Origin of the sequence: Actinomycetospora sp. CA-053990 (genome assembly GCF_050948445.1) — a bacterium.
GTDB classification, from domain to species: Bacteria; Actinomycetota; Actinomycetes; order Mycobacteriales; family Pseudonocardiaceae; genus Actinomycetospora; species Actinomycetospora callitridis.
The window spans coordinates 3,692,906-3,750,200 of record NZ_CP192043.1; the positions used below are offsets into that span (position 1 = coordinate 3,692,906).

Annotated in this window: 50 protein-coding genes and 6 pseudogenes (2 of these 56 cut by a window edge); 6 read left to right on the forward strand and 50 right to left on the reverse strand. The window is 74.6% G+C overall.

Annotated elements, in window-relative coordinates; all coding sequences use genetic code 11:
• The 6 genes and pseudogenes from ACQPYN_RS19000 to ACQPYN_RS19025 all read right to left on the reverse strand — a co-directional run.
• Positions 1-448, reverse strand: partial view of a hypothetical protein gene (locus ACQPYN_RS19000; protein WP_433026064.1) — the 5' portion only. Its footprint begins 425 nt before the window's first position; the window shows 448 of its 873 coding nt (coding positions 1-448); the start codon lies at positions 446-448; the stop codon falls past the left edge of the window.
• Positions 445-1,326: an STAS domain-containing protein gene (locus ACQPYN_RS19005; protein WP_433026067.1), complete on the reverse strand. Its 882-nt coding sequence runs from the start codon at positions 1,324-1,326 to the stop codon at positions 445-447. Before ACQPYN_RS19005 ends, ACQPYN_RS19000 begins: the two co-directional genes overlap by 4 nt.
• 108 nt (positions 1,327-1,434) lie before the next feature.
• Positions 1,435-2,657 (reverse strand): annotated as a pseudogene (locus ACQPYN_RS19010) (8-amino-7-oxononanoate synthase).
• Positions 2,658-2,670: 13 nt separating this feature from the next.
• Entirely contained in the window at positions 2,671-3,927 is a 1,257-nt protein-coding gene (locus tag ACQPYN_RS19015) for a carbonic anhydrase (protein WP_433026070.1), read from the reverse strand.
• Positions 3,928-4,006: 79 nt separating this feature from the next.
• Positions 4,007-5,047, reverse strand: a pseudogene (locus ACQPYN_RS19020) (SulP family inorganic anion transporter); the annotation flags it as partial.
• A 441-nt stretch (positions 5,048-5,488) separates the two neighbouring features.
• Positions 5,489-6,784 (reverse strand): adenosylmethionine--8-amino-7-oxononanoate transaminase, encoded by a 1,296-nt coding sequence (locus ACQPYN_RS19025; RefSeq protein WP_433026073.1) that lies wholly within the window; start codon positions 6,782-6,784, stop codon positions 5,489-5,491.
• A gap of 48 nt (positions 6,785-6,832) precedes the next feature.
• Between ACQPYN_RS19025 and ACQPYN_RS19030 the strand changes: the two genes are divergently transcribed.
• Positions 6,833-7,729: a PaaX family transcriptional regulator gene (locus ACQPYN_RS19030; protein WP_433026076.1), complete on the forward strand. Its 897-nt coding sequence runs from the start codon at positions 6,833-6,835 to the stop codon at positions 7,727-7,729.
• Here the strand turns inward: ACQPYN_RS19030 and ACQPYN_RS19035 are convergent.
• The 6 genes from ACQPYN_RS19035 to ACQPYN_RS19060 all read right to left on the reverse strand — a co-directional run bounded on the left by ACQPYN_RS19035 (position 7,701) and on the right by ACQPYN_RS19060 (position 13,382).
• Positions 7,701-9,080 (reverse strand): NAD-dependent succinate-semialdehyde dehydrogenase, encoded by a 1,380-nt coding sequence (locus ACQPYN_RS19035; RefSeq protein WP_433026079.1) that lies wholly within the window; start codon positions 9,078-9,080, stop codon positions 7,701-7,703. The two genes, ACQPYN_RS19030 and ACQPYN_RS19035, sit on opposite strands and share 29 nt — an antisense overlap.
• 8 nt (positions 9,081-9,088) lie before the next feature.
• The gene (locus tag ACQPYN_RS19040) at positions 9,089-10,531 is read right to left on the reverse strand and encodes an MFS transporter (protein ID WP_433026082.1); all 1,443 of its coding nucleotides are present in this window, start codon (positions 10,529-10,531) and stop codon (positions 9,089-9,091) included.
• Complete coding sequence (locus ACQPYN_RS19045) at positions 10,528-11,154, reverse strand: TetR/AcrR family transcriptional regulator (RefSeq protein ID WP_433026085.1); 627 nt, start codon at positions 11,152-11,154, stop codon at positions 10,528-10,530. The genes ACQPYN_RS19040 and ACQPYN_RS19045 overlap by 4 nt, the downstream gene beginning before the upstream one ends.
• A 98-nt stretch (positions 11,155-11,252) precedes the next feature.
• Positions 11,253-12,107 (reverse strand): amidohydrolase family protein, encoded by an 855-nt coding sequence (locus ACQPYN_RS19050; protein ID WP_433026088.1) that lies wholly within the window; start codon positions 12,105-12,107, stop codon positions 11,253-11,255.
• Positions 12,108-12,129: 22 nt separating this feature from the next.
• Positions 12,130-12,546 carry a PPOX class F420-dependent oxidoreductase gene (locus ACQPYN_RS19055; RefSeq protein WP_433026091.1) on the reverse strand — a complete coding sequence of 139 codons (417 nt, stop codon included), beginning with the start codon at positions 12,544-12,546 and terminating at the stop codon, positions 12,130-12,132.
• 11 nt (positions 12,547-12,557) lie between these two features.
• Positions 12,558-13,382 carry a class II aldolase/adducin family protein gene (locus tag ACQPYN_RS19060; RefSeq protein WP_433026094.1) on the reverse strand — a complete coding sequence of 275 codons (825 nt, stop codon included), beginning with the start codon at positions 13,380-13,382 and terminating at the stop codon, positions 12,558-12,560.
• A gap of 84 nt (positions 13,383-13,466) precedes the next feature.
• Between ACQPYN_RS19060 and ACQPYN_RS19065 the strand changes: the two genes are divergently transcribed.
• Entirely contained in the window at positions 13,467-13,931 is a 465-nt protein-coding gene (locus ACQPYN_RS19065; RefSeq protein ID WP_433026097.1) for a group II truncated hemoglobin, read from the forward strand.
• 3 nt (positions 13,932-13,934) lie between these two features.
• Here ACQPYN_RS19065 and ACQPYN_RS19070 read toward each other — a convergent pair whose 3' ends face one another.
• The 35 genes and pseudogenes from ACQPYN_RS19070 to ACQPYN_RS19240 form a co-directional block, all read right to left on the reverse strand.
• Entirely contained in the window at positions 13,935-14,321 is a 387-nt protein-coding gene (locus tag ACQPYN_RS19070) for a VOC family protein (RefSeq protein ID WP_433026100.1), read from the reverse strand.
• Between the two features lie 31 nt (positions 14,322-14,352).
• A complete protein-coding gene (gene dnaE, locus ACQPYN_RS19075; protein WP_433026103.1) occupies positions 14,353-17,895 on the reverse strand; it encodes a DNA polymerase III subunit alpha in 3,543 nt (1,180 codons plus the stop codon).
• Positions 17,896-18,090: 195 nt separating this feature from the next.
• Positions 18,091-18,840: a hypothetical protein gene (locus tag ACQPYN_RS19080; RefSeq protein ID WP_433026106.1), complete on the reverse strand. Its 750-nt coding sequence runs from the start codon at positions 18,838-18,840 to the stop codon at positions 18,091-18,093.
• A gap of 149 nt (positions 18,841-18,989) precedes the next feature.
• On the reverse strand, positions 18,990-19,832 hold the full coding sequence (gene dapA / locus ACQPYN_RS19085) for a 4-hydroxy-tetrahydrodipicolinate synthase (protein WP_274198174.1): 843 nt from the start codon (positions 19,830-19,832) through the stop codon (positions 18,990-18,992).
• A gap of 34 nt (positions 19,833-19,866) precedes the next feature.
• The gene (locus tag ACQPYN_RS19090; RefSeq protein WP_433026110.1) at positions 19,867-20,247 is read right to left on the reverse strand and encodes a cupin domain-containing protein; all 381 of its coding nucleotides are present in this window, start codon (positions 20,245-20,247) and stop codon (positions 19,867-19,869) included.
• A gap of 29 nt (positions 20,248-20,276) precedes the next feature.
• Complete coding sequence (locus ACQPYN_RS19095; protein WP_433026113.1) at positions 20,277-21,257, reverse strand: malate dehydrogenase; 981 nt, start codon at positions 21,255-21,257, stop codon at positions 20,277-20,279.
• Between the two features lie 95 nt (positions 21,258-21,352).
• Positions 21,353-22,636 carry an NAD(P)/FAD-dependent oxidoreductase gene (locus ACQPYN_RS19100; RefSeq protein ID WP_433026116.1) on the reverse strand — a complete coding sequence of 428 codons (1,284 nt, stop codon included), beginning with the start codon at positions 22,634-22,636 and terminating at the stop codon, positions 21,353-21,355.
• Between the two features lie 180 nt (positions 22,637-22,816).
• A complete protein-coding gene (locus ACQPYN_RS19105; RefSeq protein ID WP_433026119.1) occupies positions 22,817-23,188 on the reverse strand; it encodes a hypothetical protein in 372 nt (123 codons plus the stop codon).
• Positions 23,185-23,463 carry a hypothetical protein gene (locus ACQPYN_RS19110; protein ID WP_433026122.1) on the reverse strand — a complete coding sequence of 93 codons (279 nt, stop codon included), beginning with the start codon at positions 23,461-23,463 and terminating at the stop codon, positions 23,185-23,187. The genes ACQPYN_RS19105 and ACQPYN_RS19110 overlap by 4 nt, the downstream gene beginning before the upstream one ends.
• 97 nt (positions 23,464-23,560) lie before the next feature.
• Positions 23,561-24,490 (reverse strand): RluA family pseudouridine synthase, encoded by a 930-nt coding sequence (locus ACQPYN_RS19115; protein WP_433026125.1) that lies wholly within the window; start codon positions 24,488-24,490, stop codon positions 23,561-23,563.
• Positions 24,487-25,038, reverse strand: coding sequence for a signal peptidase II (lspA, locus tag ACQPYN_RS19120; protein WP_433026128.1), 552 nt, complete (start codon positions 25,036-25,038; stop codon positions 24,487-24,489). Before lspA ends, ACQPYN_RS19115 begins: the two co-directional genes overlap by 4 nt.
• Positions 25,035-26,576 carry a potassium/proton antiporter gene (locus ACQPYN_RS19125; protein WP_433026131.1) on the reverse strand — a complete coding sequence of 514 codons (1,542 nt, stop codon included), beginning with the start codon at positions 26,574-26,576 and terminating at the stop codon, positions 25,035-25,037. The genes lspA and ACQPYN_RS19125 overlap by 4 nt, the downstream gene beginning before the upstream one ends.
• A gap of 142 nt (positions 26,577-26,718) precedes the next feature.
• Entirely contained in the window at positions 26,719-27,201 is a 483-nt protein-coding gene (locus ACQPYN_RS19130) for a hypothetical protein (protein ID WP_433026134.1), read from the reverse strand.
• Complete coding sequence (locus ACQPYN_RS19135; protein ID WP_433026137.1) at positions 27,198-28,121, reverse strand: hypothetical protein; 924 nt, start codon at positions 28,119-28,121, stop codon at positions 27,198-27,200. Before ACQPYN_RS19135 ends, ACQPYN_RS19130 begins: the two co-directional genes overlap by 4 nt.
• An 81-nt stretch (positions 28,122-28,202) precedes the next feature.
• Entirely contained in the window at positions 28,203-29,147 is a 945-nt protein-coding gene (gene wag31, locus ACQPYN_RS19140) for a DivIVA-like cell division protein Wag31 (RefSeq protein ID WP_433026140.1), read from the reverse strand.
• Between the two features lie 488 nt (positions 29,148-29,635).
• A complete protein-coding gene (locus ACQPYN_RS19145) occupies positions 29,636-30,523 on the reverse strand; it encodes a cell division protein SepF (RefSeq protein WP_433026143.1) in 888 nt (295 codons plus the stop codon).
• A gap of 86 nt (positions 30,524-30,609) precedes the next feature.
• Positions 30,610-31,221, reverse strand: a complete 612-nt coding sequence (locus ACQPYN_RS19150) for a YggS family pyridoxal phosphate-dependent enzyme (RefSeq protein WP_433038961.1) — start codon at positions 31,219-31,221, stop codon at positions 30,610-30,612.
• Positions 31,222-31,348: 127 nt separating this feature from the next.
• Positions 31,349-32,044 carry a peptidoglycan editing factor PgeF gene (pgeF, locus tag ACQPYN_RS19155; RefSeq protein WP_433026146.1) on the reverse strand — a complete coding sequence of 232 codons (696 nt, stop codon included), beginning with the start codon at positions 32,042-32,044 and terminating at the stop codon, positions 31,349-31,351.
• A gap of 88 nt (positions 32,045-32,132) precedes the next feature.
• Positions 32,133-33,512: a cell division protein FtsZ gene (gene ftsZ, locus ACQPYN_RS19160; RefSeq protein WP_433026149.1), complete on the reverse strand. Its 1,380-nt coding sequence runs from the start codon at positions 33,510-33,512 to the stop codon at positions 32,133-32,135.
• 221 nt (positions 33,513-33,733) lie between these two features.
• A complete protein-coding gene (locus tag ACQPYN_RS19165; RefSeq protein WP_433026152.1) occupies positions 33,734-34,639 on the reverse strand; it encodes a cell division protein FtsQ/DivIB in 906 nt (301 codons plus the stop codon).
• A complete protein-coding gene (murC, locus tag ACQPYN_RS19170; RefSeq protein WP_433026155.1) occupies positions 34,636-36,159 on the reverse strand; it encodes a UDP-N-acetylmuramate--L-alanine ligase in 1,524 nt (507 codons plus the stop codon). The genes ACQPYN_RS19165 and murC overlap by 4 nt, the downstream gene beginning before the upstream one ends.
• Positions 36,156-37,261, reverse strand: a pseudogene (gene murG / locus ACQPYN_RS19175) (undecaprenyldiphospho-muramoylpentapeptide beta-N-acetylglucosaminyltransferase). Before murG ends, murC begins: the two are co-directional and overlap by 4 nt.
• Positions 37,258-38,598 carry a putative lipid II flippase FtsW gene (gene ftsW, locus ACQPYN_RS19180; RefSeq protein WP_433026157.1) on the reverse strand — a complete coding sequence of 447 codons (1,341 nt, stop codon included), beginning with the start codon at positions 38,596-38,598 and terminating at the stop codon, positions 37,258-37,260. The pseudogene murG and the gene ftsW overlap by 4 nt, the downstream one beginning before the upstream one ends.
• Before the next feature lie 19 nt (positions 38,599-38,617).
• Positions 38,618-40,037 (reverse strand): annotated as a pseudogene (murD, locus tag ACQPYN_RS19185) (UDP-N-acetylmuramoyl-L-alanine--D-glutamate ligase).
• Positions 40,034-41,101 carry a phospho-N-acetylmuramoyl-pentapeptide-transferase gene (gene mraY, locus ACQPYN_RS19190; RefSeq protein WP_274190174.1) on the reverse strand — a complete coding sequence of 356 codons (1,068 nt, stop codon included), beginning with the start codon at positions 41,099-41,101 and terminating at the stop codon, positions 40,034-40,036. Before mraY ends, murD begins: the two are co-directional and overlap by 4 nt.
• Positions 41,098-42,581: pseudogene (locus ACQPYN_RS19195) on the reverse strand (UDP-N-acetylmuramoyl-tripeptide--D-alanyl-D-alanine ligase). The gene mraY and the pseudogene ACQPYN_RS19195 overlap by 4 nt, the downstream one beginning before the upstream one ends.
• Positions 42,578-44,203 carry a UDP-N-acetylmuramoyl-L-alanyl-D-glutamate--2,6-diaminopimelate ligase gene (locus tag ACQPYN_RS19200; RefSeq protein ID WP_433026160.1) on the reverse strand — a complete coding sequence of 542 codons (1,626 nt, stop codon included), beginning with the start codon at positions 44,201-44,203 and terminating at the stop codon, positions 42,578-42,580. The pseudogene ACQPYN_RS19195 and the gene ACQPYN_RS19200 overlap by 4 nt, the downstream one beginning before the upstream one ends.
• A gap of 73 nt (positions 44,204-44,276) precedes the next feature.
• Positions 44,277-46,028 (reverse strand): peptidoglycan D,D-transpeptidase FtsI family protein, encoded by a 1,752-nt coding sequence (locus ACQPYN_RS19205; protein WP_433026163.1) that lies wholly within the window; start codon positions 46,026-46,028, stop codon positions 44,277-44,279.
• Between the two features lie 194 nt (positions 46,029-46,222).
• Complete coding sequence (locus ACQPYN_RS19210) at positions 46,223-46,540, reverse strand: hypothetical protein (protein WP_433026166.1); 318 nt, start codon at positions 46,538-46,540, stop codon at positions 46,223-46,225.
• The gene (locus ACQPYN_RS19215) at positions 46,531-46,923 is read right to left on the reverse strand and encodes a hypothetical protein (protein WP_433026169.1); all 393 of its coding nucleotides are present in this window, start codon (positions 46,921-46,923) and stop codon (positions 46,531-46,533) included. Before ACQPYN_RS19215 ends, ACQPYN_RS19210 begins: the two co-directional genes overlap by 10 nt.
• Positions 46,920-47,900: a 16S rRNA (cytosine(1402)-N(4))-methyltransferase RsmH gene (gene rsmH, locus ACQPYN_RS19220; RefSeq protein ID WP_433026172.1), complete on the reverse strand. Its 981-nt coding sequence runs from the start codon at positions 47,898-47,900 to the stop codon at positions 46,920-46,922. Before rsmH ends, ACQPYN_RS19215 begins: the two co-directional genes overlap by 4 nt.
• A 210-nt stretch (positions 47,901-48,110) precedes the next feature.
• A complete protein-coding gene (gene mraZ, locus ACQPYN_RS19225; RefSeq protein ID WP_274190179.1) occupies positions 48,111-48,542 on the reverse strand; it encodes a division/cell wall cluster transcriptional repressor MraZ in 432 nt (143 codons plus the stop codon).
• 634 nt (positions 48,543-49,176) lie between these two features.
• A complete protein-coding gene (locus ACQPYN_RS19230) occupies positions 49,177-49,569 on the reverse strand; it encodes a DUF3040 domain-containing protein (RefSeq protein WP_274198015.1) in 393 nt (130 codons plus the stop codon).
• 133 nt (positions 49,570-49,702) lie between these two features.
• A pseudogene (dinB, locus tag ACQPYN_RS19235) lies at positions 49,703-50,960 on the reverse strand (DNA polymerase IV).
• 62 nt (positions 50,961-51,022) lie between these two features.
• Positions 51,023-51,532, reverse strand: coding sequence for a hypothetical protein (locus ACQPYN_RS19240; RefSeq protein ID WP_433026175.1), 510 nt, complete (start codon positions 51,530-51,532; stop codon positions 51,023-51,025).
• Between the two features lie 299 nt (positions 51,533-51,831).
• On the opposite strand from ACQPYN_RS19240, the gene ACQPYN_RS19245 reads away from it, so the two are divergent.
• Complete coding sequence (locus ACQPYN_RS19245; RefSeq protein WP_433026178.1) at positions 51,832-52,671, forward strand: ParA family protein; 840 nt, start codon at positions 51,832-51,834, stop codon at positions 52,669-52,671.
• Positions 52,672-52,674: 3 nt separating this feature from the next.
• Here ACQPYN_RS19245 and ACQPYN_RS19250 read toward each other — a convergent pair whose 3' ends face one another.
• Together ACQPYN_RS19250 and ACQPYN_RS19255 are read right to left on the reverse strand one after the other, a co-directional pair.
• The gene (locus ACQPYN_RS19250) at positions 52,675-53,229 is read right to left on the reverse strand and encodes an SAV_6107 family HEPN domain-containing protein (RefSeq protein ID WP_433026181.1); all 555 of its coding nucleotides are present in this window, start codon (positions 53,227-53,229) and stop codon (positions 52,675-52,677) included.
• 36 nt (positions 53,230-53,265) lie between these two features.
• On the reverse strand, positions 53,266-53,559 hold the full coding sequence (locus ACQPYN_RS19255; RefSeq protein WP_274190183.1) for a hypothetical protein: 294 nt from the start codon (positions 53,557-53,559) through the stop codon (positions 53,266-53,268).
• Positions 53,560-53,895: 336 nt separating this feature from the next.
• Here ACQPYN_RS19255 and ACQPYN_RS19260 point away from each other — a divergent pair, with 336 nt between their 5' ends.
• A complete protein-coding gene (locus tag ACQPYN_RS19260) occupies positions 53,896-54,504 on the forward strand; it encodes a GNAT family N-acetyltransferase (RefSeq protein WP_433026185.1) in 609 nt (202 codons plus the stop codon).
• 35 nt (positions 54,505-54,539) lie between these two features.
• Positions 54,540-55,274: a DUF3153 domain-containing protein gene (locus tag ACQPYN_RS19265; RefSeq protein ID WP_433026188.1), complete on the forward strand. Its 735-nt coding sequence runs from the start codon at positions 54,540-54,542 to the stop codon at positions 55,272-55,274.
• 49 nt (positions 55,275-55,323) lie between these two features.
• Here the strand turns inward: ACQPYN_RS19265 and ACQPYN_RS19270 are convergent, their stop codons facing one another.
• A complete protein-coding gene (locus ACQPYN_RS19270) occupies positions 55,324-56,214 on the reverse strand; it encodes a methylenetetrahydrofolate reductase (protein ID WP_274198021.1) in 891 nt (296 codons plus the stop codon).
• A 132-nt stretch (positions 56,215-56,346) separates the two neighbouring features.
• Here ACQPYN_RS19270 and ACQPYN_RS19275 point away from each other — a divergent pair, with 132 nt between their 5' ends.
• Positions 56,347-57,295: the 5' portion of a polyprenyl synthetase family protein gene (locus ACQPYN_RS19275; protein WP_433026191.1), read on the forward strand. Its footprint extends 200 nt past the window's final position; 949 of the gene's 1,149 nt are visible here — the first part of the coding sequence; it begins with the start codon at positions 56,347-56,349; its stop codon lies off the right edge, out of view.

Below are 57,295 nucleotides of genomic sequence, written 5' to 3' on the forward strand. Positions count from 1 at the left end.
CCGTGGTCGCCAGCAGCGGGTGGGTGCGCCGGGCGACGGCGAGCAGGTCGGGGTCGAGGTCCCGCTGACAGCAGCAGATCAGCGTCAGGGGCAGGTCGCCGAGCACGAGGTTCAGCGCGTCCTCGCCGAACCCGCAGTCCGGCGCCGACATCGTCGACGGGTACCGGCCCAGCACCGTCGTGCGCCGGTCCGGGCGGGCCCAGCCCCGCACGGTGGCGAGGAACCCCGGCGCCGACGGCGGGAGCATCGACGAGGGCGGCGGGAAGGTGACGCCCTCGGCGTCGTCGCCCAGGGCGTCGCGGAAGGCACGCATGGTGCGGCGGTCGACGATGAGGCGGACGTCGTCGCCGGCCTCCAGGGCCCGCCGCACCTCGGCGACGGCGCTGTCGACGAGGTCCTCGGGGCCGTCGTAGAGGAGCCCGAGGTGGACGAGCCCGGGGTCGCTCACCGCGCGTCCTCGCTCTCGCGCACGGTCACCGGTCGCCCCACCGCGTCGAAGAGCCGGCGCAGGAACCGCGGCCCGCCGTGCAGCACCATCTGCTGGTCATCCGGGGCCGAGCGCGCCGCGAGCATCAGGATCTGCGCGCAGGAGACGTCCATGAAGTCGATCGCGGAGAGATCGATGTGCAGGTCGGTGCACGCGTCGCGCCTGCGGGCGGCGCGCAGCGCCCCGTGCACCGCGGCGCCGAAGCGGCGGGCGACGTGGGCGTCGAGGTCACCGCGCGGGCTCCAGACCCCGGCGTCGTCCGCGGTCGCCGACCAGAACCCGTCGACGACGTCGCGGTGGTGGACGGCGACGGTCTCCCAGACCGAGGTCTCGCTCTCGAGGGGGACGCTGAGCTGGCAGAGCAGCCGGACCGGCCACCGCGCCGCGAGGATGTCGAAGCCGGCCTCCCAGGTGACGTACTCCGAGACGAGCGCCGGGTTGTCAGCCATGGGGAGCTCGGGGCTCTCCTGGGTCATGGCGATCGTGGGCCACTGGTCGTCGAGGGCCCGCTCGACCTCGCCGCGGTAGAGCCCGATCACGCCGTCCGCGGTGCCGCCGGAGCGCTCGACGGCGGTCGGGATGTCGAGGAACTCCATCTGCCCGGACACGAGCGCGTCGCGGGCACCGCGCGGTCCCGCCGGTCCGGTGAGCCAGTGCTGGTCGGGCCGGCGGCCGTCGGGCAGCCAGCCCTTGTAGAAGACCTTGGAGCCGTGCGCGAGCTCCCGCTCGACCCAGGACGCGGTGCCCCGCCGCCCCTGGTCGACGGCGTCGGCGACGTTGAGCGTGTGGCGCGAGGCCGGGACGTCGAGATCGGGGCGCGCGCGCAGCGGTGCGGTCACGCATCCCCCTCTGCTGCCGGTGCTCGCCCGAGAGGGTACCGCGCCACCACGGTGCGTGACGAGTCGATCGACGCTCGGTGGTGCCCGGTACGGCCGGTCGGGGCGTCGTCAGCGGCCGGACGCGACCGGCCCCAGGACCTTGTGGAGCACCTGGTCGACGAGTGCGAGATCGTCGGCGGTCAGGTCGGCCCGGGCCGTGAGCCGTAGCCGCGAGGTGCCCGGGGGCACCGACGGCGGGCGGAAGCAGCCGGCGCGCAGGCCGTGCTCGGCACAGGCCGCGGCGGCGGTGAGGGCCACGACCGGGTCGCCGAGGACGACGGGGACCATCGCGGCGGTGGGCACCGGCACGTCGACGCCGGGCGCCGCCGCCCGGGCGGACGCCGCCACCGAGGCGGCCGCCGCGTGCAGCGCCGCGACCCGCTCGGGCTCCGCGCGCACGATCTCGAGGGCGGCGAGCGCCGCGCCCACGGCGGCCGGGGCGAGGCCCGTGTCGAAGATGAAGGGCGCGCGGCGTCCACGAGGTGCTCGGTGACGGCACGGGCGCCCAGCACCACCCCGCCCTGGCTGCCCAGCGACTTCGACAGCGTGGCGGTGAGCACGACGTCGGGGGCGCCGGCGAGGCCGGCCTCGGCGAGTGTGCCGGTCCCGCCCGGGCCGCGGACGCCCAGCCCGTGCGCGTCGTCGACGACCAGCACGGCGTCGCGTTCCCGGCAGACCGCGTAGAGCTCCGCGAGCGGCGCGATGGCCCCGTCGACGCTGTCGACGCCGTCGACGACCACCAGCGCGCGGGCCTCGTGGCGGGCGGCGAGCACGGCGTCGACAGCCGCGGGGTCGGCGCACCGGGCCACCTCGACCCGCGCCCGGGAGAGCCGCGCGGCGTCCACGAGCGAGGCGTGGGCGGCGACGTCGGAGACGACGAGCGCACCGCGGCCGCTCAGCGCGGTCACCGCGCCGAGGTTGGCGGTGTAGCCCGACGAGAACACCAGCGCCGCCTCGCTGCCGGTGAACGCGGCGAGGGCGTCCTCGAGGTCGGTGTGCAGCCGCGTGGTGCCGGTGACGAGACGCGAGCCGGTCGACCCGGCGCCCCACGTCCGCAGCGCGGCCGCGGCGGCCTCGACGACGCGGGGATCGCGGGCGAGGCCGAGGTAGTCGTTGGACGCGAGGTCGACCACGGGGTCGACGGCCTCCCGCGGACGCAGGGTCCGCCGCAGCCCGGCCTCCGCGCGCGCCGCCGCCGTCTCCTCCAGCCACGCGCCCAGCCAGCTCACGGCCGCCACCCTAGGCGCCCTACGTGAGCGATGTTCCCGGCTATAGCCGGGAACATCGCTCACGGGTGAGGGCCGGTCAGACGGGGTCGGGGGCCGGGAAGGCCGCGGTGGCGGGGTCGCCCGGGGTACCCGCGGCGCCGGCGCCGAGGCGGTCCCGCGACGCGGGCACGAAGCGGTCGCCGTCGAGCACGGACATGCGCGCCGTGGCGATGTCGAAGTACAGCCCGACGAGCCGCACCCGCCCCTCCTCGAGGGCCCCGGCGACGGCGGGGTGCCGCGCGAGGCGGTCGAGCTGGACCGCGACGTTGACCATCGCCAGCTGGTCGACCTCCGAGGCCCCGCGGGTCGCGGCCGACGCCGCCACCGGGTGGCCGGCGCGCCACCGCGCGAGGCTCTCGTCGGCCCCGTCGAGCCACCGCCCGAGCACGCCGTCGCCGCCCGTGCCGTGCAGCGCGGCGGTCATCGCGCCGCAGCCGGAGTGCCCGCACACCACGAGCGTCGGCACCTCGAGCGCGTCGAGGGCGTACTCCACCGACGCGCCCACCGAGGCGTCGGCGCCGGTGCCGACCGGGGCGAGGTTGCCCACGTTGCGGACGGTGAACAGGTCGCCGGGCCCGCTCGAGGTGAGCACGTTGGGCACGACCCGCGAGTCCGAGCAGGTCAGGAACAGCGCGTACGGGGACTGGCCGTCGGCGAGGTCCGACAGGTACGGCGCGACGAGACCGGCGGCGCGGCGGTGGTACTCCCGGAGGCCGGTGAGAATCGGGTCATCGGGCTCCTCGCCGGCGTCGAGCGCGTGGCCGTGACCGCCGCCCGTCGCCTCGTGCCCCGCCTGCCACACCGCCCACGGGCTCAGGAACCGCGGCACGGGCCCGGGACGACGGGCACCCGGCCCGCCGGACGACGCGGCGCGCCGGTCGAGAAGGCCCATCGACCCGACCTCGTCGACGCGGACGTGCCCGCCGCCCCGTTCGTGGCGCTCGATCCACTCCGAGAGGTGGTCGTAGGCGGCGTGGTCGAGGTAGTCGGTGACGAGGTCGACGACCACGGGCGCCCCGGCGGGCACCTGCCCCAGCCGGCGGGCCAGACGCGGGATCGACGGGAAGCACAGCGCGCCCTCGACGACGACGTGCCAGGGGCGCGCGTCGCGGTCGTCCGTGTGGGTCGCCGCCGGCTCCTGGACCTCGATCGACGCCCACACGACGCGGCGCAGGACGAGCAGCAGCGCGAGCACCAGCCCGGCGATGACGCCGGTGAGCAGGTCGGTGACCACGACCCCGAGGATCGTCACGACGTACACCGGCAGCTCGCCGTGACGGTGCAGCTCGCGCATGTGCGCGAGCTTCACCAGCCGCGCCGATCACCACGAGCAGACCGGCGAGCACGGCCATCGGGATCTGCTGGACGAGCCCGAGCAGCGCCACCGAGAACACGACGATCCAGACGCCGTGCAGGATCGCCGACGCGCGGCTCGTCGCCCCCGCGGCGACGTTCGTCGAGCTGCGGACGATGACGCCGGTGATCGGCAGGCCGCCGAGCAGGCCCGACAGCGTGTTGCCGGCGCCCTGGCCGATCAGCTCGCGGTCGAGGTCCGACTTGGCCCCGGCGTGCATGCGGTCGACGGCGACGGCCGAGAGCAGGCTCTCGACGCTGGCGATGATCGCGATGGTGAGGACGCCGACCGCGAACGCGCCCCACTGCCCCTCGGGCAGCACCGGCGGGGTGATCGCATCGAGCAGCGTCCCGCCGATCTCGACGCGCTCGACGGGCATCGCGAACACCCCGGCCACGGCGGTGACGAGGACGACGGCGAGCAGCGGCGCGGGGATGCCGCGCACCCAGCCGGGCAGGCTCTTCGGCAGCCGCGGCCAGATCAGCAGGATCGCGATGACGGCGAGGCCGAGCGCGGTGGCGGGGCCGTGGAGGGAGATCAGCTGGCCGGGCAGCTCGAGGACGTTCGCGATCGCGTCGTCCTGCTGCTCGCCGCCGAGGACGACGTGCAGCTGACCGAGCACGATCGTCACGCCGATGCCGGCGAGCATCCCGTGCACGACGGCCGGGGAGATCGCGAGCGCCGCGCGGCCGGTCCGCGTCAGACCGAACAGGACCTGCACCACCCCCGCCGCCACGGTGATCGCGCAGGTCACGCCCCAGCCGAAGCGTCCGACGAGATCGGCGACGACGACGGTGAGGCCCGCTGCGGGTCCGCTGACCTGCAGCGGGGAGCCGCCGAGGGCGCCGGCGACGAGACCGCCGACGGCGGCGGCGATCAGCCCCGCGGTCAGTGGGGCGTCCGAGGCCACCGCGATGCCCAGCGAGAGCGGCACGGCGACGAGGAAGACGACGAGGGAAGCCGGGAGGTTCGAGCGCAGGTTCGAGCGCAGGTTCGAGCGCAGGTTCTCGCGCCGGGTGGGGGTGTCCCCCTCGGGGACGGTGGTCGCTCCGGTGGTCATGGGTCCTCCGTCGGGGGCCGTGGACCGGCCCGGCGGGGGTGATCTGTGTCGATCACCGGGGGCTCGGGGAGCGCTCGCGGGTCCGGGGAACGGTGTTCACCCGGAGTCACCGGCCGGGCGTCGTCGCCGCGGCCCGGAGGCGCTGCGCTCACTGTGCCCTACCGGCGGCCGCCCTCGGTCGGACCGCGACGTTGATCGTTACGTTGTGTTCCGATCAGGACCGTCGAGGCGGCACCGCGCGTCGCTCGTCCGGGTGTGATGCGGCTCCGAGAAGGAGAACTCGCGCTGATCATGCACGGTCGGTCCGTACCGGCCCGGGCGGCTGGCTACACCGGGCGGGTGAAGTTGGACGAATCGGACGAGAAGGACGAGCGTGTCGTACCGCCTCATCCGCATCTCATCGCCGTCTCACACCGGCGTCACGCTGCGTTCACATGACGCTCATCCCGCACGGGCCGCGGCGACCATCGCCTCCCCGATGCGGAGGACGTCGTCGGCCGGCGTGACGTAGGGCGGCATGGCGTAGACGAGGTCGCGGAAGGGCCGCAGCCACACCCCGACGCCCTCGGCCGCGGCCTGGGCGGCGGGCACGTCGACGGGGTGGTCGAGCTGGACGACGCCGATGCCGCCGAGCACCCGCACGTCGCGCACCCCCGGCAGCTCGCGGGCGGGCGCGAGCGCCTCCCGCAGGCCGGCCCCGAGGCCCGCGACCTCGCCCGCCCAGTCGCGTCGCAGCAGCTCGTCCACGCTCGCGGCGGCCACGGTGGCGGCCAGCGGGTTGGCCATGAAGGTCGGGCCGTGCATGAGCCCCCCGGCCTCCCCCTCGCTGACGGCGGTGGCCACGGCGGACGTGCAGAGCGCGGCGGCCATCGTCAGGTAGCCGCCGGTGAGGGCCTTGCCCACGCACATCACGTCCGGCGCGACCCCGGCCTGCTCGGCCGCGAACAGCGTGCCGGTGCGCCCGAAGCCGGTGGCGATCTCGTCGAACACCAGCACCAGGTCGTGGGCGTCGGCGATCTCCCGCAGCGTGCGCAGGTGCCGCGGGTCGTGGAAGCGCATGCCGCCCGCGCCCTGCACGACGGGCTCGACGACGATGCCCGCCAGCTCGCCGGCGTGGGCCTCGGCGACGGCCCGCAGGTGCTCGTCGTAGGCGGGGTCGAACACTGACGGTGGGCGGTCGGCGAACACCTGCCGCGGCAGGAACCCGCTCCAGGCCGCGTGCATCCCGCCCTCGGGGTCGCACACGCTCATCGCGGCGAACGTGTCGCCGTGGTAGCCGCCGCGCCAGGTCATCATCCGCGTGCGCTCGGGACGCCCGCGGGCCCGCTGGTACTGCAGGCACATCTTGATCGCGACCTCGATCGACACCGAGCCCGAGTCGGCGAGGAACACGTGCTGCAGCGGATCGGGGGTGATCGCGACCAGGCGCTCGGCGATCGCGACGCCGGGGTCGTGGGTGAGCCCGCCGAACATCACGTGGCTCATCGACCCCGTCGCGCGGACCACGGCGTCGTCGAGCGCGGGGTGCCGGTAGCCGTGCACCGAAGCCCACCACGACGACATGCCGTCCACCAGCTCGCGGCCGTCGTCGAGGGTGAGCCGCACGCCCTGCGCCGACCGCACGACCAGCGGATCGCTCCGCCCGGGCATGGGGCCGTAGGGGTGCCAGACGTGGGCCCGGTCGAGCTCCCGCAAGGACGCGGCGGGGACTGGGCCCGAGGTGACCGGCGACGTCATCCGCGCACCGTAACGGTGAGCCGGAGATGGAGCTCTAGGATCACGGGGATGTCCACCGCCGATCAGAGCGAGCCCGAGGAGCGGCCCGACCCGTTCTCGCGGCGTCGCGAGGTCGCGGCCACCAGCGCGCGCTCGTTGCTGATGACGGTGCTCGGCGAGGTCGTGCTGCCGGCCGGACGGCCCGTGTGGACCCAGACCGTCGTCGACGTCCTCGGCCTCGTCGGGGTCGAGGAGAAGTCCGCCCGCCAGGCGCTCGCCCGCACGGCGGCGGACGGGATGCTCACCTCGGAGCGGGTCGGGCGCCGGGTCCGGTGGGACCTCTCCCCCTGGGGCCACGGACTGCTCACCGAGGGCGCGGCCCGCATCTACGCGCACGGGCGTGCCCGCCCGGCGTGGGACGGGCGCTGGCTGGTGGTCGTCGCCAGCGTCCCCGAGCAGCAGCGCGCCCGACGCCACCGGCTGCGCACGCGCCTGGCCTGGGCCGGGCTGGGCTCACCGGCCGCGGGGATGTGGGTCTCGACGGACACCGGGCGGCTCGCCGAGGTCCGCGAGGTCCTCGCCGAGATCGACCCGGCCGACGCCCACGTGATCACCGGCGAGTACGAGGGCGGGCTGTCCTCCACCGAGCTCGCGGCGCGCGCCTGGGACCTGGGCGACCTCGCGGCCCGCTACGACGACTTCGTCGCCCGCTTCGCCGAGCTCTCCCCCGCCACCGACGCCGAGGTGCTCGCCGCGCAGGTGCGCCTCGTCGACGCGTGGCGCCGGTTCCCGTTCCTCGATCCCGGGCTCCCGGACGACCTCCTGCCCGACGCCTGGGTGGGCCACCGCGCCGCCGAGGTGTTCCACGGCCGGCACGCCGAATGGGCCCCGGGCGCGATGCGCGCAGCCGGGGCCCTCGGCCTGGAGTGCCCGTCCCCTACTGGATCCAGATCGTCTTCGCGTTGACGAACGACTGGGGCCCGAAGCTCGCGAGCTCGCGGCCGTAGCCGGAGTTCTTCGCCCCGCCGAACGGCACCTCGGGCGTCGACTCGGTGACCTTGTTGATGTAGACCATGCCCGACTCGACCTCGGTGGCGAAGCGCAGCTTCTCGTCCTCGTCGTTCGTCCAGGCGCTGCCGCCCAGACCGAACGGCGAGTCGTTCGCGATGCGGATCGCGTCGTCGGCGTCCTGCGCGCGGAACACGAGCGCGACCGGCCCGAACAGCTCCTCGTAGTAGGCGCGGGCGTCCTTCGGGATGTCGGCGAGCACGGTCGCCGGGTAGTAGTTCCCGGTCCCGCCGTGGGGCTTGCCGCCGGTGAGGACGCGGGCGCCCGCGGCGACGGAGTCCTGCACCTGGGAGTCGAGATCCTCGACGCCCTGGGCCTGCGACATCGGCCCGAGATCGGTGTTCTCGTCCATCGGGTCGCCCATCGTGAGCGACTCCATCTTCTCGACCAGCTTCTGCGTGAACTCGTCGGCGATCTGCTCGTGGACGATGAACCGCTTCGCGTTGATGCAGGACTGGCCGTTGTTGAGCATCCGGCTCGACACCGCGGCGGTGACGGTGGAGTCCATGTCCGCCGACGGCATGACGATGAACGGGTCGCTGCCGCCGAGCTCGAGGACGCTCGTCTTGACGTTCTGGCCGGCGCGGGCGCCGACCTCACGCCCGGCGGGCTCGCTGCCGGTCAGCGTCACGGCGCGGACGCGGTCGTCGTCGATGATGCCCTCGATGACCGACGAGCCGACCAGCAGCGTCTGGAACGCGCCGTCGGGGAAGCCCGCGCGGGTGAGGACGTCCTCGATGGCGAGCGCGACCTGGGGGACGTTCGAGGCGTGCTTGAGCAGGCCGACGTTGCCCGCCATCAGCGCCGGGGCGGCGAAGCGCAGCACCTGCCAGTACGGGAAGTTCCACGGCATGACGGCGAGCACCGGCCCGAGGGGCTGGTAGCGCGTGAAGATCCGGGCGTGCTCCGGCGCCGAGGCCGGCTTCGGCCACTCGACGTCGGCGAGGTCCTCCTCGGCGTGGTCGGCGTACCAGCGACACCCGAGCGCGCACTTCGTCACCTCGGCCTTGGCCGCGGCGAACGTCTTGCCCATCTCCAGCGTGGCGAGCTCGGCCAGCCGCTCGTTCTCCGCATCGAAGATGTCGGCGGCGGCGCGCAGCCAGCCGGCGCGCTGCTCGAAGGTCGTGTCGCGGTAGGTCTGGAACGCGTCCCACGCGCGCTGGAGCTTCTCCTCCAGCTGCTCGGACGTGAGGGCGTCGAACTCCTTGACGGTCTCCCCCGTGGCGGGGTTCGTCGTTGCGATGGCCATGCCCTCGATTACCCCGCTCGCCCCGCCGGGCAATCCCCGACGGTCCGGACCTCAACGACTTCCGTGGGCGCCGGCCGGCGTTCCGCCCGGGCCAGGGCCAGCGCGAGGACCGCGGCGACCACCCCGGCCGCCGTGAGCAGCAGCCAGCCGTCGCGCACCAGCCCGAGCTCCTCGGGACGCCCGGTGGTGCGGGTGCCGATCACCGACACCAGCAGCGCGACGCCGAGCACCGAGCCGACCTGGCGGGCGGTGTTGATGAGCGACGAGCCGCTGCCCCACCGGTGCGCGGGCAGCGCCGACCCGACCACCGACGACAGCGTCGGCAGCATGAGCCCCACCCCGACCCCGGTGGCGATCTGGCCGGGCAGCATGCCCCCCAGGTACTTCGACAGGGAGTAGTCGGCCTCGACGCCGAGGTGCAGCGCCCACCACGCCGGGCCCGCGGCGAAGAACAGCCCGCCGACGGCCGCGACGGGGCCGACGCCGAACCGCGCGGTCAGCCGGCCCGAGAGGCGCGCGACCCCGACGACCACCGCCGGGCCCACCGCGAGCGCGAGCCCGGCGACCGGCGCCGACCAGCCCCACGTGCCGGTCAGGTAGAGGACGTTGACGACGAGCATGCCCGCGAAGCCGGTGGTGAACGCGACCAACGTGAGCGCGGCGAGCCCCACCACCGGGGTGCGCACGACGGTGAGGTCGATCGCCGGGACCGGGTGCCGACGCGAGCGCGCCACCACCCCGGCGAGCCCGACCACGGCCACCGCCAGCCCCACGATCACGGGCACCGACGCCCAGCCGAGGTCGGCCGCGCGGACCAGCGCGTAGGCCAGCGCGCCCACGCCGACGACGAGCCCGACCGCACCGAGCACGTCGGGCCGGCCGGCGCCCTCGACGACGTTGTCCGGGAGCACCCGGAACCCCCACACCAGGGCCACCAGCCCGACCGGCACGTTGACGAGGAAGACCCAGTGCCAGGACGCCTCGACGAGCAGGCCACCGAGCGGGGGCCCGAGCGCGGCGGCGACCGCGCCGATCGAGGCCCACGCCCCGACCGCGTACCCCCGGCGCTCGGCGGGGTAGGCCGCGAGCAGCAGGGACAGCGACGTCGGCGTGACGAGTGCCGCGCCGAGGGCCTGCACCGCCCGCGCGGCGACGAGCAGGCCGACCGACGGGGCGACCGCGCAGGCCATCGATGCGACCGTGAACACCGAGAGCCCGACGAGGAAGACCCGGCGGTGCCCGACGCGGTCGGCGAGGCGTCCCGCGAGGGCGAGGAAGGCCGCGAACACCACCGTGTAGCCGTTGAGGACCCACGAGATGTCGCCGAGGTCGGTGCCCGGGAAGTCCGCCCGGATGTCGGGGAAGGCGATGTTGACGATGAACAGGTCGAGGCTCGAGAGGAAGGCCGCCGCCGACGTGATGAGCAGGACGGTGCGCGGGGACGTGGTCACTGGTCCCCGATCGCGGCGTCGACGAGGCGTCCGGCGAGGTCGACGGCGGCGTCCGCCCCGACCCGTCCGTCCAGGCGCCGCCGGTAGGTGGCCTGCAGGAACAGCCCGTCGATGATCAGCCACAGCTCCTCGGTGAGGCGCTCGGGGTCGGCGACGTCGAGGGCCGCCACCTGGGCGGCGAGGTCCTCGTGCGTGGCCGCGAGGAAGTCGTGGGCGACGCCGGCGGGCGTGGGGGCGGCGTCGTCGCCGGTGTCGGTCTCGGCGGCGCCCGTCTCGTCCGGGAACTCCGCCAGGTAGTTGCGGAACGCGCAGCCACGGAAGCGGGGGTGCTGCACCAGGGTGGCGACCTCGGCGACGGTCGCGGTCAGCTGCGACCGGGCGTCACCGTCCGCGGACTCCCGGGCGCGGCGGGCGCCGGCGACCCGGAACTCCTGCGCGCGCTGCAGGTACGCCGCGACGAGGTCGGACTTCGTCGGGAAGTGCGAGTAGAGCAGGTTCTTGCCGGTGCCGGCCTCGCTGATGATCTGGTTCATCCCGACGGCACGGACGCCGTGCGAGTAGAACAGCCGCGACGCGGTGGTGAGGATGCGCTCCCGGGTGCCGGGTGCGGGCGTCCGTGCCACGACGGCTCCTTCCCTCTGTGGGACCACACGGTCCCGGACCGATCGGTCCTCTACGGCAGGACAGTACACGGCTCGGGGCGGTCCCGTTCCAGCCGCGGTCAGACGCGGTGGGGCGGGGAGTCCAGACCGGGATAGACGCGGCGCGCGTGCTCGCCGAGCACGCCCGCGGTCAGCTCGTCGCCGAGGCCGAGCTCGCGGATCGCCGCGATGTTGCGGGCCGGATCGGCTGACGGGGCGTCCGTCCCGAACACCGACTTGGCGGCGACGCGGGCGAAGCCGAAGCGCTCGTAGTACCCGGGCAGCTTGTGCGGGGGCAGGCCGGCGAGGTCGAGCCACACGTTCTCGCGGGTGAGCGCGAGCGACGCCGCGGCGTCGTAGCTCCAGCCCCGCCCGCCATGGGCGAGCACGAGGGTGAGGTCCGGGAAGTCGCGCAGCACGTCGTCGAGGATCACGGGATCGCCGTAGCGCGCCGTCGCGCCGGGGAACGTCGACGGCCCGGTGTGCACGATCACCGGGACGCCGCGCTCGACGCACCGCGCGTAGGCCGGGTAGAGCTGGGGGTCGTTCGGGGCGATGCCGGCGTGCACGGGGTGGACCTTGAGCGCGACCGCCCCGAGGTCGAGCTGGCGATCGACCTCCCGGGCCACCGGGTGGTGGACGTGCGGGTTGATGTTGGCGACGATCCGGAACCGCTCCGCGTCCGCGTCGACCAGCGGCAGCATGTCCTCGATCGTCTGCCACCCGGTGGCCTTCGGCGAGTACTCGCAGAACAGCAGCACGCGGTCGACGCCGGCCGCGGCGAACAGCCCCGAGACCTTCTCCGGGATCGCCGCGCCCTCGCTGTCGTAGGCCGCCGCCCACGCGTCCGTGTCCCCCGCGGGACCGATCCACTGGTCCCACGGCACCTTCAGCCGCGCGAGGTGGGCGACGTGGACGTGGGCGTCGACGATCACGCGGTCACTCTGGCACGAGCCGTCAGCCGGCGACGTCCTGCGGGTGCTCGAAGGGCAGGTCCTGGACCCGGATGCGTTCCGGCTCGATGAGCGAGACGATCGACGAGCGCACCGGGAAGTCCTGGCCCACATATCGGCGGCTCATCCGGTCCATGATCTCGATCGCCGTGTCGTCCTCGATCTCCTCGACGACGCGCCCCCGGATGACCACCGACCGGTACGGATTCCGCTCGTCGCAGATCGAGATCGCGACGCGGGGGTCCCGGCGCAGGTTGCGGACCTTGAGGTGCGCGGCGGTCGAGAAGATCGCGAGCCGGTCCCCCTCCACCGCGATCCACACCGGAGAGACGTGCGGCGACCCGTCGGCCATCAGCGTCGCGACGTGCGCCATGTTGCGAGCGCTGCACAGCTCGCGGACCTCGGGCGTGAGTTCCTCCACACCCTCGAACGCTAGTCGAACAGATCAGGGTCCGTCCGGACGACCTCGTCCCACAGCGGCTGGAACGAGAACCAGCCGGCGTAGGCGGTGCCGGTCTGCTCGGCGGAGAACTTCGCGTTCACGTGGTCGATCTGCGTCGGCGTCCCGGCGGCCTCGGCCAGCAGCTGGGCCTGGCAGTTGCGCTCGGTGTTGATGAACCACCACGCGGCCTCGGCCACCGTCTGCCCGACGGCGAAGATCCCGTGATTCTGGTGGAAGACCATCTTGCGGCCGGTCAACCCCGTCGCGAGCGCGCGTCCGACCTCCGGGTCGAGGACGACGGCTCCGCGGCCCTCGGTGACGACGCCGTGGTTCTCGTAGAGCGTGCACGCGTCCTGCGTGATCGGGTCGAGCGGCCGGGCCAGCGACGACCACGCCTTGCCGTACACCGAGTGCGCGTGCGCGGCGGCCACGACCTCCGGGTGCGCGTGGTGCACCGCGGAGTGGATGACGAAGCCGGCCTGGTTCACCGGCCTGGTGCCGTGCACGATGTCGCCGTCGTGGTTCACCGCGATGAGGTCCGAGACGCGGATGTGCCGGAAGCTCATCCCGAACGGGTTGACCCAGAACATGTGCGGGTCCTCGGGGTCGCGGACCGTGATGTGCCCGGCGATCCCCTCCCCGAACCCGAAGCGCCCGAAGATGCGGAACGCGCCCGCGAGCTGCTGCTTGCGGTGCAGCCGCTCCTCGGCGCTCGTCGCGAAGATGGGCGGCTGCGGCATCGTGATGCCCTCCTGCGAGGGCTTGAAGGCAGACATCTCGTTCTCGGTGCGTCGGTCCTGCGTGGGGGCGGCCATGCCTTCGACCGTGCGCCGCGTTCCCGGCCCGGGTCAAGAGGCCGATGCTTGTCGGATGCTCAGGACCGGGTCACGCTTCCCGGCGTGACCACAGCAGGACGGCCGACGCCCTACGACGCCGTCGGCGGCGACGACGCGTTCCTCGCCCTGGCCCGGGCGCACCACCGGCGCTGCCTCGCCGACCCCGAGCTCGAGCACCCGTTCTCGGGCTCCCACCTGCACCCGCAGCACGTCGAGCGGCTGGCGGCCTACTGGGCGGAGGTGCTCGGCGGCCCCGCGCGCTACTCGCGGGGGTGCGCCGACCAGACGCACGTGCTGTGGCTGCACAGCGGCAACGGGGAGATCGACGACCTCGGGCGCCGCTTCCTCGCCTGCTTCCTGCTGGCCCTCGACGACGCCGGCGTGCCCGACGACCCCGAGCTCCGGGCATGCCTGCGCGCCTACATGGAGTGGGCGGTGGCCGACGTGCTCGTGTACTCGCCGCCCGGGGCCGAGGTCCCGGCGGGAGCGGCGATGCCGCGGTGGACCTGGGACGGGCTGGCGGTGTGACCGTCAGCCGCCCGCGGTCTCCCACAGCCCGATGACGTTGTCCTCGGTGTCGCGGAAGTAGGCGGCGAAGCCCATCTCACCGACCGGCTGCTTGCCCTGCACCACCGTGCCGCCGTACTCGGAGACGCGGGCGAGGGTCTCGTCGATGTCGCCGACGTCGACGACGAGCACCGGGCTGCGGGGGGTGTCCGGGCCCCGCTGGAACATCCCGCCGTTGATGAACCCGGACTCCTCCGGCTCCCCGGTCTCGGTGACCGGCCCGCTCATCGCGATGGTGTAGTCCATCCCGGGCATGTCCTGCAGCGTCCACCGGAAGATCGCGCCGTAGAACGCCCGCGCGCGGTCGCCGTCGTCGAACGGGACCTCGAAATGGACCACCCGACCGCTCATGACCGGCTCCTCCCAGCGTGGGTCAGCGTGCTCAGCCCAGACAGCGTGGACCCAGCAGGGCCTTCAGGTCACCCATGAGGGCGCCGGAGTTCTGGACCTTCAGCCCGTCGTCGAGACGCAGCACGTGGCTCGCCCCGTTGGCGGCCATCAGCGTCAGGTGCACCTCGCTCGGGCCCGGGTGGGCGACGAGGACCTCCTTGAGCTTGCCGACCCGCTCCGGCGTGCAGCGCGCGCTCTCGAGGACGACCTTGACCGGCGCGCCGCCGACCCCACCGGACAGATCGGGCACCGCGAGGTCCTCCACGAACAGGCTGACGCGGTCGTCCCGCTTGTTGACCTTGCCCTTGACCAGCACGATCGCGTCCTCGGCGACGTCGATCGACACCGCGGCGTAGGTGCGCGGGAAGAACAGCACCTCGATGCCACCGGCGAGATCCTCGATCTGCGCCGAGGCCCAGGGCTCGCCCTTCTTGTTCACCCGCCGGGTGACGGTGGCGAGGATGCCGCCGACCGTGACCGTCGCGCCCTCGGCGACGTCGCCCTCGAGGATCTTCGTGATCGCGGTGTCGGCCCGGCTGGCGAGGACCTGCTCGAGGCCGTTGAGCGGGTGCCCCGACACGTAGAGACCGAGCATCTCCCGCTCGAGCGCGAGGCGGTGCTTGGGCTCCCACTCGCCCTCGGGCACCTTGACGTCGAACATGCCCGTCGTATCGGCAGCGTCCGCGTCCGACTGGTCTCCGTCGAAACTGCCGAAGAGGTCGAACTGCCCGTCCGCCTCGGCCTTCTTCGTGGTCATCACCGCGTCGACGGCCTCGGCGTGCACCAGGGCGAGGCCCTTGCGCGGGTGGCCCAGCGAGTCGAAGGCGCCCGCCTTGATCAGCGACTCGACCGTCTTCTTGTTGCAGACCTGCTGCGGGACCTTGCGCAGGAAGTCCGAGAAGTCGGTGAAGGCGCCCTTCTCACGGCGGGAGGTGACGATGGCGTCGACGACGTTGGTGCCGACGTTGCGGATCGCGCCGAGCCCGAAGCGGATGTCGGTGCCGACCGGGGCGAAGTTGAGCACCGACTCGTTGACGTCGGGCGGCAGCACCGTGATGCCCATCTTGCGGCACTCGGCGAGGTAGATCGCCGCCTTGTCCTTGTCGTCGCGGACGCTGGTGAGCACCGCGGCCATGTACTCGGCGGGGTAGTTCGCCTTGAGATACGCCGTCCAGTAGGACACGACGCCGTAGGCCGCGGAGTGCGCACGGTTGAACGCGTAGTCGGAGAACGGCAGCAGGATGTCCCACAGCGTCTTGATCGCCGCGGCCGAGTAGCCGTTGTCCTTCATGCCCTGGGCGAAACCCTCGTACTCCTTGTCGAGGATCTCCTTCTTCTTCTTGCCCATGGCGCGACGCAGCAGGTCGGCCTTGCCCAGCGAGTAGCCCGCGAGCACCTGGGCGATCGCCATGACCTGTTCCTGGTAGACGATCAACCCGTAGGTCTCGCCGAGGACCTCCTTGAGGGGCTCGGCGAGCTCCGGGTGGATCGGCGTGACCTCCTGGCGGCCGTTCTTGCGGTCGGCGTAGTCGTTGTGGGCGTTGGCGCCCATCGGACCGGGCCGGTACAGCGCGCCGACGGCCGAGATGTCGTCGAACTCGGTGGGGGCCATGCGGCGCAGGAGGTCGCGCATCGGCCCGCCGTCGAGCTGGAACACCCCGAGCGTCTCGCCGCGGGACAGCAGCTCGTAGGTGGCCTTGTCGTCGAGCCCGAGGTTGTCGAGGTCGAGCGCTTCCTTGCCGTTGAGCGTGATGTTGTTGAGCGCGTCGTCGATGATCGTGAGGTTGCGCAGGCCCAGGAAGTCCATCTTCAGCAGGCCGAGGGTCTCGCAGACCCCCATGTCGAACTGCGTGATGATGGCGCCGTCGGCCTCGCGCCGCTGGATCGGGATGACGTCGATCAGCGGTTCCTTGGACATGATCACGCCGGCGGCGTGCACGCCCCACTGCCGCTTGAGGCCCTCGAGGTCCTTGGCGGTGTCGACGATCTCCTTGACCTGCGCGTCGGACTCGTAGAGGGCCCGCATCTCGGCGGCCTCGGAGTAGCGCTTGTGGCTGGGGTCGAACACCCCGGAGAGCGGGATGTCCTTGCCCATCACCGCGGGCGGCATCGACTTCGTGATGCGGTCGGCCACGGCGTAGCCCGGCTGCCCGAAGAGCACGCGCGCGGAGTCCTTGATCGCGGCCTTCGCCTTGATCGTGGAGTACGTGATGATCTGCGCGATCTTCTCTTCGCCGTACTTCTCGGTGACGTAGCGGATCATCTCGCCGCGCCGGCGCTCGTCGAAGTCCATGTCGATGTCGGGCATGGAGACGCGCTCGGGGTTGAGGAACCGCTCGAAGATCAGCTTGTGGTGGATCGGGTCGAGATCGGTGATGCCGAGGACGTAGGCGACGAGGCTCCCCGCCGCCGACCCGCGGCCGGGGCCCACGCGCAGGTTGACCGAGCGGGCGTAGTTGAGCAGGTCGGCCGTGACCAGGAAGTAGCCCGGGTAGCCCATCTGCATGATGACCGAGACCTCGTACTCGGCCTGCTTGCGGTAGTTCTCCGGGACGCGGTTCGGGAACCGCCAGTGCAGGCCCCGCTCGACCTCCTTGACCAGCCAGGAGCCCTCGGTCTCGCCCTCGGGCACCGGCGCCACCGGCTGCAGGTCGCGGCCCTCGGTGAACTCGACGTGCACCCGCTCGGCGATGGCCAGGGTGTTGTCGCACGCCTCGGGGAAGACGCCGTCCCACTGGGCTCGCATCTCCTGCGCGCTCTTGAGGTAGAAGTCCTGCGCGTCGAACCGGAAGCGGTTCGGGTCGTTCATCGTCTTGCCGGTCTGGACGCAGAGCAGCACCTCGTGCGGCTTGGCGTCCTTGGCGTACGTGTAGTGCAGGTCGTTCGTCGCGAGACCGGGCAGGTCGAGCTTCTTCTTGAGGTCGTAGAGGTCGTCGCGGACCCGGCGCTCGATCTCGATGCCGTGGTCCATGAGCTCGCAGAAGAAGTTCTCCGCGCCGAAGATGTCGCGGTAGTCGCTGGCGGCCTGGCAGGCACCGTCGAAGTCGTCCTGCTGCAGGTAGCGCGCCACCTCGCCCGACGGGCAGCCCGTCGTCGCGATGATCCCCTTGCCGTAGGTCTCGAGCAGCTCGCGATCCATGCGGGGCTTGTAGTAGTACCCCTCGAGGCTGGCGAGGCTCGAGAGCCGGAAGAGGTTGTGCATCCCCTCCGTGTTCTCGGCCAGCAGCGTCATGTGGGTGTACATCTGGCCCGGGTTGTCGTCCGAGATGACCTGCCCGCCGAGCGTGGCCCGCTTGCGCTCGTGACGGCTGCCGGGCGCGAGGTAGCCCTCCATGCCGATGATCGGCTTGACCCCGTGGGCCTTCGACTTCTTCCAGAACTCGTAGGCGCCGAAGGTGTTGCCGTGGTCGGTCATCGCCAGCGCCGGCATCCCCATGCGCGCGGCCTCGGCGAACAGGTCGTCCAGGCGCGCGGCACCGTCGAGCATGGAGAACTCGGTGTGCGTGTGCAGGTGAACGAACGAGTCGCCGGTCACGTCGCGGGACCTCCAGGAGCGCCGGGAACGGGGTGCCGTCGAGGGGGTCCCGCGAGGCGGGACGGGGTCGGCGGGATGGGCCCCAGCCTATCCGCGCCCCCCGACAGCGACGCCCCTCCCCGAGCCCTCCACCCGTCCGCGCTGCTCACCTCCCGGGGCCCGGCGTGTCGCCCGGATCCGGGCTCGTCCCACGTGTCACAGGGGCCCCAGGGCACGTCGGTGGACGTCGTCGGCGGCGCTCAGGAGGTCGATCCGCACGGGGTCGCGCACCGGGGCCAAGGCGACGACCGCCGCGAGCAGCCAGATCCGGGCGACGATGACGTCGGGCGGTGTCCGCAGGAAGTTCTCCCGGCTCGCCTCCGCAGCCGCCGGGCCGAGCACACGCGCGGCGTCCGCCACGACCGGCGCGGTCTCGCCCAGGTGCTCGTCGACCCAGGTGACGGCGCGGCGGGCCAGGTCGGGGTCCGATCGCCGCCGCCGGGCCTTGCTCAGCCACGACGCGACGAACAGGTCGATCAGGGTCCGGTCGCCCCGCAACGGGTGGGCCTCGTCGTGGGGTGACCCCGCGACGAAGCGGCGGGCGACCTCGGGGTCACGCCGCTCGACGGTCTCCGCGACCACGGCACGGATGCGGTCCTGGAGTGCCGCGAAGGGGCCCGGCTCGTCGTCGAGGTCGTCATCCAGGTCGTCGTCGAGCTCGTCGAGCTCGTCCCAGAAGTCGTCGTCGTCCTCGAGGTCGTCCCACAGGCCGTCCTCGCACCCCACGGAATCCGGGACGAACGCCGCGACCCGGTCGGTGCCGACCCGGGGAGACCGGGACGTCGCGGGCGCCACGCCGGCGGGCCCGGGACCACTGCGCCTCGGCCGCGCCATCGCCTCCCGGCGCCTCCGGCGCGCCTCCACCTTCGCCGCCCGCCGCTGCCCGTCGCGCCTGCGCCTGCCCATCGCTCCTCCTCGGGGTCGTCCCGAGTCGCAGCATGCGCCGCACCCCCGACAACGCCGCCGTTCACGAGATCAGCAGTGCACCAGCGACCGGAACGAGCCCCGTGAGGTGCTCCTCGCCCTCGTGATCTCCGTGCGCGAGGGGCGCCGGGCTACAGCAGCCCCGCCCCCACGAGCGCCGCGCGCACGACCTCGCGCTCGTGCTCGTCGGCCTCCACCATCGGCAGGCGCAGGCCGCCGACGGGGCGGCCGAGGAGGTCGAGGGCCGCCTTGACCGGGATCGGGTTGGTGGTGACGCCCAGGGCGTCGAACAGCGGCTTGAGCGAGGCCTCGATCTCGGCGCGCTGGTCGGGCTCGTCGACCATGCGGCGCATCGCCGGGCCGACGACGTGGCTCGCGACGAGGATTCCGCCGCAGCCACCCATCTCGAGCACCGAGCCGAACAGGTCGTCGTTGCCGGCGTAGATCCCCAGGCCGTCGACGGGCGCGAGGTTGGCGTTGTTGGCCTGCTTGACGTAGTCGATCCGCTCGATCTGGGCGAGCTCGGCGAGCAGGTCGTTGGGCAGGTCGACCACGCAGCGCGAGGGGATGTTGTAGAGCACCACGGGCTTGTCGGTGGCCCGGGCGACCTCGCCGAAGTGCGCGAGCATGCCCCGCCGGTTCGGCTTGTTGTAGTACGGCGTCACCGAGAGGATCGCGTCGGCGCCCGCCGCGGTGGCCCGCTCGGTCATCTCGCACGCGTGCCGGGTGTCGTTGGAGCCGGTGGAGGCGACGACCGTGGCCCCGGCCGGGCGGTGCTCGACGGCCAGCTCGACGAGGCGCAGGTGCTCCTCGGTGGAGAGCGTCGACGCCTCGCCGGTGGTCCCGCACACCACGAGCCCGTCGGTGCCGTTCGCGTACAGGTGGCCCATCAGGTCGACGAAGGCCTTCTCGTCGACCGAACCGTCGCGGGCGAACGGGGTCACGATGGCGGTGAGGACGGCGCCGAGGCTCATGGCTTTCAGGTTGCCTGACCGGCCCACCCGCGGTCTACGCCGGGTCCGGGCCGTCGACGTTCACCGTGGGCGGGCCCTCGCCGGCGCGCCCGATGACGGCCGTCGAGCGCTCGGCCGTGGGGTTCGACTCGCGGTGCACCGTGTGGGGCGGCACGCGCAGGAAGTCGCCGGGTCCGGCCTCGACGGCGTCGCCGCCGCCGGGGCCGAACTCCAGGCGCATCGCGCCGCGCACGACGTAGAGGCTGGTCTCGTGCTCGCCGTGGTGGTGCCAGCCGGACGAGGCACCGGGATCGGTGTGCACGAGCCCTGCCCACAACGCGTCGGTCGAGAACGCCACCTCGCGGCGCATCCCCGGCGTCGGGTCGCCCTCGGCGAGCTGGTCGCCGCGGAAGACCTCGACGGGTTCGCTGCTCACGCGGGCAACGATGTCAGACGAAGCCGAAATCAGACGAGACCGAGCTTCTGCACGGCGTCGCGCTCCTCGGCCAGCTCGTTCACCGACGCGTCGATGCGCTCGCGGGAGAAGTCGCTGATGTCGAGGCCCTGGACGATCTCGAACTTCCCGTTCGAGGCCGTGACCGGGAACGACGACACGAGTCCCTCGGGCACGCCGTAGGAGCCGTCGGAGACGATCGCCGCCGAGGTCCAGTCGTTGGGCTTGGTGCCGTTGACCCAGGTGTGGACGTGGTCGATCGCGGCGGCGGCGGCCGAGGCGGCCGACGAGGCGCCGCGGACCTCGATGATCTCGGCGCCGCGCTTGGCCACGCGCGGGATGAACTCGTCGGTCAGCCAGCTCCGGTCGACCTGGTCGCCGATCGGGTTGCCGTCGACCTCGGCGTAGGTGACGTCGGGGTACTGGGTGGCCGAGTGGTTGCCCCAGATCGTCATCTTGGAGACCGAGCCGACGCGGACGCCGAACTTCGTCGCGAGCTGGCCGACGGCGCGGTTGTGGTCCAGGCGCGTCATCGCGGTGAAGCGGTCGGCCGGGACGTCGGAGTTCGCGCGGGCGATGAGGGCGTTGGTGTTCGCCGGGTTGCCGACGACGAGGACCTTGACGTCGTCCGCGGCGCCGTTGAGCGCCTGGCCCTGCGGCTTGAAGATGCCGCCGTTGGCCTCGAGGAGGTCGGCGCGCTCCATGCCCTTGCTGCGCGGGCGGGCGCCGACCAGCAGGCCGACGTTGGTGCCCTCGAACGCCTTCGAGGCGTCGTCGTAGACGTCGATCGCGTCGAGGAGCTCGAAGGCGCTGTCGTTGAGCTCGAGCGCGGTGCCCTCGGCGGCCTTCACGGCGTCCGGGATCTCCAGCAGCCGCAGCCGGACCGGCACACCCTCCCCCAGCAGGTCGCCGGCGGCGATGCGGAAGAGCAGCGCGTAGCCGATCTGTCCGGCCGCGCCGGTGACGGTGACGTTGACGGGGGTGGGCGCCATCGGGGCTCCTGCTCTGTCGTCGAGGTCGGTCGCGGCGGAGCCTCGCATGCCCGGGCAGGGCACGCGCAGGCAGGCCGCCTCGGTCACAGCGGGCGTCAGCCCGGGTCGCCGACCACCATCTGCCCGCGCCGTTGCGCGAGGTAGCGGAAGGTCAGGCCCAGCGACACCATGATCCGGTTCCGGTTACCCAGTAGCGCGAAGACGTGCACGAACATCCAGATGAGCCACGCGAGCACGCCGACGAGCTTGGGCCCGTGGGCGATGTCGGCCACGGCCGAGCCGCGCCCGATCGTCGCCATGGTGCCCTTGTCCTTGTAGTGGAAGCGCTCGGTGGGCTCGCCCGCCAGGAGCCGGGCGATCGTGCGGCCCGCGTGCCCGCCGCTCTGGAGCGCCGGCTGCGCGAGCTGGGGCAGCGGGTCGTCCTCGATGACGCCGATGTCCCCGGCGACGAGGATCTCGGGGTGCTCCGGCACGCGGAGGTCACCCCCGACGACGATCCGGCCGCCCTTGCCCTGCCGCAGGCCCCAGCTCTTCACCCGCTCGTGGGCGGAGACGCCGGTGGCCCAGATGGTCATCTGGGCCTCGAGCTCGGTGCCGTCGGCGAGGAGCACGGAGTCGGGCCGGACCTCCTTGACCGCGGCCTCGAGACGCAGCTCGACACCCCGCGCCCGCAGCTGCGCGGCGGCGTACTCCCGCAGGCGCGGGGCGAACGGCGGGAGGACCTTGTCGGTCATCTCGACGAGCACGACGTTGACCTCGGACGGGTCGAGCTCCGGGTACCGGTCGGGCAGCACGGTGTTGCGCAGCTCGGCGAGCGTGCCCGCCATCTCCACGCCGGTGGCGCCGCCGCCGACCACCACGACCGAGGCGCCGCGGCGCTCGCCGGTGGCAGCGATCCGGTCGAGGTAGCCGGTCATCCGGTCGCGGACGGCGAGGGCCTCGGCGCGCGTGTAGATCGGGTAGGCGTTCTCGGCCGCCCCGGGCACCCCGAAGTAGTTGGTGGTCACGCCGTTGGCGATGACGAGGTAGTCGTAGTGCAGGTCGGGCCCGAGGTCGAGGGAGATCGTCCGCGTCTCCGGGTCGATCGCCAGGACCTCGCCCTTGCGGAAGCGCGCGCCGGTGTGGGCGGCGAAGCCGCGGGCGCCGTAGGTGATGTCGCCGGGGTTCAGCGCGCCGGTGGCCACCTGGTAGAGCAGCGGCTGGAACGTGCTGTAGCTGTGGCGGTCGACGAGGGTCACGCGCACCGGCGCCTTGCGCAGGGCGCGGACGGCGGCGATGCCGGCGAACCCGGCGCCGAGCACGACGACGTGCGGGCGCGGATCGGCATCCGTGATCGACGTCCCCGAGGGCTCGCCCCGGGTCGACAGATCGGCGGTCATGGTGCCGTGCTCCTCTCGCGCTCGTGCCCGTCGGCGCTGGCCGGTTCGATTCAGGAACCGGAACCACCGCGCCCACCGGGCGTTCCTCGGGGTCGTACCCTCCATCGTCCTCCACCACGCCAGACCCCAGGGGCCGACGGCGTCCGGTCGCTTGTCGGCCCTCTCACACGCGCCGGGCGGTCATCCCGCCGGCACCGGGCCGTCGTCGGGTACCGGGCCGACGGTCTCGGGCGGGTCCCGCCCGTCGTCGGTCTGTTCCGGCAGCAGCGGCGACACCGCGAGCGCCCCGACCCGCGCCCCGGGCGGCGCGACCTCCACCGCGCGCACCCCGGGCCGGACGCGCAGGGCGGGGAGCGCCGCCGGGTCCGTCTCGACGACGAGGGCGACGACGCACGCGCACCCGGCCGACAGGCGGGCGGACTCGGCGGCCGCCACCGCGGCGGGGCGACCCGAGGACGTCCGCGCCTGCTCCCCCGCCTGGTTGCCCGCCCGGGCCTCGGCGAGGCGGAGGGCCGCGACGGGGTCGACCGTGCCCGAGGCGTCGAGCGTCACCCCCGCAACGCCGTCTGCACCCGCGGCAGAGGCACCCGGAACACGGCTTCCCGGGCGGTCGCCCCGGTGCCCGCGACGGCCGCCGCCGCGCCGGGGAGATCCTGTTCGACCGCGAACTGCACCAGCGCGGGACGCGGCCCGGGCGGCCCCGGCGGCACCACGGCGGCGCGCGCCAGGTACCCCGTGACGGTCTCCCCGGCGCCGGCCCGAGACGGGTGGCGTCGGTGCTCCCGGGCACGCCCTGCGACGGCGTGCTGCCGGCGCCCGCCACCCACGCGGTCAGCAGGGCGATCACCAGCACGACGGCGAGCACGATCGCCACCGTCGGCCAGCGCAGGACGGGCCCGCCGTCGGACTCGTCCCCGGGCGTGTTCAGCTCGCCGCCCGCAGGGTCTCCAGCGCCCCCGCCAGGTCGGCGGGCGGCTCGCTGACGTACTCCACCCAGTGGCCGTCGCCGGGGTGGTGGAAGCCGAGGCGGTGGGCGTGCAGCCACTGGCGGGTCAGGCCGAGGGTGCGGGCGAGCGTCGGGTCGGCGCCGTAGGTGATGTCGCCGACGCAGGGGTGGCGCACCGCGGAGAAGTGCACGCGGATCTGGTGGGTCCGCCCCGTCTCGAGCTCGACCTCCAGCAGCGACGCGGCGCGGAACGCCTCGAGGGTGCGGTAGTGGGTCACGCTGGGCCGGCCGTCGGTGACGACGGCGAAGCGCCAGTCGTGCTTGGGGTGACGGTCGATCGGGGCGTCGATCGTGCCCTCGCTGGGGTCGGGGTGGCCCTGCACCACCGCGAGGTAGACCTTCGAGACGGTGCGATCGCGGAACGCCTGCTTGAGCAGCGAGTAGGCGCGCTCCGACTTCGCCACCACCATCACCCCGGTGGTGCCGGCGTCCAGGCGGTGCACGATCCCCTGGCGCTCGGCGGCGCCGGCGGTGGCGATCCGGATGCCCAGCGCGGCGAGCCCGGCGACGACGGTCGGGCCCGACCAGCCGGGGCTCGGGTGCACGGCGACGCCGACGGGCTTGTCGACGACGACGATCTCCTCGTCCTCGTGCAGCACGACCAGGCCCTCGACGGCCTCGGCCGTGACGACGAGGGCGGCCTGCTCCGGCTCCGGGATCTCGACCTCGAGCCAGGCCCCCGCGACCAGACGGTCCGACTTCCCGGCGGGCGCGCCGTCGAGCCGGACCGCGCCGTCCGACGCGAGCTCCGCGACGACGGTGCGCGAGAGGCCCAGCATCCGCGACAGCCCGGCGTCCAGCCGCATCCCGTCGAGCCCGTCGGGGACGGGCAGCGTGCGCAGGCTCATGCCGTCGCCCCGTCCCTGGTCGACGAGCCGTCGAGGTCGCGGCCCGTCAGCGCGAGCAGCACGAGCAGCACCCCGCCGATCGTGATCGCGGAGTCGGCGACGTTGAACACCGGGAACCAGCCGACGGAGACGAAGTCGACGACGTGGCCCTGCAGCGGGCCCGGTCCGCGGAAGAAGCGGTCGACCAGGTTGCCCAGCGCCCCGCCGAGCACCAGCCCGAGCGCCAGCGCCCACCCGCGCGAGCGCAGGCGCCGCGCGAACCGCACGATCCCGATCACGACCGCCAGCGCGACGAGCGTCAGCACCCAGGTCATGCCCGTCGCGAACGAGAACGCCGCGCCGGGGTTGCGGACCAGGGTGAAGGACACGAGGTCGCCGATCAGCGGCACCCGCTCGCCGTCGGCCAGCCACGACACCATCACGATCTTGGTGATGAGGTCGAGGGAGATCACCACCGCCGCGACGACCGCGAGGGTGGCGAGCCGTCTGGGCGGGAGGTCCCGGGATGCCTCCGGCACGCTGTCCGGCTCGGTGGGTGCGCTGCTCACCGCTCCATCGTCCCAGGAGCCGTCCCGTCCTCGCCGTCCCGCCGCCGGCGCAGCGACGGCGACCCGCCGGTGTCACCGCGCCAGCGCGCGAGACGCCCGGACCGGTCGACCGAGCGCAGGCGCTCCTCGGCGGCGGCCCGCGCGGTCTCGGTGGTGACGACGAGCAGCTGGTCGCCCTCCTGGATGCGGCTCGCGTCCTGCGGCGTGAAGCTCGCGCCGTCGCGGACGACCAGGCTGAGCCCCGAGCCCTCGGGCAGGCGCAACTCGCGGACGTAGACGCCGTGCATCTTCGACCCCTCGGGCACGGTCATCTGCAGGAGATCGGCGCGCAGGGTGTCCAGCGGCGCGGCGTCCACCTCGATCTCCTCGACCTTGGAGTCCCCGGCGAGCCCGAGGGCGCGGGCGACCAGCGGCAGCGTCGTCCCCTGCACCAGGACCAGCACCACGACGAGCACGAACACGGCGTCGACGAGGGCCTGGGCCCCGGGAAGGCCCTCGGTGAGCGGGATGAGGGCCAGCACGATCGGCACGGCCCCCCGCAGGCCGGCCCACGACAGGAAGGCCTGCTCGCGCCACGGCACGCGTGCGAACGCGGCCGCCGCGACGACCGAGAGCGGACGGGCCGCGAACAGCAGGACCGCGCCGGCGATCAAGGCGGGGACGAGGGCGGCCCCCAGGCGGTCCGGGGAGACGAAGAGCCCGAGCAGCACGAACAGCCCGATCTGGGCGAGCCAGCCCAGACCCTCGGCGAACGACCGGCTGCCCTCGCGGTGCGGCAGCGTCGAGTTGCCGAGGACCAGGGCCGCGACGTAGGTCGCGAGCAGTCCCGAGGCGTGCAGGAGCTGCGCCGAGGCGAACGCCAGGATGCAGACGGACAGCGTGGCCAGCGGGTAGAGACCGGTGGCCGGCAGCGCGGCCCGGCGCAGGCCCAGCGCCCCCAGACGCCCGAGCGCGCCGCCGAGCAGACCGCCCGCGACGAGCTCGTAGACCACCAGCAGCGGGTCGGTCCAGCTCAGCGCGGCGGTGGACGACAGCAGCACCACGGCGAGGAACACCGGGGCGTCGTTGAGCCCCGACTCCAGCTCGAGCGCGCCGACCAGCCGGCCCTTGAGGCCGAGGTTGCGCAGCACGCTGAACACCGCGGCCGCGTCCGTCGACGAGAGCACCGCGCCCCAGAGGAAGGCGATCCGCAGGTCGAGCCCGAGCAGCGCCCACAGGGCCAGCCCGGTGACGCCGATGCTCACGGCGACGGCGATCGTCGAGAGCGCGACACCGAGGCCCAGCGCCGGGCGGACCGTCGTCCACCGGGTGGAGAGGCCGCCGTCGGCGAGGATCAGGACGAGGGCGGCGACGCCGAGCGCCTGGGTGAGGCCCGCGTCGTCGAACCGGATGCCGAGGCCCGACTCCCCCAGCGCCACCCCGATCGCGAGGTAGATCAGCAGCGAGGGCAGGCCGACGCGGGTGGAGAGGCGGACCGCGAGCACGGAGACGAGGACGACGCCCGCACCGACGCCGAGCAGGAGGGGCAGATCGTCCACGTCGCGTGCCCCCTCCCCTCCAGGAGGGCACGACCCTAGCGATCGCGGAGTGCCCGGATTGCCCGGGATCTGGACGCGGTGAGCCGATTCACCGGCTCGTCGCGCTCGTGCTGTGGTCTATCAGAGGTGGGTCAGCGGCCGATCATCGGCGGGTGTCGGCGCTGCGGGGACCGGTGAGCGCCGCGACCGGTGTGCACCAGGAGCAGCCCGTGAACCCGAGCTCCACCGCCTCGGAGGCGGGCAGCGGGATGACCTCGCGGCCGTACAGGTAGCTGCAGCGACCCAGGTGGAAGAGGGGTTCCTCGTCGATGACGAGGACCTCGTCGTCGTGCTCGGCCATCGCCTGGCGGGCGGCGTCGTCGACGACCTCCTCCTCCGGCTGGGACGCCGGCGGCGGGGGCGGCGGAGCGCTGGGTGCCCCACCGGGAGGCGGACCGCCGGGAGGACGTCCGGCGCCCTGGGGAGGCTGGCCCGGGGGAGGCTGGCCCTGGGGAGCCTGGCCCGGGGGCGGTCCCTGCGGCGGCTGCCCGGGCGGCGGGCCGCCGTTGGCGGCGCCCGCGTCGGACCGGCCGGCCGGCGGCGCACCGTCGGCCTGGACCTGCCGCATGCGGGCGAGGTCGTTCATGTCGAGGCGGGTGGTGGCCGCCTCGTCGCCGCCGGGCTGTCCGGGAGCACCGCGGGACGGCGTGCCGCCCGGGGTGGACGGGGCGCCCGTCCGCGCCGGGCCGCCGCCGAGACGCGCCTCGGCGGGGGTGCCGGGCATGGGGAGCGTCCCGAGCAGCCGCGAGCCCTGGGGGCGCCGGGGACGCGGGACGGCTCGGAGCCCGGGCGGGCGTTGGTGGTGATCCAGCGCGACGTCCGGTCGGTGCTGGGCGAGGCCTCCCCGCCGCGGGTGGCGGCCGTACCGGCCGCGATCGCGCCGCCGGCGAGACCGGCGGCACCGGCCACCCCGGCGATGCGCCCGGCGTTGCCGTCGCGCTCGGTCTGCTCACCGGGCCGGCCCTGCGTGGCGGGACCGTTCTGCGCCGGCGCCCCTGGGCCGCCCTGGCCGTTGGGGCCCTGCGGACCCGACGCCTGCGGCCCCGGACCCTGCGGACCCTGCTGACCCGGACCCTGCTGCTGGGGCCCCGTCCCGACCGCCACCGTGCCCGCGTCCTGCTGCGGACCGCGCCCGCCGGCCGGGACCGGGGGCACGGGCGCGCCGGGCGTCGAGGCCGGACCGGCCGACGTCGGGGCCGCCGTCTCCGGGGAGCCCTGTCCCGGGCCCGAGGAGTGGATTCCCGGGGCGAACCCGGAGGACGGCGAACCCGGCGTGGACGGTCCTGACGACTCCGACGACGCGGTCGACGAGGCAGGAACCTCATCGGCCGGGCGTCGGCCCTCCCGCTCCCGCTTGCGCCGACGGACGACGTCGGCGATGAGCAGGGCGGCGGCCAGGATGCTGGCCACCACGGACCCCCAGGCCCACGTCGCCACCGAGGTGACGACGGCGACCACCAGGAGCCCGAAGGCGACCAGGACGCAGAGAAGGACGAGGAGCAGCAACGGTCGGACTCCTACCTCGGGGCGGCTCGGGGCCTCTCACCCGCGCCACCTCCGAAGAGGGTGGCGCGGGCCGCGGCGTTCCTAGCTGCCGGCTTCGGCCCGCGAGCCGTAGCCGCTGGTGGCGTACCCGCCGCTGCCGTTGCGGCCGTTGTCCGGCGCGGCGGAACCGCGGCCGTCCAGGTCGCGCAGCTGCGACTCGAGGTAGGTCTTGAGACGGGTGCGGTACTCGCGCTCGAAGGTGCGGAGCTCGTCGATCTTCTTCTCGAGCCCGCCCTTCTGCTGCTCGATGAGGCTGATCGTCTCGTTGTGCTTGCGCTGCGCGTCGCGCTCGAGGGTGGAGGCCTTGTCACGGGCCTGGCGCTCGAGGGTCTCCGCGCGGGTGCGCGCGTCGTTCAGCATCGTCTCGGCGCGCGTGCGGGCCTCGTTGACCATGCTGTCGGACTTGGTGCGCGCCTCGGAGAGCAGCTGCTCCGACTTGGTGCGCGCGTCGGTGAGCATGCCGTCGGCCTCGGACTTGGCCTCGGCGGTGAGCCGGTCGGCCATCTCCTGGGCGAGGCCGAGCACCTTCGCGGCCTGCACGTGGTGGTCGCCACCGTTGACGGCGGCACCCTGGCCACCCTGCTCGGACATGCCGAAGGGCGGGGGCACGACGGCCTGCTGCGTCTGCGGCATCGGCTGCTGCTGCTGGGGCTGCTGCTGCGGCATCGGCTGCTGCACGGTGCGCGGCGCGTCCTCCACGGGCCGGCTCGGCGGCGGCGCCGAGACCTGCGTGGCCGGACCCGAGCTCTGGCTCGGTGCCGCGGCGGCCTTGCTGCGGGCGTCGTCGAGATCGGCGTGGGCCGTCGAGAGCTGCTGCTCGAGCTGCTCCACCTGCTCGCGCAGGTCGTTGTTCTCTTCCAGCAGCCGGCCGAGCTCGGCCTCGACGAGGTCGAGGAACGCGTCGACCTCGTCCTCGTTGTAGCCACGTTTCCCGATCGGTGGCTTGCTGAACGCGACGTTGTGAACGTCGGCGGGGGTCAGCGGCATCGGATCTCCTCAAGCACTCCTCGGCTGCGGAACCCCAGGTACCTCGGGCTCTTCGAGCTCCGCCACTCGCAGAGTATGACCGCTGCGAGCGACAGAACCATAATGGACGGGTCCAGTGACGCGCTGCCCTCGACGCCCGAATGGTGACGCAGCGCCACGAGCGGGCCCCCGGAAACCCACAGACCTACCGATTTTCGGGTCGGAGGGCGATCCGCCGGTCGGGTCGTGACGTTCCGTGTCCCTCTACGTGCGGTGACAGGAGCGGATCCTGGGACCGCCGGGGCCGGCGGGCAGCTGCGAGCCCTCCAGAGCGCGCTCGGCGCACAGGAACGCCCATCCGGCGCGCCAGAAGTCGCATCGCCCGATCGGCCGCGTGCCGCGGCCGTGCGTGGCCCTCGGGGCGCCGCACACCCCGTCCATCGCTCCGGCGGGCGCGGGTGTGACACCCGACGCCCCGGCGATCTTCTCAGGTCCTCTCAGGAGATCTCTCAGGAGGTCGAGGCGTAGTTCTTCTCGGCCAGCTTCCGACGGTCCGACGCGGACACCTCGACGTTCGGCGGTGAGAGCAGGAACACGCGGTTGGTGACCTTCTCGATGGAGCCGCGCAGGGCGAACGCGAGGCCGGCGGCGAAGTCGACGAGGCGCTTGGCGCCCGCGTCGTCCATCTCCGTGAGATTCATGATCACCGGAATGCCGTCGCGGTAGCGCTCGCCGATGAGCCGGGCCTCGTTGTAGCTCTTGGGCTGCAGCGAGGTGATCTCGGCGGGCCCGCTCGCGGGGTCGGGGTCGGCGGCGACCGACGGCACCGCCGTCGGGCCCTTCGCGGCCGGGGTGGCGGCGGTGTCGGACGACGACGAGGACGACGCCGGACCGGACGAGCCGGTGGAGGACGCCGACGACAGCGACGGCGGGGTGCGGTGGGTCGTGGGGCGCACCGAGGTGTGGCTCGGCCCGGTGTTGTGGGCCCAGCTGCGGCCGCGGCCGGCCCGCGACACCGTCTCGGTGGCGGGCTCCTCCTCGCGGCGGACGTCCTCGCGGCGGATCTCGGTGACCTCCGGGTCGCGCGGGCGCGGGGTCCGGCGCTCCTCGTAGCGGTCGTACCGGTCGTAGCGCTCCGGCTCGTCGCGGTCCTCGCGGTCGTCGCGCCGGCCACGGCCGTAGCGGTCGTAGCCACCGTCGCGGTCGTCGAACCGGTCGTCGAAGCGGTCCGCGGCGTAACGGTGGCGGTCGACCGGGTGCCGGTCACCGGTGTGCCGGTCGACGGGGCGACGGTCACGCTCGGGGTCGTACCGGTCGTCGTCGTAGCCGTCGTACGAGTCCAGCTCGTCGGCCGGGACCATGCCGAAGTAGGCCTTCACTCGGTGCAGAGTGGTCATGGCGGTCTCCCCTGTCCGACGGGGACCCCGCGCCCCGTGCAGCGCATGAGTCACATCCGTGTCGTTCACTCACAGGGGACGCTAGCTCACCGCCGCCCGAGCAAGGCCGTTCCGACACGCACGACCGTCGACCCGTACTCGACGGCTGCCTCGAGATCCCCGGACATCCCGGCCGACAGCGTCACCGCACCCGCGTGCGCCGCGCGTACCCCTTGCGCGACCTCCCACACCGTGGCGAAGGCCTCGCGCGGCTCGACGCCCTGCGGCGCCACCGCCATCACCCCGCCCAGCCGCAGGTGGGCGCAGTCGGCGACGCGGTCGGCCAACGCCGGGACCTCGTCCACCGGCGTGCCGCCGCGGTCGGGGTCGGCGTCGACGCTCACCTGCACCAGGACCTCGAGCGGCGTGGTCCGCTCCCCCGCGTCGACGGCAGCGGAAGCGGCGCGCTCGAGGGCGTCGACGAGACGGACGGAGTCGACCGAGTCCACCGCGTGCGCCCACCGCGCCAGCGACCGCGCCTTGTTGCGCTGCAGGCGGCCCACGACGTGCCACTGCGCCGCGACGTCCGGACGCAGGGCGGCGAGCTCGGCGGCCTTCGCCGCGCCCTCCTGCTCCTTGTTCTCCCCGAAGGCCGTCAGCCCGAGATCGGTGAGCAGCGCGACGTCCTCGGCGGGCCAGGTCTTGGTGACGGCGAGCAGGCCGACCTCGGCGGGGTCGCGCCCCCGGCCCGGGCGGCCGCGGCGACGCGTTCGCGCACGGCGGCCAGTGACCCGGCCAGCTCCGCGCGGCGCGCACCACCGTCCGACGCCTCCGTCGCGGCCTCGGTCACGGCCGCGGGTACTCCCACCACGTCACCGCGGCGAGCCTGCCCGTGGGTTGCGCGCGGCGGTGGCTGAACAGCTGGTCGTCCTCGAAGGTGCAGCGCGTGTCGGTGTCGACGCGGGTGACGCCCAGCTCGGCCAGCTGCTGGCGCAGCCCGGCGCGCAGGTCGAGGCCCGGGGTGCCGATCCGCGTGGTCGCGGCGCTGCCGGGCAGCGCGGCCTCCACCTCGTCGCGCATCTCCGCCGGGACCTCGTAGCAGAGGCCGCAGACGGCGGGGCCGAGGAGGACCTCGACGTGCTCGGTCTCGGCGCCGAGCTCGGCCATCGCCTCGAGCGTGCGCCCGAGGATCCCGTCGGCCGCCCCGCGCCGCCCGGCGTGGGCGGCGCCGACGACGCCGGCCGTGGGGTCGGCGAACAGCACGGGCACGCAGTCGGCCACGACGACGGCCAGCGCGAGGCGCGGCCGGTCGGTGACGAGCGCGTCGGCCGTCGGGGTGGGGCCGTCGGCCGAGGTGACGGTGGCGACGTCGGTGCCGTGCACCTGGTTCATCCACGCCACACGCTCGGGACCCAGGCCGATGCCCTGGCCGAGGCGACGACGGTTGGCGGCGACGGCGGCCGGGTCGTCCCCGACGTGGTCGCCGAGGTTGAACGAGTCGTACGGCGCCGCCGACCGGCCGCCCGCACGGGTGGTGACCACCCGGCGGATGCGGACGGGTGCAGCTCCCCCGTCCCCGGGATCCCGGGGACGAGCGGGACTGCTGCTTCCGGAGCGGACCGCCACTCCCTCAGCGTCTCATGAAGGAGGGGACGTCCACGTCGTCCTCGTCCGCGCTGCGGGCGGACGGCGCCTCGCGCGGCGGGGTGGTCGAGGAGCCCTCGGTGGCGGTGGACGCCGCGGGAGCGGTGGCCGTGGCCGCCGGGGAGCCGGTGGAGCCATTGGCGCCGGTGGAGCCGTTGGCGCCGTTGCCCGCGGGGGCGGTCGCCGTGGCCGGGGTCTCCGCCGGACGCTCCACGGACGCGCGGTCGACGGCCGGCGTGGAGCCGGGCACCGTCGGGGCCGCCGAGACCGCGGGCGTCGGCCCGCCGACGTGGGAGACGTGGGAGGCGTGGGTGCCGGCCGGCGGCCGCTGGACCTGCCCGGCCTGGGCGCTCGCGGTGGACGTCGACGAGCCCTGCGTCGACCCGAGGGCCTGGGGCTCGAGCTTCTTGTGCGTCGGGGACCCGGAGTCGAAGCCCGCGGCGATGACGGTCACGCGGACCTCGTCGCCCAGCGAGTCGTCGATGACCGTCCCGAAGATGATGTTCGCCTCGGGGTGCGCGGCCTCCTGGACGAGCGACGCCGACTCGTTGATCTCGAACAGGCCGAGGTCCGAGCCGCCGGCGATCGAGAGCAGCACGCCGTACGCGCCGTCCATCGACGCCTCGAGCAGGGGCGAGTTGATCGCCTTGCCGGCCGCCTCGACCGCGCGGTTCTCCCCGCGTGCTGCGCCGATGCCCATCAGCGCGCTGCCCGCCCCGCTCATGACGCTCTTGACGTCGGCGAAGTCGAGGTTGATCAGACCCGGCGTGGTGATCAGGTCGGTGATGCCCTGGACACCGGAGAGGAGCACCTCGTCCGCGCTGCGGAAGGCGTCCATGAGCGAGAGGCCCACGTCGCCCAGCTGCAGGAGGCGGTCGTTGGGGATGACGATCAGCGTGTCGCACTCGTTGCGGAGCTCGGTGATGCCGTTCTCGGCCTGGGTGGCGCGGCGCTTGCCCTCGAAGTTGAAGGGCCGCGTCACGACGCCGATCGTCAGGGCGCCGAGCTTGCGGGCGATGCTCGCGACGACGGGCGCGCCGCCGGTGCCGGTGCCGCCGCCCTCGCCGGCGGTCACGAAGACCATGTCGGCCCCCTTGAGGACCTCCTCGATCTCCTCGCGGTGGTCCTCGGCGGCGCGGCGGCCCACGTCCGGGGCCGCGCCGGCGCCAAGACCGCGGGTGAGCTCGCGGCCGACGTCGAGCTTGACGTCGGCGTCGGACATGAGGAGCGCCTGCGCGTCGGTGTTCACCGCGATGAACTCGACGCCCTTGAGGCCGACCTCGATCATGCGGTTGACGGCGTTGACGCCGCCACCACCGATGCCGACCACCTTGATCACGGCCAGGTAGTTGTGCGGGGGCGTCATGAGTTCGCCTTTCGTGCGGGGTCTGGCGGCGGTCGTCGTCCGGGTCCGGCGTGTCGCAACCCTCGACCTCGACTGGAGGTTTATGTTGAGGGGCCGCTGTCCGACGTGCGCACGGTAGGCAGGCGTGGCACGGCATTTCCACGAGGCGCGCCGGGCGTGTCCGCACCTCACGTCGCCCACTCGCCGGGCGGTCGACACCCTCGAGTGCTCCTCGAGGGTTGTCAGCGCACCACCGCGAGGTCGGGCGTCGAGACGTCGTACGCCACGCCCGGGCGGGTCAGCAGGGCGGCGAGGACCGCGGCCTTGCGCTCGTTGTCCGCGTCGGCGCCCCAACGGACCTCGCGGTCGCCGGTGAGGACGAAGCCGACGTCGAAACGACCGTTGGCGCGCACCTCGACGACGTCGGCCCGTAGCGCCGCGGGCAGGGCCACGACCACGTCGGCGGCGGCCCGGGTGCCCGGGTCGTCGGGCGACGGGAGTGTGCCCGGCGGCAGCGTGAGGGCCGGGATCCCGGGCGGGCGCTCGGGCATCGTGCGGTACCCGAAACCGGTGGCGTCGACCAGCAGCACCCCGCCGGCGGGCGAGGGGGTCGCGAGCACCGGCTCGCGCTCGGTCACCGAGACGACGACGGTCCCCGGGTAGTCGCGGGACACGTCGACCGACGCGATGCGGGGCAGGGTGCGCACGTCCGCGGCCACGTCGTCGCCGTCGAGCCAGAGCAACGACGTGCCCGGTGCGACGCCCGCGGCCGCGCGCACCGCCTCGACCTGGTCGGGCGCCGCCCCGACGACCTCGACGTCGCGGACGTCGAGCAGGGGCGACCACACGGTGAGCCACACGAGCACGGCGACGAGCACGAGCGCCGCGGCGAGCCCGGCCCACAGGCTCCGGCGACGGCGCACCGGACGGGACACCGAGGTCCGGGCGACCCGCTTGGCGCGCCCCGGCGAACCGGCCGCGGCACCCGAGGGCCGGGCGCCTGCGCCCCCGGTGCGACGCTGCCGCGCCCGCTCCTGGCGCTCGGCGCCGTCGGCCCGGGCCGTCCGCTCGGGGCGATCTCCCCGGCCCGTCCGTCCCGACCGGCCCGCCCGACCCGGGCGTCCGGTGGAGCGGGCCGGGCCGGTCACCGCGGCTCGATCCCCGGGGGCACGCCGGCCTCGGCCCGGTCGACGCGCCGTTCCAGCTCGGAGATCACCTCGGGGCCGAGGACGGTGATGTCGCCCGCCCCCATGGTGACGACGAGGTCTCCGGGGCGGGCGAGGTCGGCGAGCAGCGCCGGGACCTGCCCCCAGGAGGGCTCGTAGTGCACGTGCTCGGGCGGCAGCGTGAGCTGGCGGGCGATGAGCTCGCCGTTGACGCCGGGCTCGGGCTGCTCGCGGGCGCCGTACACGTCGAGCACCACGACCTCGTCGGCCAGCGACAGGGCGGCGCCGAACTCGGCGGCGAAGTCGCGGGTGCGCGAGTAGAGGTGCGGCTGGAAGGCCACGATGAGCCGTCCGGTCCCGCCGAGCACCGGGCGGGCGGCGCGCAACTGCGCGGCGACCTTGGTGGGCGCGTGGGCGTAGTCGTCGTACACCCGCACCCCGTCGGCGCTGCCGCGGAACTCGAAGCGCCGGCGGACCCCGTCGAAGCCGGCGAGGCCGTCGAGCAGTCCCTCCAGCGGTGCGCCGAGGTCGAGGCCCGCGAGCAGGGCGGCGCAGGCGTTGAGGGCCTGGTGCTCGCCGGGGACGGCGAGGCGCAGCTCGATCTCCTCCCCCGCCACCGCCAGCCGCAGCACCCCGAGCGCGCCCTCGGCGCGGTAGTCGAGCACGTGCGCGTCGTCTCCGCCCGTGGCGGTGCGCCCGCAGCGGCGCACCCGCACGCCCGCCTCCTCCGCGCGGACGCCGAGGGCGGCGGCCCCCGGGTCGTCGGCGCAGACCACGAGGGCCCCGCCCGGCTCGATCCTCGCGGCGAAGGCGTCGAACACCGCGACGTAGGCCTCGACGGTGCCGTGGTGGTCGAGGTGGTCGGGCTCGACGTTGGTGACGATCGCGACGGCCGGCGAGTAGGCGAGGAACGAGCCGTCGCTCTCGTCGGCCTCGGCGACGAAGACGTCGCCCAGGCCGTGGTGCGCGCTCGACCCCGACGACAGCAGGTCGCCGCCGATCATGAACGACGGGTCGGTGCCGCAGGCCTGCAGCGCGACGACGAGCATCGACGTGGTCGACGTCTTGCCCGCGCTGCCCGACACGCAGGCGGCGCGGTGGTCGGCCATGAGCTCGGCGAGCACCGCGGAGCGGTGGAGCACGGGGATGTCGCGCGCCGCGGCCTCGAGCAGCTCCGGGTTGTCGGGGTCGGCCTGGTGCACGGCCTTCGTCGTGACGAGGCAGGTGGGCCCGCCGGGCAGGAGGTCGAGGTTGTGCGCGTCGTGGCCCACCGCGACCTCGGCGCCGAGCGCCCGGAGCGCCAGCACCGCGCGCGAGTCCTTGGCGTCGGACCCCGACACCATCGCCCCGCGCGCCAGCAGGATGCGCGCGATCCCGCTCATCGCCGCGCCGCCGGCCCCGATGAAGTGCACCCGCGACAGCAGGTGGGGCAGGGGCGGCACGGCGGAGTCGGTCGCGGGGTCGGTCGCGGGGTGCTGCTCCACCTGGTCCGTCGGGCTCATGTCCGGGTCCTCCCGCTCACGCTCGCGCCCGCAGCCTCGAGCACCGTGGCGGCCAGTGTCTCGTCCGCCCCCGCGTGCCCCGAACGCCGGGCCGCCGCGGCGGTGGCGGCGAGCCGGTCGGGGTCGCCGACGAGGCCGGTGACCAGGGAGGCGACCGTCTCGCCCGTCAGCTCGGCGTCGGCGACGAGCATGCCGCCGCCGGCGTCGACCACCGGGCGGGCGTTGAGCGCCTGCTCGCCGTTGCCGTGCGGCAGGGGGACGTAGATCGCGGGCAGCCCGACGGTCGACACCTCGGCGACGGTCATCGCGCCGGCCCGGCACAGCGCGACGTCCGCGGCGGCGTAGGCGAGGTCCATGCGCTCGAGGTAGGGCACCGGGTGGTAGTCGGGGGCGTCGACGGTGGGCCCGTTCTTCGGCCCGTGCGCGTGCAGCACCGACACCCCGGCCGCGGTGAGCGCCGGGACCGCCGCGGACACGGCCTCGTTGAGCGAGCGGGCGCCCTGCGAGCCCCCGAACACCAGCAGCACGGGCCCTGCGGGTCGAGCCCGAAGTGCGCGCGGGCCTCCGCGCGCAGCCCGGCGCGGTCGAGCTCGGTGATCTCGCGGCGCAGCGGGATGCCGATGACCTCCGCCCCGGCCAGCCCGCTGCCCGGCACCGCGGCGCACACGGCCTTCGCGAACCGGGCGCCCACCTTGTTGGCCACGCCGGCGCGGGCGTTGGCCTCGTGCACCACGATCGGCAGGCGCATCGACGCCGCGGCCAGGTAGGCGGGCAGGGAGACGTAGCCGCCGAAGCCGACCACGACGTCGGCGCCCACCTCCCGCAGGACCGCGCGGGTGCGGCGCACCGAGCGGACCACGCGCAGCGGCAGCTTCGCGAGGTCGAGGTTCGGCTTGCGCGGCAGCGGCACCGGCGGGATCAGCTCGAGCGGGTAGCCGCGCGCCGGGATCAGGCGGGTGTCGAGACCCCGCTCGGTGCCGAGCGCCGTGACCCGGGCGTCGGGGCGCAGCCGGCGCACCGCGTCCGCGGTGGCCAGGGCCGGTTCGACGTGGCCGGCGCTGCCGCCGCCCGCCACCACCACCGAGGGCTCGTTCGACGTCATGCCCCCATCGTCCGGGGCCGCCCCGGCGCGTTCACCGGCCCTCCCCGGGGTCCGTCCCGTCGTGCCGGGCGGTCGGTCGCGGCGGCGCGCGGCAGGCTCGGCTCGGGCAGCCGCAGGACCCGGGCGAGACGGCCCTGCCCGTGGGCGCGCAGGGCGGCGGCGGCCTCGGGCTCGTGCCGGGCGAAGTTCGCGAGCAGGCCGCCGGAGAGCAGGGCGAGCGCCAGCGACGTGCCGCCCGAGGACACCAGGGGCAGCGGGATGCCGGTGACCGGCAGCAGCCCGACGACGTAGCCGATGTTGATGCAGGCCTGGGCCACCAGCCAGACGGTGAGCGTCGAGGCGACGACGCGGATCCACGGGTCGACGCTGCGCGCGGCGATCCGGAGCCCGACGTAGGCGAGGGTGACGAACAGGGCGATCACCGCGCCCGCCCCGACGAACCCCAGCTCCTCGCCGATGATCGCGAAGATGAAGTCGTTGTCGGCGTTGGGCAGGTAGTCCCACTTCGCGCGCCCCTGCCCGAGGCCCGCGCCGAAGAGGCCGCCGTCGGCGAGGGAGTACAGCGCCTGGCGCGCCTGGTAGGCCGGGCCGAGCGGGTCGGCGGTGTCGGGGTTGAGGAACGCGGTGATGCGGCTCTGCCGGTAGGTGGCCACGACGCCGAGCACCACCGAGGCCACGACGCCGCTCGAGACGATGAACGCCATCAGGCCCAGCGGCGCGCACGCGAACCACAGCAGCGCGAAGACGATGATCATCAGCGAGATCGTCGTACCCAGGTCGGGCTGGGCGAGCACGAGCACGAGGACCAGCAGTGCGACGGGCAGCAACGGCAGCAGGGCCGCGCGCCAGGTCCGCGGGTGCGGGCGGTGGCGGACGAGGACGTGCGCGCCCCAGAGCGCCAGCGCGATCTTGGTCAGCTCCGAGGGCTGCAGCGAGAGCCCCGCGACGCGGAACCAGCTGCGCGAACCGTTGACCACGGCGCCGAGGCCCGGCACGAGCACGAGCACGAGCAACACGAGGCAGCCCGCGAGCAGCCACGGGCTCGCCGCCCGCAGGCGCCGGGGCGGGACGCGCAGGCCGACCCAGAACAGGACGAGCCCGATCATCGCGAACACGGCCTGCCGGAAGAACACGCCGTAGGACGAGCCGCCCGCGGCGTACGCCGACACCGCGGACGCCGACAGCACCATGACCAGCCCGAGGGCCGTGAGCAGCCCGAACACCGCCAGCACGAGGTGCAGGGAGGTCAGCGGGCGCTCGAGCCACTGGTGCAGGGCCGCGCGGGCCTGGGCCAGGACGCCCGGGCGCTGCCCTGGCCGCCGGGCCGGCGCGCTCACGCTGCGCCGCCGGGCCCGCTCACGGTCTCGGGGGCGGGATCCGGGTCGGGGGCGACGCCGCCCCGTGCGGGCCCACCCCGCCGGCGACGCTGCGCGCGGCGGCGGCGAACGCGTCGCCCCGCGCCGCGTAGTCGCGGAACATGTCCATGGACGCCGCCGCGGGGGCGAGCAGGACGGTGTCGCCGGGCGCGGCCAGGGTGGCGGCGGCCCGGGCCGCCCTGGTCATGCCGCGCATGCCTGCGTCGGGGTCCTGCCGGTCGTCGCTCACCGGCCCATCGTCACCCCCGCCCACGTCGAGGACGGGGACCTCGGGGGCGTGTCGCGTCAGCGCGGCGCGGTCGCGGTGGGCGGCGACGAGCTCGCCGACGTCGGCACCCTTGAGCAGGCCACCCGCCACCCAGACGACGCGGGGATGCGCGGCGAGGACGCGGCAGCGGCGTGCGGGTTGGTGGCCTTCGAGTCGTCGACCCACCGGACCCCGCCGGCCTCGGCCACCACGGCACCGCGGTGCGGGCCGGGGGCGACCGCGCGCAGACCGGCGGCGACCGCCTCGGGCGCCACCCCGTGCGCGCGGGCCAGGGCGGCCGCGGCCAGGGCGTTCAGCTCCCGGGCGGGCCGGGCGGGGCGACGTCGGCGACCGGCGCGAGCGGCACGGCGTCGGCGAACGCCCGGTCCACGAGGTGCCCGTCGACGATCCCCAGCTCGCCCGGGCCGGGCTCGCCACGGGTGAAGCCGACGTGGCGCGGGGCCGGCGCGGCGATCAGCAGCGCGGCGGCCTCGCGGTCGTCGAGGCCCGCGACCGCGACGTCACCGCGCAGCACCCGCGCCTTCGCGGCGCCGTAGGCGGCCATCGAGCCGTGCCAGTCGAGGTGGTCCTCGGCGAGGTTGAGCACCGCCCCGGCGAAGGGGCGCACCGACGGCGACCACTCGAGCTGGAAGCTCGACAGCTCCACCGCCAGCACCCGGTGGCCCGCCCGCAGCGCGTCCACGACGGGCAGCCCGATGTTGCCGCAGGCGACGGTGTCCTCCCCCGCCGCGCGCAGGATCGCCTCGAGCATCGTCGTGGTCGTCGTCTTGCCGTTCGTGCCGGTGACCGCGAGCCAGCGCGGCGGGCCGTCCGGGCAGATCGCCGGGTCGTCACCGAGCCACCAGGCGAGCTCCGGCTCGCCGACCATCGGCACCGACGTCGCCGCGGCCGCGAGCGCCAGCGGCGAGTCGGTGCGGAAACCGGGGCTGGTCACCACGAGGTCGCACCCGTCGGGCAGCGCCGCGAGCTCCCGGGTGCGGGCCACCGGGCGGTCGCCGAGCAGGTCCAGCTGGGCCTGGTCGCCGTCCGCGACCGTCACCCGTGCCCCGAGGTGCAGCAGGACGTCGACGACGGAGACCCCGGTGCGCCGGGCCCCCGCCACCAGCACGTGCCGGTCGTGCCAGGCCGTCATCCGCCCGACGCCGCCAGCCACTCGCTGTAGAACAGGCCCAGCCCCAGCGCGCAGCAGATCGCCGCGAGCAGCCAGAACCGGATGATCACCGTGGTCTCGGCCCAGCCCGCGAGCTCGAAGTGGTGGTGGAACGGGGCCATGCGGAACGGTCGCCGTCGCGTCGTCCGGAAGACCGCGACCTGCAGCACCACCGACAGCGCCTCGACGACGAACACGCCGCCCAGCACGACGAGCAGCAGCTCGGTGCGCGTGACCATCGACAGGCCGGCGAACAGCCCGCCCAGCGCCAGCGAGCCCGTGTCCCCCATGAAGATGCGGGCGGGCGCCGCGTTCCACCACAGGAAGCCGATGCACGCGCCCATCGCCGCGGCGGCGACGAGCGTGACGTCGAGCGGGTCCCGCACCTGGTAGCAGCCGGCTTCGATCTGCATCCCGCAGGCGTTGCGGAACTGCCAGAACGACACGATCAGATAGGTGGCCAGCACCATCGCCGACGTCCCGGCGGCGAGGCCGTCGAGCCCGTCGGTGAGGTTCACGGCGTTCGACCACGCCGTCACCACGAGGTAGCAGAAGACGACGAACCCGACCGCCCCGAGGCTGACCACCGCGATGTCGCGGACGAACGACAGGTTCGGCGATGCGGGCGTCAGCCCCTGTTCGTCCGGGAACTGCAGCGCGAGCACGCCGAACAGCACCGCCGTGACGAGCTGCCCGACCAGCTTCGCGGTCTTGTTCAGACCCAGGTTGCGCTGTCGCCGGATCTTGATGAAGTCGTCGAGGAAGCCGACGACGCCCAACGACGTCATGAGCATCAGCACGAGCAGGCCGGACGCCGAGATCGCGACGTCGCCGACCAGGTGGGCGACGAGGTAGCCCGCCCACACCGCCACGAGGATCGCGACGCCACCCATCGTCGGGGTGCCGCGCTTGCCGCGGTGGCTCTGCGGCCCTTCCTCGCGGATCTCCTGGCCGAACCCCTGCTTGATGAACAGCCGGATCACGTACGGGGTCAACAGGATCGACACGGCCAGCGCGACCCCCGCCGCGACCAGCACGCCCCTCATCGGGCTCCTCTCCCGTTCACCAGCGCGCCGTCCACCAGCATCTGAGCGACCCGCTCGAGTCCCGCCGAGCGGGAGGCCTTCACCAGGACGACGTCGCCCGGCGCGACGCCGGCGCTGATCATGTCGGCCGCCGCCGCGGCGTCGGGCACCAGGTGGGAGTCGACGCCCCCGGCGGTGGCCGCCTCGTGCAGCGCGGCCACCGGGCCGTCGCCCCCACCACGACGAGCCGCTGCACACCGGTGCGGGCGACCTCGCGGCCGAGCTCCGTGTGCGCCTGCGGGGCGTCGTCGCCGAGCTCGGCCATGACGCCGAGCACGGCCGTGTGGCGGCCGCCCATCGCGGCGAGCGTCGCCAGCGCGGCGCGCATCGACTCCGGGTTCGCGTTGTAGGCGTCGTTGAGCACGCGGACGCCGTCGGGACGCTCGGTGAGCTCCATGCGCCAGCGCGAGCGGGGCGCCGCGGTGGCGAGGCGCGCGGCCACGGTCTCGAGGTCCAGGCCCGACTCGAGCGCCACGGCCGCCGCGGCCAGCGCGTTGTCGACGTGGTGGGCGCCGTGCAGCCCGAGGGTCACCGGCGTCTCGCCCGCCGGCGTGACCAGGCGGAACGTCGCGCGCCCGGCGTCGTCGAGGTGCTCGTCGACCGCCTGGACCGTCGCCGCGGGCGCCCGTCCGGTGTGGACGACGCGCGCCGCGGTGCGCTGCGCCATGGCCGCCACCACCGGGTCGTCGGCGCCGATCACGGCGACGCCGCCGTCCTGGGCAGCGGGCAGGGCCTCGACCAGCTCGCCCTTGGCCTGCGCGATGGCCTCCCGCGAGCCGAACTCCCCGAGATGGGCCGAGCCGACGTTGAGGACGACCCCGATCCGCGGCGGCGCGACCCGGCACAGGGCCGCGACGTGCCCGGGCCCGCGGGCGGAGAGCTCGAGGACGAGGTGGCGGGTCTCGCGCGTGGCGCGCAGCGCGGTCCAGGGGTGGCCGAGCTCGTTGTTGAACGACCCGGGCGGGGCGACGGTGGGGCCGGCCGCTTCCAAGAGGTGCGCGGTGAGGTCCTTGGTCGACGTCTTGCCCGACGAGCCGGTGATGCCGACGACGGAGAGGCCGCCCCCGGATCCGATGCCGGCGACGAGGGTGTCGACGACGTGGCGCGCCAGCGCGGCCAGCGCGGCGAGGACCCCGGCCCCGGCACCGTCGGCGTCCGCGGCGAGCACGTAGGAGCTGGAGGTGCCCGACACCGGCGGCACGATCACGGCCGGCGCGTCCACCTCGCGGGCGGCGAGCACACCGGCGGCGCCCGCGGCCGTCGCGGCGTCGACGAAGTCGTGCCCGTCGACCCGCTCGCCGGGCAGCGCGACGAACAGCCCGCCCGGGGTCACGGCGCGGCTGTCGAACTCGACGGAGCCGGTGATGCGCTCGTCGCCCGAGGCGCGGTGCAGCCGCCCGCCGGTGACGCGGGCGATGTCGGCGAGGGTCAGTTCGATCACCGGGGACCGCCCTGGATGGCTCGCTCCAGCTCGTCGACGTCGGAGAACGGGAGCTTCTCCGCCCCGACCTGCTGGCCGGTCTCGTGGCCCTTGCCGGCGACCACGACGACGTCGCCCGGGCGCGCCTCGGCCACGGCCGCGGCGATGGCGGCCCGGCGGTCGCCGATCTCGTCGACCAGGGCGTCGGGCACCTCGCGGGCGCCGTCCAGGACCGCGGCGCGGATCGCGGCCGGGTCCTCGGTGCGGGGGTTGTCGTCGGTGACCCAGAGGTGATCGGAGAGCTGGGCGCCCAGCCGGCCCATCACCGGGCGCTTGGCGCGGTCGCGGTCGCCGCCGCAGCCCAGGACGGTGAGCACGCGCCCGCCGGTCTCGGTGGCCTGGGCCCGCAGCGTCTCGAGCAGGGCGCCGACCGCGGCCGGCTTGTGCGCGTAGTCGACGACGGCGAGGAACGGCTGGCCGGCCTCGACGCGCTGCATGCGCCCGGGCACCCGGACCTGGGCGAGCCCGCGGGCGAGCACGGCGGGGTCCTGGCCCGCGGCGTGCCCGCAGGCCAGCGCGAGCAGCGCGTTGGTGACGTTGAAGGCGCCGGGCAGGCGCAGGGTGACCGGCAGTGCGAGCCCGTCCGGGCCGTGCGCGGTGAACCGCTGCGTGCCGTCCGGCAGGGCGACGACGTCGGCGGCGTGCCAGTCGGCCTCGGGGGTGCCGACGGTGACCGTTCTCTTCTCGCCGCCCTCGCGGACCAGGCGCAGCCCCCACGCCGTGTCGATGCAGACCACCTCGGCCGCGGAGCGCCCGTCGAACAGGCGCGCCTTGGCCGCGAAGTAGTCCTCCATGTCGGCGTGGAAGTCGAGGTGCTCCGCCGAGAGGTTGGTGAAGGCGCCGACCGCGAACCGGGTGCCGGCGACGCGGCCGAGGCTCAGCGCGTGGCTCGAGACCTCCATGGCGACGTGCGTCGCGCCCTCGTCGACCATCGTCGCGAGCAGGGCCTGCAGGTCGGGTGCCTCGGGCGTCGTGAACGCACTGGGCAGCCGACGCCCGCCCAGGCGGGTCTCGACGGTGCCGATCAGCCCGGTGCTCGCCCCGGCCGCCGCGAGCGCGGCCTCGAGCAGGTAGACGGTCGTCGTCTTGCCGCTGGTGCCGGTCACGCCGAGCACGTCGAGGCGCGTCGAGGGGTCGCCGTAGATCCGTGCCGCGGCGGGCCCGATCGCGGCACGGGGGTCGGGGTGCACGAGGACGGGGAGGGCGGCCTCGCGCAGCGCCGGGCGGGCGGCCCCGGCGGCGTCGGTGAGGACGGCCGCGGCGCCGCGCGCCAGCGCGTCGCCGGCGAAGTCGGCGCCGTGGGCACGGCTGCCGGGCAGGGCCGCGAAGAGGTCGCCGGGGCGCACCTCGTGCGCGCGCAGCGTGGCCCCGGTGAGCCGGGCGTCGGCGTCGCCGACGATCTCCACGGAGCCGGTCTCCCGCAGCCGGGCGACCACCTCGGCGACCGTCACGGGCGTGACGCGCAGGGGCCGCAGAGGGCCGTCCTGGAGACCCTCGCCGGCGGCGCCGGCGGTGCTGTCACCACCCCGCCCCGGAGCGGGTCCGGGGGCGTCATCGGTGGTTCTCGGCGGTGCGGCGGGCACGGTCGCGAAGGCTACTCACCGTCTCCGTCGTCCCTCCGCAGGCCCTGTGGCCTGCATCGGAGTCACAGGAGCATCACGGCAGCGTGAGCGGCACCTGGCGCGGCGGCGCCGTGGACACCGGCACGGCCCCGTGCTGCGCGAGGTAGGCGCCGATGTCGTGGAACAGCGGCGCCGCCGAGTCGCCGCCCGGCGGGCGGTCGAGCATCAGCGCGACGACGTAGCGGGGGTCCTGGGCCGGGAACATGCCGGCGAAGGTGATCCAGTAGTTCGACTGGGAGTAGCAGCCGCAGCCCGGATCGACCTGCTGGGCGGTCCCGGTCTTGCCGGCCACCGGATAGCCCGGGATCGCCGCCTGCGGCCCCGTGCCGCGGTTGCCGCCGCGGCCGTCCTGGGTCACCGACTGCAGCATGTCGCGCATCGTCCGCGCGGTCTCCGGGCTCATCGCCCGCACCCCCTCGGGCGTCGGCGACGGAGTGCGGACGCCGTCGGCGCCGACCTCGGCCTCCACCACCCGCGGCGGCACGCGCACGCCGTCGTTGGCGACGGCCTGGTACATGCTCGCCATCTGCAGGGTGGTCATCGAGAGGCCCTGGCCGATGGGCAGGTTGCCGAAGGTGCTGCCCGACCAGTCCTCGCGGGACGGCACCGAGCCGGGGCTCTCGCCCGGGAGCTCGATGCCCGTCCGGGTGCCGATGCCCAGCGACTCGAGCATCGACGCGAACCGGTCAGGGCCCACGCGCTGGGCCGTCATCAGGGTGCCGACGTTCGAGGAGCGCCCGAGCACGCCGTTGAGCGTGAGGTTGATCGTGCCGTGGGACCAGGCGTCGCTGATCGTGCGGTCGGCGACGCGGATGCTGCCCGGGACCTGCAGGACGTCCTCGGGCCGGGCGACGCCGGCCTCGAGGGCGGCGGCCATCGTCACGAGCTTGTTGACCGAGCCGGGCTCGAACGGCGACGTCACCGACGGGTTGCTCAGCTGCGCTCCGGGCGCGCCCGGGGAGGCGGGGTTGAACGACCCGGAGTTGGCCATCGAGAGCACCTGGCCGGTGTGCGCGTCGAGGACGACCGCGCTGCCGTTGCGGGCGCCGACGCGGGCCGTGTACTCCCGCAGGCGCTGCTCGACGGCGTACTGCAGGTCGGTGTCGAGGGTCAGGACGATGTCGCGACCCGCCTGCGCGGGCTGCTCGGCGCGCGTCGTGCCGGGGATGACGGCGTCGCTGCCCTCCGCGGTGTCGACGACGCGGAAGCCGTCCTGGCCGGCGAGCGTGGTGTCGAGCGCGCTCTCCAGCCCGATCGAGCCGCGGATCTTCTGGCGGTCCATGTTCCAGGCGGCGCTGCCGACGACGGTCGCGGCCACGTCGCCCGCGGGGTACTGCCGCGACTCGCGGTCCTCCTCGGCGATCTCGGGGAACGCCTCGCGCACCTGGCGCGCGGCTCCGGGGTCGACCAGCGGGGCGAGCACGACGTAGCTGCGGTCCGAGGTCAGCGACGCGAAGATCGGGCCGGGGTCGAGGCCGAGGATGCGCCCGATGCCCAGGGCGATCGCGGACTTGCGCTGGTCCGGGGTCGGCGAGCCGGGCTGGCTGCGGATCGCGGGGTCGTTCCAGTCCGCGGTGATGCGCCGGGGGTTCGCGACGAGCGCCTTGGCCTCGACGCTGAACGCGAGCGGGGTGCCGTAGCGGTCGAGGATCGCGCCGCGCTCGGCGGGCACCACGAGCTTCGTCGTGCGCTGGCGGGCGGCGTCCTCCGACAGCTCTCCCGCGCGCAGGCCCTGGACCTCGACGAGCTTGAGGGTGCAGAGCAGGAGGACCGCCACGAGGATCACGCGGCCGACCCGCAGGCGGCGCCGCGGGTCCGGCGGCCGAGGGGCCGGGCGACGGCGGGGCTGCCGCGGCGGGGGCGGCGGCGGTGACGGGCGACGCCCACCGGGGCCCCGCACGCCCGGGCCGCGCGCCGGCGGCCGGCTCAGGGTGGCCCTGCCCATCGTGGCCCTGCTCATGGTGGGAGAGCCGCGCGGCATCAGGGGGCCGCCGGCGAGGCGTCGTCGGCGGCGGCCGCGGAGTCGGGGGTGGTCTCGGAGTTCGCCGGGTCCGGGGTCGTGTCCGGAGTCGTGTCGGGGACCGCGACCAGCTGGTCCTCGGCCGCGGCGGCGCCGGCGGGCGCCGGGGCGGGCTGCCCGTCGGTGGCGGCCTGGGCGCCGTTGTTCTGGGCAGCGTCGCCCTGTGGGCCGGCGGGCGGGGTGGCGGGCACGGCGACCGACGGCGGCGGGGCGACGGCCTGGGCGGGCTTCGGGTCCCCGACGACCTGCGACGACCCGTCGGGCGCGATCACCAGCACCGCGGGCTCCCCGCCGGCACCATGCCCTGGGCCCGGGCGGCGGCGGCCAGCGCGGGTGCCGACTGCGCGGCCTCGACGTCGCGGTGCAGGCGCTCGCTCTGCTCGGAGAGGTCGCGGGCCACCTGACGGGCCTCGTCGAGCCGGTACGAGTCGGCGGCGGCCGCCGTCGAGAGCCACAGCGTCGCCACCAGTCCCCCGGTGAGCAGCACCATGATGAGGAGAACGAACGGGGCGGTGCCGGAGGCGCGCGTGTCCGTCGTCCGGGTGGAGGGCTTCGTCGCCGGGCGTGTCGGGGCCGCGGGACGGCGCGTGCCCGCGTCCCGCGACGCGGGCCGGGCGCTCGTCGTGCCCGGGCGGGGGCCGGTCAGGGTCCCGGTGCTCATGCGGCCTCCCGAATACGTTGCGCGGCACGCAGCCGCACCGACGCCGCCCGTGGGTTCGCGGCGATCTCGTCCTCATCGGCCCGTTCCGCGCCGCGGGTCAGCAGACGCAGCTCGGGCTCGTCCTCCGGCCGGACGATGGGCATGTCCGGCGGGGCCTTGGTGCGCGAGTGCTCGGCGAGCACGCGCTTGACGATCCGGTCCTCGAGGGACTGGTAGGACATGACGACCAGCCGGCCGTCGACGGCCAGCGCGCGGACCGCGGCCGGGATCGCGCCGGCGACGGCGTCCAGCTCGCCGTTGACCTCCACCCGCAGCGCCTGGAACGTGCGCTTGGCGGGGTTCCCGCCGGTGCGGCGGGCGGCGGCCGGGATGGCCTCGTCGAGGAGGGCGACGAGCTCCGCGCTGGTCCGCAACGGAGCCCGTCGCCGGGCGCGCACGACGGCCTCGACGATGCGCCGGGCCGATCGCTCCTCGCCGTACTCGTGCAGCACGCGCACCAGGTCACCGGGCGCGTAGGTGTTGAGGACGTCGGCCGCGGTCGGGCCGGTCGTCGGGTCCATCCGCATGTCGAGCGGGGCGTCGCGGGCGTACGAGAAGCCGCGCTCGTCCTCGTCGAGCTGCATCGAGGACACGCCGAGGTCGAACAGCACGCCCTGGACGCCGTCGAACCCGAGGTCGTCGAGGACGTCGGGGATCGCGTCGAAGACCGCGTGGACGAAATGGGTGCGTTCGGCGTAGTCGCTCAGCCGTTCGGAAGCGAGCCGCAACGCCGACCGGTCGCGGTCAACACCTACAAGAGTGAGTCTCGAGTGCCGAGAAAGCAGCGCGGCGGAGTGGCCGGCAGCCCCCAGGGTGGCGTCGACGAGCACGGCGTCGCGATCGGCGAGGGCCGGTTCGAAGAGGGAGACGATGCGGTCGAGCAGGACGGGGACGTGACGGGCGGGCGCGTTCTGCGGCTCCTGCCCCTCGTCGTCCACCGAACGCCCCTCACCGACTGGTCGTCCCGGGCCGCGTGGCCCGGTCGTCTGCTGCTGCGGCCGGATGCCGTCACGTCCCGGCCCGCAGGGCGACGGACCTGGCGCCGGGGAAGGTGCGCCAGGGCTGTCGCCCTGCGGACCGGGGCCTCACGGCACCCGACCCGGCGCCCCGCGAGGGCGCCACGTGTTCGCTTGTCGGTGCGGTCGGCGTCAGAAGACGCCGGGCAGCACTTCCTGCTGGGCCTGCGCGTAGCCGGCTTCGTGCTCGTCCTGGTATCGCGCCCACGCCGCGCTGTCCCAGATCTCGAGGCGGTTGACCGCCCCGATCACCGTGCAGTCGCGGTCGAGCCCGGCGTAGCGCCGGAGCTCGGCCGTGATCGGGATACGACCCTGGGAGTCGGGACGCTGCTCGTCGGTGCCGGCGAACAGGTAGCGCTGGTACGCGCGCACCCGCTCGTCGGTGAACGGCGCCTCGGCCACCTTGCGGGCCATCTGCTCGAACTCGTCACGGGGGAACACGTAGAGGCAGTGGTCCTGGCCCTTCGTGATCATCAGCCCCCCTGCGAGCTCGTCCCGGAACCTCGCGGGCAGGGTCAACCTGCCCTTGTCGTCCAATCTCGGGGTGTGGGTGCCGAGGAACACGGCGCCCACCTCCCCGGTGAGGCCCGTCCGCCCCACTGCTCACCACCATACCCCACGTTCCCCCACGACCAAACCATCCTGAGGACCTCGTGATCCCCCATCGGGGTGTTCTGCCTGCTCAGGGCGCGTGGGGTGATGTGGGGGGCGCGAGCGCGACCCTGGCGCCTCGAGGCCCCGTGGGGCCGCCGACACGCCGTTCCGGGGTTCGAGAGGGGACGTCTGAGCAGGGGATGTGGCGCCGCGGCCTGCCGATGGGGCGGGGTGGGGGGCGGGGTGGGGGGTCCCGGGCGTCCTGGTGGGGCGGGGTGGGGGGCGGCCTCGCCGGCTCGGTGGGGCGGGGTGGGGGACGTCGCGCCGGGCCGGTGGGGCGAGGTGGGGGCGTCGCGCGGGCCGTGATCGGCCCCGCTGCTCCTCCCGGCCCGTGTAGCGGGGTCGCAGGAGCACTCGCAGCGATCAAGCACGTCGACCCCCACGGCCGCCGGGAGATCCCGGGCACGGTGTGCACCCGCCGGCGCGCCTCGGGGGTGACGACGCGCCCCTGATCATGAGCACCACCGCCCGGGGACCCCGGAACGACGACGCGCCGCCGACCACGGGGGTCGGCGGCGCGTCGGGGGCGTCGAGGAGCGGAGGGCTACTCCTGCTCGAAGCGGCGGCGGAAGCGCTCTTCCATCCGCGAGGTGAAGCGGCTGCGTTCCTTCTCGGTCGCGGCCGGGGCCTCGCCCTCAGCGGCGGCGGCTTCCTTCTTGCGCGCACCGAAGGACGTGATGGCGAGGATCGCGCCGCCGAACATCGCGAGGAAGCCCGCGACGCTGACGATGATCCCCACGGTGGAGGAGCTGAAGACGACGCCCAGCACGAGCATCACGACGCCGATGATGAAGAGGGCGATGCCCTGCACGCGGCGCCGGCGCGACGGGCGACGGAGCTTGCCTCCCCGCACGGTGGACGCGAACTTCGGGTCCTCGTCGTAGAGGGCGCGCTCGATCTGCTCGAGCAGGCGCTGCTCGTGCTCGGAGAGCGGCATGTTTCTCCTCCGGCACCGGAATGGAAAGACGCCCGACCTCGGGGGGTCTGGCGGGCATCGTCGGGATGTCCAGTACCCATCGTACGAGTCCGGTGGCAGTCCCACTACCCGGACCGGCGTGTTGCGCTCCTGATCATCCGTTCGGCTCCCGTGGTGACGCCGCTCGCGACACGCTCGGATGCTCTCGGTGACGATCCGGCCCGTCACCACGCGCCGGGTCCGCCGCATCGACGGGTGAGCGGGCCCGGGTCGGGTCCGGATCACCGAGCAGGCTCGCCGGGCGGACCGCCGCGACGCCGAAACGTGATCGGGCCTGGTCAGCGGCGCGTTCGGCGTCCGACCAGCCGTGCTCGGCCTCGCCGAGGACGATCTGCTCGGGCGCGCGGTCCGCCGGGACGAGCCCCTCGGCCCGGACCCCGAGCAGGCGGACCGGCGCGATCGGCCCGAGCGCGTCGAGGAGCTCGCCCGCGGTGGCGTACAGCTCACGGGCGAGATCCGTCGGCGCAGGGAGGGTGCGCGATCGTGTGATCGTGGTGAAGTCGTCGAAGCGGACCTTGAGCGCGACCGTCCGCGCCCGCACCGCGCGCCGGCGCAACATGCGTCCGGTGCGGTCGGCGAGGCGCAGCAGCTCGCGGCGCAGGACAGCCCGGTCGACGAGGTCGCGGGCGAACGTCTCCTCGGCGCCGGCGGACTTCTCGCGGCCGTGGGGTCGACCCGCCGCTCGTCGATGCCACGCGCCAGGGCGAACAGGTGGGCGGCGTGGGCCTCCCCACCGCCCGCCGCATCGTGGCGAGCCCGGCCGCGGCGACGTCCCCGACCGTCGCGATGCCGTGGCGGGCGAGCACCTCCTCCGTCCGCGCCCCGACGCCCCAGAGCGCGCCGACCGGCAGCGGGTCGAGGAACGCGCGGACCCCGTCGGCGGGCACGAGGTGCACCCCGTCCGGCTTCGCGACCCGCGAGGCGAGCTTGGCGACGAACATCGTCGACGCGATGCCGACCGAGCAGGTGATCCCCTGGGAGGCGGCGACCTGCTCGCGGATCGACGCCGCGATCTCCAGCGGCGTCGCCCCGAGTCGGCGCAGCGCGCCGGACACGTCGAGGAACGCCTCGTCGAGGCTCAGCGGCTGCACCAGCGGCGTGACCGAGCGGAACACCTCCATGACCGCGCGGGAGACCTCGGAGTACGCGGCGAAGTCCGGCGGCAGGAACACGGCCTGCGGGCACAGCCGGTGCGCGCGGGCCGAGGGCATCGCCGAGCGGACCCCGTGGGCCCGGGCCTCGTAGCTCGCCGAGAGCACGACGCCGCGCTCCGGGCCGCCCCCGACCACCACCGGGCGGCCCCGCAGCTCCGGCCGTGAGCGGATCTCGACCAACGCGTAGAACGCGTCCATGTCGACGTGCAGGATCCCGCAGCCCGCGTCCCGGCCGGGCGCATGACCCGAGGGGGGCGTGCTCAGCCCGGCCGCCGCGCGAGGACGTGCAGCTGGGAGGCCATGTCGCGCAGCGGCGGGGTGCCGGCGGCGATGTCCTCGAGTTCCGCGAGCGGGTCGGGCACGCCGCCGCCCGAGTCGAGGACGCCGTCGGGCACGAGGTCGGCGAGCACCCGGTGCCCCTGCACCCGCTCGACCGACAGCTGCCCGTCCGCCTCGACGAGGGTGCGGATCTCCTCGACGTCCATGCGCCGGCGCAGCGGGTCGCCGGCTCCCCAGCGCCCCGAGGGATCGACGAGCACGCGCCGCGCCTCCTCGAGCCGACCGGCCACGACCCGCGACAGCACCGCGGCGAACCGGCCGGCGACGAGCAGCGAGAGCGCCCCGCCGGGCACGGTGGCGAGGGCGAGCGCCCGGCACGCCTCGGCCGGGTCGTCGACGTACTCGAGCAGCCCGTGCCCGAGGACCAGGTCGGCCTCGGCGTCGGCGACCACGTCGGCCAGCGCGTCCACGTCGCCCTGCACGGCCCGCACGCCGCCGGCGACCCCGACTCGCGCGCCCGGCTGCGCAGCACCGCGAGGGCGTTGGCGCTGGAGTCGACGACCGTGACCTCGCACCCGTCGGCGGCCAGGGCACCGCCCACGTGCCGCTGCCGCCGCCGACGTCGAGCACGCGGGGTGCCGCGCCCCCGCGTCGGCTCCGCGCCGCGGTGAGCTCGACCCGCAGCGTGCGGGCGACGACGTCGACCGGGGCGAACGACGGGGCGCGACTCACCGCGACACCGTAGAACGTGTGACGGGTGCGCGGGGGCACCGACCGGTAGGTTCCCCCCGTGCACGTCACCGGGGTGCTGAGCCTCAAGGGCGGGGTCGGGAAGACGACCGTCGTCCTCGGCCTTGCCGGATCCGCCCTCCGGGCCGGTCTGCGGACCCTGGTGGTCGACCTCGACCCCCAGGGCAACGCGACGACCGCGCTCGAGCCCGAGGCCACCGAGACCACGATCGCGCAGGCCATGGAACGGCCGTCGGCGGCGCTGCTCGCGTCGTCGATCGCCCCCAGCGCCTGGGGCGAGGACCTCGACGTCCTCGTGGGCTCGGAGGACATCGAGCGTCACAACCACCCCGATCCGGGGTCGCAGCGGCTGGGGGCCCTGGCGCGTCTGCTCGGCGACCTGCCCAAGGACGACGACGGCGCCACCCGGACGGGGCTGGCGAAGTACGACCTCGTGCTCATCGACTGCCCGCCCTCGCTCGGCCAGCTGACCCGCTCCGCCCTCGTGGCCGTCGACCGGGCCGTCCTGGTGACCGAGCCCACGACCTTCGCGGTGTCCGGCGTGCAGCGCGCCTTCGAGGCGGTGCAGGCCGAGCGCGAGAACAACCCGGACCTCCAGCCGCTGGGCGTGCTGGTGAACAAGTACCGGGCGCGCTCGTCGGAGCACGAGTTCCGCCTGGGTGAGCTGCGCGAGCTCTTCGGCCCCCTCGTCATCTCCGGGGCGCTGCCCGACCGCAGCGCGGTGCAGCAGGCCCAGGGCGCCGGGGTGCCGATCCAGCGGTGGGACACCCCGGGCGCCCGCGAGATCGCGAGCCAATTCGACTCGCTGCTCGGGCGGATCGTGCGCTCGCGCACCAACCGGTCGGGCCGCGGGCGGGCCCGGCGGGCACCCGAGACCTGATCGTCAGCGTGCGCGCCCGGCCACGGTGCGCGTGACCAGGGCGAGGAACAGATCGGCCTGGCGCACCATGTCGTCCGCGTCGCGCTGGGACACCTTGCCCCGCACCCCGGCCTCGACGGCCGAGCGCGTCGCCGAGTGGGCCGCGAAGAAGGCCGCCCACTCGCCGTACTCCGGCGCGACGGACGCGAGCAGCGTCCAGGCGTCCGTGGGGCGCGACGCCCGCTTGGCGCGGGCCCGCAGGGCGAGCACCGCCGCCGCGGCGCGCAGGGCCCCGAGGTGGGCGGCCCGGAAGCGCTCGGCGGCATCGTCCTCGGCCTGGGCGGCCCGCAGCTCGTCGCGGGCGGCGCCGAGCAGCTGCACCACCGTGCGCGACGGCGGCGGGGCCGGCGCGGCCGGAGTGGCGCGGGTGGGGGCCCCGCGCTCGTCCGACCGCGCCGGCGTGCCGGACCGGGCGGGGGCGGGGACCGCCGGTCCGGCGTCGGTGGGCGCCGCCGCGCGCGGGGCGGCCTCCAGAGGGGTGGTGTCGAACAGTCCGGGCATGGCGAGAGCGCTGGTCATGGTGATCTCCTCAGGGCATCGGGCGTCGCGAGCGGGTCAGTAGCCGGCCCGGCGGAGGTCCCACACGCCGGGACCCGAGCGCATGCGCAGCACGAACTCGCCGGGCGGCAGGTGCGGCTCGTCGGACCGGCACGCGAGCACGCGCCAGCAGCGGCACCGGTCTCCCCCGACCGGCATGGCCGAGAGGAACGGCCACCGGGACTCCTCGATCCAGCGTTCCTGCACCTCGGTGACCAGGTAGTGACTGTCCCGCCGGTTCGGGCGGCGATGGAACTCGACCGGGTCGCCGTCCGCACAGCGGACCTGGACCGGCGACGGACTGCGAACCACGATGCGTCCTCCACGGCGGCTCGTGCTCCTCGACCCGGGGCCCGGGTCGAGTGGGTGCCTGCCACCGTGGGGAGCCGGCGGCACTCCCGGACGGCGGGGCGCTTCCCCCGCCCCGCCGTCCGAGCGATCGAACACGTGTTCGATAGGAACCAGTGAACCCGGTCGGTCCGACGCCGTCAAGTCGATCGGCCGGTCCCCTCGGAGGCGATCCGGGACCCCGCCGCGACCACACCGGGAGGACCCGGCCGGGGAGATCGACCCGTGGACCGCGGCCGGGGCGTGGTGAGATATCGGCGTGTCCGCCTCCGACTCCCCCCGCGCCGCGGGAGCCGGCCGATGACCGCCGCGCCGGCCCGCGCGACGGTCGTCGACCTGACGCCCGACGACCTCGCGGCCCGGCTCGACGAGGCGCTGACCGTCTACGTGCACGCGATGGGCTATCCCCCGGGCACGGTGCGGCAGCGACGCCCGATGTGGGTCGAGCACTCCCGGCGCCCGGGGTGGCACGCCGCGGCCGCGCTCGGGCCCGACCGTTCGCTGTGGGGCATCGCGTACGGCTACCCGGGCGCGCGGGGCCAGTGGTGGTTCGAGGAGGTGCGCCGTGGCCTGCTCGCGGGCGGCGCCGCCGGCCGCGAGCTGGCCGACACCGTGCTCGACGACTACTTCGAGCTCACCGAGCTCCACGTGCGGCCCGACGTCCAGGGCGACGGCCTCGGCGAGGCCCTGGCCCGCCGCCTGCTCGCGCACCCGGCGAACCGCCACGTCCTGCTCTCCACCCCCGAGGCGGACCCGCCGACCCGGGCGTGGTCGCTCTACCGCCGGCTCGGGTTCACCGACGTCCTGCGCCACCACCGGTTCACGAGCGATCCGCGGCCGTTCGCGGTGCTCGGCCGGACCCTGCCCCTCGAGCCCCCCGGCACGCCGCACCGGCCGGGCCGCGCCTGACCGGGACCGTCGGGGGCGCCTGGCACCATGCGCGGGTGCCCGCGTCCGCTCCCACGACCGACTCCCGCCCGAACAACGCCCCCTCGACGAGCAACCCCTCGACCGGCAACCGCCGCCGCACCCTCGTGCTCCTGGCCGTGCTGCTGGCCCTCGTCGGCGTCCTGGGCACGGGCTGCGTGCGGGTGCGCGCCGGCATGGCCGTCTCCCCGGACGACCGCGTCTCGGGCGTCGTCGACATCGCCACGCCGGACGGGGCCCCCGCCGGGCAGGGCCCGCCCCTGCAGGTGCCCGACGACCTCAGCGGGAACGTCTCCGTCGAGCGCTACGAGCAGGACGGGTACATCGGCTCCAAGGTGCAGTTCGACGACCTGTCGTTCGACGAGGTCACGCGCCTCCTCCCCTCGATCAGCCCGACGAGCACGCAGGCGATCCGGGTGCAGATGCGCCGGGCGGGCGACCGCGTGGTCGTGTCCGGGCAGGTCGACCTCACCCGGGTGTCGCCGGAGAGCGCGGACGTGCAGCTGAAGATGGCGTTCCCGGGCACGATCCGCCAGACCGACGGCACCGCGACGCCGGGGCTCATCAGCTGGACCCTGCAGCCGGGCACCGTCAACGACGTCAACGCGGTGATCGAGTACCCGGACCCCGACGCCCCGTCGTGGATCGGCTGGTCGCTGCTGCTGCTCGCGGTGGTCGCCGTGGCGGTCGCGATCGTCGTGGTGCTGGCCGCGTCGTCGCGCACCCAGCTCAAGACACGCGCACGCCGCTGATCGAGCCACTGACCCCGCCGACCCGCAGGCCGACGGGGCCAGGACGGCCTCAGGAGCGGGGCGTCGCCGGCACGAGACCGAGGCGCTGGACGACGTCCACCACCGCAGGCGAGCGGTTCATGCTGATGTAGTGGATGTTCGTGACGCCCTCGTCGAACATCCGCTGGGAGAGCTCGACGCACAGGTCGATGCCGGCGTCGCGATAGCCCGCGGCGTCGTCGACCAGGGGGTCGAGGCGCTCGGACATGAGCTTCGGCAGCGGCGCGCCGGAGAAGTCCGCGCCGCGCTCGGCCGACTTCGGCGTCGTGATCGGCATCAGGCCGGGCATGACGGGGATGTCGCAGCCGGCGGCGGCGATCCGGTCGCGCATGCGCAGGAACTCGTCGGCGTCGTAGAACATCTGGGTGATCGCGAACTCCGCGCCCGCCTTCACCTTCTGCACGAAGAACCGGGTGTCGGTGTCCTCGTCGACCGACCGCGGGTGCAGGTACGGGAAGGCCGCGACGCCGACACAGAAGTCGCCCAGGCGGTTCACCATGTGGACGAGCTCCTCGGTGTAGCTCAACCCCGCCGGGTGCGGCACCCAGTCGGCGTCCTTGTCCCCGGGAGGGTCACCGCGGATCGCGAGGACGTTGCTGATGCCCGCCGCGAGGTAGGAGCCGATCACCTGGCGCAGGTCGTCGAGCGAGGCGTCGACCGCGGTGAGGTGGGCCATCGCCGTCAGCGTGGTGTCGGTGGCGATGCGACCGGTGGTGCGGATGGTGCGGTCGCGGCTCGAGCCCCCGGCGCCGTAGGTGACCGACACGAAGGCCGGGTCGAGCGGCTCCAGGTCGCGGATGGTGCGCCAGAGTGTGGCTTCGCCCTCATCGTTCTTGGGCGGGAAGAACTCCGCCGAGAACGTGGGCACCCCGCGCTGGATGCGCTCCGTCACAGTAGCCATCCGGCGACCCTACGGTGACGGGGTGTGGTTACGGAGGTCCGTTGTGACCGGGACCGCCCGATCGGCCAGGTCGGCCGAACGGCCCTAGGCTCCGGTTCCGGACACGTCTGCGGTCCGGAGGGGAGAGTGCGGATGACGCTCGGCGGAGTCTCGACGCGAGCCGGCAACGGTGCCCACGACCCGTTCGGCAGCCCTGCTGAGCAGGGCGGACGCGCCATCGAGCACGACCTGCCCGGCGCGGTGACCGCCGACCTGGCCGACTACCTCGCCGGCCGGCGCGCCGAGTGTGCGGACATCGCCGAGGAGTACGCCGACGCCGTCGACGACCTCACACGATTCGTCCTCGCCGGCGGCAAGCGGCTGCGTCCCACGTTCGCGTGGTGGGGCTGGCGGGCCGCCGGCGGCCTCGACGACCCCTCCGCGGTGCTGCGCGCCGTGAGCGCCCTGGAGCTCATCCAGGCGTGCGCGCTCGTGCACGACGACCTCATCGACGACTCCGCGACGCGCCGCGGCGAGCCCACCGTGCACGCCCGGTGGGCGGCGCGGCACGCCGGCGCCGCCTGGACGGGTGATCCGACGCGCTTCGGGGCCGCGGTCGCGATCCTGCTCGGCGACGTGGCCCTCGCCTGGGCCGACGACATGCTCCACGAGTCCGGGGTGGACCCCGTCGCGCTCGCCCGCGCCCGTCCGGCGTGGCGGGCCATGCGCACCGAGGTGCTCGGCGGCCAGTTCCTCGACGTCCAGGGACACGCGTCGTCCGACTCGAGCCCCGAGACCGCCCTGCGCATCAGCCGGTACAAGACCGCGGCCTATACCGTGGAGCGCCCGCTGCACCTCGGGGCCGCGATCGCGGGCGCCGACGACGCGACGATCGCCGCGCTGCGCCGCTACGGCACCGACCTCGGCATCGCCTTCCAGCTGCGCGACGACCTCCTGGGCGTGTTCGGCGACCCGGCGGTGACCGGCAAGCCGGCCGGCGACGACCTGCGCGAGGGCAAGCTGACCCTCCTCGTCGCGCTGACCCGCGCCCACCCCGACCGCACGACGGCCGCGGTCGTCGAGCGCGCCGTGGGCAACCCCC

Excerpts from the sequence above, each read along its gene's own strand:
- murC (WP_433026155.1), bottom strand. The coding sequence starts at position 36,159 with ATGAGCCCGACGGACCAGGTGGAGCAGCACCCCGCGACCGACCCCGCG.
- ftsZ (WP_433026149.1), bottom strand. The coding sequence starts at position 33,512 with ATGACGCCCCCGCACAACTACCTGGCCGTGATCAAGGTGGTCGGCATC.
- ACQPYN_RS19080 (WP_433026106.1), bottom strand. The coding sequence starts at position 18,840 with ATGGGCAGGCGCAGGCGCGACGGGCAGCGGCGGGCGGCGAAGGTGGAG.
- ACQPYN_RS19250 (WP_433026181.1), bottom strand. The coding sequence starts at position 53,229 with ATGACCAGCGCTCTCGCCATGCCCGGACTGTTCGACACCACCCCTCTG.
- ACQPYN_RS19015 (WP_433026070.1), bottom strand. The coding sequence starts at position 3,927 with ATGCGCGAGCTGCACCGTCACGGCGAGCTGCCGGTGTACGTCGTGACG.
- ACQPYN_RS19095 (WP_433026113.1), bottom strand. The coding sequence starts at position 21,257 with ATGGCGCCCACCCCCGTCAACGTCACCGTCACCGGCGCGGCCGGACAG.
- ACQPYN_RS19270 (WP_274198021.1), bottom strand. The coding sequence starts at position 56,214 with ATGGCTACTGTGACGGAGCGCATCCAGCGCGGGGTGCCCACGTTCTCG.
- ACQPYN_RS19260 (WP_433026185.1), top strand. The coding sequence starts at position 53,896 with ATGACCGCCGCGCCGGCCCGCGCGACGGTCGTCGACCTGACGCCCGAC.
- ACQPYN_RS19230 (WP_274198015.1), bottom strand. The coding sequence starts at position 49,569 with ATGCCGCTCTCCGAGCACGAGCAGCGCCTGCTCGAGCAGATCGAGCGC.
- ACQPYN_RS19030 (WP_433026076.1), top strand. The coding sequence starts at position 6,833 with ATGTCCACCGCCGATCAGAGCGAGCCCGAGGAGCGGCCCGACCCGTTC.
- ACQPYN_RS19130 (WP_433026134.1), bottom strand. The coding sequence starts at position 27,201 with ATGAACGACCTCGCCCGCATGCGGCAGGTCCAGGCCGACGGTGCGCCG.
- ACQPYN_RS19100 (WP_433026116.1), bottom strand. The coding sequence starts at position 22,636 with ATGACCGCCGATCTGTCGACCCGGGGCGAGCCCTCGGGGACGTCGATC.
- ACQPYN_RS19060 (WP_433026094.1), bottom strand. The coding sequence starts at position 13,382 with ATGGCCGCCCCCACGCAGGACCGACGCACCGAGAACGAGATGTCTGCC.
- ACQPYN_RS19035 (WP_433026079.1), bottom strand. The coding sequence starts at position 9,080 with ATGGCCATCGCAACGACGAACCCCGCCACGGGGGAGACCGTCAAGGAG.
- wag31 (WP_433026140.1), bottom strand. The coding sequence starts at position 29,147 with ATGCCGCTGACCCCCGCCGACGTTCACAACGTCGCGTTCAGCAAGCCA.
- ACQPYN_RS19215 (WP_433026169.1), bottom strand. The coding sequence starts at position 46,923 with ATGAGCACCGGGACCCTGACCGGCCCCCGCCCGGGCACGACGAGCGCC.
- ACQPYN_RS19070 (WP_433026100.1), bottom strand. The coding sequence starts at position 14,321 with ATGAGCGGTCGGGTGGTCCATTTCGAGGTCCCGTTCGACGACGGCGAC.
- mraY (WP_274190174.1), bottom strand. The coding sequence starts at position 41,101 with ATGAGGGGCGTGCTGGTCGCGGCGGGGGTCGCGCTGGCCGTGTCGATC.
- ACQPYN_RS19025 (WP_433026073.1), bottom strand. The coding sequence starts at position 6,784 with ATGACGTCGCCGGTCACCTCGGGCCCAGTCCCCGCCGCGTCCTTGCGG.
- ACQPYN_RS19115 (WP_433026125.1), bottom strand. The coding sequence starts at position 24,490 with ATGAGCCTGCGCACGCTGCCCGTCCCCGACGGGCTCGACGGGATGCGG.
- dapA (WP_274198174.1), bottom strand. The coding sequence starts at position 19,832 with ATGAGCCTCGGCGCCGTCCTCACCGCCATCGTGACCCCGTTCGCCCGC.
- ACQPYN_RS19145 (WP_433026143.1), bottom strand. The coding sequence starts at position 30,523 with ATGACCACTCTGCACCGAGTGAAGGCCTACTTCGGCATGGTCCCGGCC.